Origin of the sequence: Pseudoalteromonas gelatinilytica, from assembly GCF_001641615.1 — a bacterium.
In the GTDB taxonomy this organism is placed as follows: Bacteria; Pseudomonadota; Gammaproteobacteria; order Enterobacterales; family Alteromonadaceae; genus Pseudoalteromonas; species Pseudoalteromonas gelatinilytica.
The window spans coordinates 605,895-663,565 of sequence record NZ_LRRU01000020.1 but is presented as its reverse complement, the minus strand read 5'-3'; the positions used below and the strand labels follow the sequence as shown (position 1 = coordinate 663,565).

57 protein-coding genes and 2 tRNA genes (2 of these 59 cut by a window edge) are annotated in these 57,671 nt (G+C 41.2%); 36 read left to right on the top strand and 23 right to left on the bottom strand.

What is annotated here, in order from left to right:
* The 6 genes from NH153_RS16040 to NH153_RS16015 form a co-directional block, all read left to right on the top strand.
* Positions 1 to 1,754, top strand: the 3' portion of a protein-coding gene (locus NH153_RS16040) for an alpha-amylase family glycosyl hydrolase (RefSeq protein WP_420820059.1). 121 nt of this gene lie to the left of the window's left edge; the window shows 1,754 of its 1,875 coding nt (coding positions 122–1,875); the start codon falls outside the window, past its left edge; its stop codon occupies positions 1,752 to 1,754.
* Positions 1,747 to 3,231 carry an MFS transporter gene (locus NH153_RS16035; RefSeq protein WP_063705692.1) on the top strand — a complete coding sequence of 495 codons (1,485 nt, stop codon included), beginning with the start codon at positions 1,747 to 1,749 and terminating at the stop codon, positions 3,229 to 3,231. The genes NH153_RS16040 and NH153_RS16035 overlap by 8 nt, the downstream gene beginning before the upstream one ends.
* A gap of 12 nt (positions 3,232 to 3,243) precedes the next feature.
* Complete coding sequence (locus tag NH153_RS16030; RefSeq protein ID WP_063705690.1) at positions 3,244 to 5,643, top strand: glucan 1,4-alpha-glucosidase; 2,400 nt, start codon at positions 3,244 to 3,246, stop codon at positions 5,641 to 5,643.
* 56 nt (positions 5,644 to 5,699) lie between these two features.
* The gene (locus NH153_RS16025; protein ID WP_158685567.1) at positions 5,700 to 6,596 is read left to right on the top strand and encodes a sialate O-acetylesterase; all 897 of its coding nucleotides are present in this window, start codon (positions 5,700 to 5,702) and stop codon (positions 6,594 to 6,596) included.
* Positions 6,597 to 6,795: 199 nt separating this feature from the next.
* Positions 6,796 to 7,200: a hypothetical protein gene (locus NH153_RS16020; RefSeq protein ID WP_063705687.1), complete on the top strand. Its 405-nt coding sequence runs from the start codon at positions 6,796 to 6,798 to the stop codon at positions 7,198 to 7,200.
* A gap of 22 nt (positions 7,201 to 7,222) precedes the next feature.
* Positions 7,223 to 7,651, top strand: a complete 429-nt coding sequence (locus tag NH153_RS16015) for a hypothetical protein (protein WP_338052262.1) — start codon at positions 7,223 to 7,225, stop codon at positions 7,649 to 7,651.
* Positions 7,652 to 7,659: 8 nt separating this feature from the next.
* On the opposite strand, the gene NH153_RS16010 is transcribed toward NH153_RS16015, so the two are convergent.
* The 3 genes from NH153_RS16010 to NH153_RS16000 all read right to left on the bottom strand — a co-directional run bounded on the left by NH153_RS16010 (position 7,660) and on the right by NH153_RS16000 (position 11,962).
* Positions 7,660 to 8,379 carry a hypothetical protein gene (locus tag NH153_RS16010; protein ID WP_063705686.1) on the bottom strand — a complete coding sequence of 240 codons (720 nt, stop codon included), beginning with the start codon at positions 8,377 to 8,379 and terminating at the stop codon, positions 7,660 to 7,662.
* A gap of 184 nt (positions 8,380 to 8,563) precedes the next feature.
* Positions 8,564 to 10,750, bottom strand: coding sequence for an OsmC domain/YcaO domain-containing protein (locus NH153_RS16005; protein ID WP_063705685.1), 2,187 nt, complete (start codon positions 10,748 to 10,750; stop codon positions 8,564 to 8,566).
* 192 nt (positions 10,751 to 10,942) lie between these two features.
* Entirely contained in the window at positions 10,943 to 11,962 is a 1,020-nt protein-coding gene (locus NH153_RS16000) for a LacI family DNA-binding transcriptional regulator (protein WP_063705684.1), read from the bottom strand.
* Positions 11,963 to 12,377: 415 nt separating this feature from the next.
* On the opposite strand from NH153_RS16000, the gene glk reads away from it, so the two are divergent.
* The 7 genes from glk (at position 12,378) to NH153_RS15965 (ending at position 20,243) form a co-directional block, all read left to right on the top strand.
* Positions 12,378 to 13,376 carry a glucokinase gene (gene glk, locus NH153_RS15995; protein WP_063705682.1) on the top strand — a complete coding sequence of 333 codons (999 nt, stop codon included), beginning with the start codon at positions 12,378 to 12,380 and terminating at the stop codon, positions 13,374 to 13,376.
* A 22-nt stretch (positions 13,377 to 13,398) separates the two neighbouring features.
* Positions 13,399 to 14,412, top strand: a complete 1,014-nt coding sequence (locus NH153_RS15990) for a LacI family DNA-binding transcriptional regulator (protein ID WP_063705679.1) — start codon at positions 13,399 to 13,401, stop codon at positions 14,410 to 14,412.
* A gap of 430 nt (positions 14,413 to 14,842) precedes the next feature.
* Positions 14,843 to 16,693 (top strand): phosphogluconate dehydratase, encoded by a 1,851-nt coding sequence (gene edd / locus NH153_RS15985; RefSeq protein WP_063705677.1) that lies wholly within the window; start codon positions 14,843 to 14,845, stop codon positions 16,691 to 16,693.
* 34 nt (positions 16,694 to 16,727) lie between these two features.
* Positions 16,728 to 17,348: a bifunctional 4-hydroxy-2-oxoglutarate aldolase/2-dehydro-3-deoxy-phosphogluconate aldolase gene (locus tag NH153_RS15980; protein WP_063705675.1), complete on the top strand. Its 621-nt coding sequence runs from the start codon at positions 16,728 to 16,730 to the stop codon at positions 17,346 to 17,348.
* 18 nt (positions 17,349 to 17,366) lie between these two features.
* Positions 17,367 to 18,371 (top strand): type I glyceraldehyde-3-phosphate dehydrogenase, encoded by a 1,005-nt coding sequence (gene gap, locus NH153_RS15975; RefSeq protein WP_063705673.1) that lies wholly within the window; start codon positions 17,367 to 17,369, stop codon positions 18,369 to 18,371.
* Positions 18,372 to 18,496: 125 nt separating this feature from the next.
* Positions 18,497 to 18,940, top strand: a complete 444-nt coding sequence (locus tag NH153_RS15970; RefSeq protein WP_063705671.1) for a hypothetical protein — start codon at positions 18,497 to 18,499, stop codon at positions 18,938 to 18,940.
* Between the two features lie 181 nt (positions 18,941 to 19,121).
* Positions 19,122 to 20,243, top strand: coding sequence for a sterol desaturase family protein (locus NH153_RS15965; RefSeq protein ID WP_063705669.1), 1,122 nt, complete (start codon positions 19,122 to 19,124; stop codon positions 20,241 to 20,243).
* Positions 20,244 to 20,278: 35 nt separating this feature from the next.
* On the opposite strand, the gene NH153_RS15960 is transcribed toward NH153_RS15965, so the two are convergent.
* The 3 genes from NH153_RS15960 to NH153_RS15950 form a co-directional block, all read right to left on the bottom strand.
* Positions 20,279 to 21,553, bottom strand: a complete 1,275-nt coding sequence (locus NH153_RS15960) for a leucine-rich repeat-containing protein kinase family protein (RefSeq protein ID WP_063705667.1) — start codon at positions 21,551 to 21,553, stop codon at positions 20,279 to 20,281.
* Between the two features lie 53 nt (positions 21,554 to 21,606).
* The gene (locus NH153_RS15955; protein ID WP_054561631.1) at positions 21,607 to 22,320 is read right to left on the bottom strand and encodes a YebC/PmpR family DNA-binding transcriptional regulator; all 714 of its coding nucleotides are present in this window, start codon (positions 22,318 to 22,320) and stop codon (positions 21,607 to 21,609) included.
* A gap of 74 nt (positions 22,321 to 22,394) precedes the next feature.
* Complete coding sequence (locus NH153_RS15950; RefSeq protein ID WP_063706181.1) at positions 22,395 to 24,137, bottom strand: ABCB family ABC transporter ATP-binding protein/permease; 1,743 nt, start codon at positions 24,135 to 24,137, stop codon at positions 22,395 to 22,397.
* 210 nt (positions 24,138 to 24,347) lie between these two features.
* Between NH153_RS15950 and NH153_RS15945 the strand changes: the two genes are divergently transcribed.
* From NH153_RS15945 to NH153_RS15905, 9 genes are all read left to right on the top strand, one after another.
* Positions 24,348 to 25,403, top strand: a complete 1,056-nt coding sequence (locus tag NH153_RS15945) for an NAD(P)-dependent alcohol dehydrogenase (protein WP_063705665.1) — start codon at positions 24,348 to 24,350, stop codon at positions 25,401 to 25,403.
* 197 nt (positions 25,404 to 25,600) lie between these two features.
* Positions 25,601 to 25,972, top strand: a complete 372-nt coding sequence (locus NH153_RS15940) for a hypothetical protein (RefSeq protein WP_156503650.1) — start codon at positions 25,601 to 25,603, stop codon at positions 25,970 to 25,972.
* A gap of 74 nt (positions 25,973 to 26,046) precedes the next feature.
* Positions 26,047 to 27,858 (top strand): protein translocase subunit SecD, encoded by a 1,812-nt coding sequence (gene secD, locus NH153_RS15935; RefSeq protein WP_063705660.1) that lies wholly within the window; start codon positions 26,047 to 26,049, stop codon positions 27,856 to 27,858.
* Complete coding sequence (gene secF, locus NH153_RS15930) at positions 27,855 to 28,775, top strand: protein translocase subunit SecF (RefSeq protein ID WP_063705657.1); 921 nt, start codon at positions 27,855 to 27,857, stop codon at positions 28,773 to 28,775. The genes secD and secF overlap by 4 nt, the downstream gene beginning before the upstream one ends.
* A gap of 76 nt (positions 28,776 to 28,851) precedes the next feature.
* A complete protein-coding gene (locus NH153_RS15925) occupies positions 28,852 to 29,328 on the top strand; it encodes a GreA/GreB family elongation factor (protein ID WP_063705654.1) in 477 nt (158 codons plus the stop codon).
* A 241-nt stretch (positions 29,329 to 29,569) separates the two neighbouring features.
* The gene (locus NH153_RS15920) at positions 29,570 to 30,964 is read left to right on the top strand and encodes a RimK family ATP-grasp domain-containing protein (protein WP_063705652.1); all 1,395 of its coding nucleotides are present in this window, start codon (positions 29,570 to 29,572) and stop codon (positions 30,962 to 30,964) included.
* The gene (locus tag NH153_RS15915; RefSeq protein WP_063705650.1) at positions 30,964 to 32,067 is read left to right on the top strand and encodes a GNAT family N-acetyltransferase/peptidase C39 family protein; all 1,104 of its coding nucleotides are present in this window, start codon (positions 30,964 to 30,966) and stop codon (positions 32,065 to 32,067) included. The genes NH153_RS15920 and NH153_RS15915 overlap by 1 nt, the downstream gene beginning before the upstream one ends.
* Positions 32,068 to 32,097: 30 nt before the next feature.
* Complete coding sequence (locus NH153_RS15910) at positions 32,098 to 32,592, top strand: MgtC/SapB family protein (protein ID WP_063705648.1); 495 nt, start codon at positions 32,098 to 32,100, stop codon at positions 32,590 to 32,592.
* 26 nt (positions 32,593 to 32,618) lie between these two features.
* On the top strand, positions 32,619 to 33,059 hold the full coding sequence (locus NH153_RS15905) for a GNAT family N-acetyltransferase (protein ID WP_063705645.1): 441 nt from the start codon (positions 32,619 to 32,621) through the stop codon (positions 33,057 to 33,059).
* Between the two features lie 10 nt (positions 33,060 to 33,069).
* Here NH153_RS15905 and NH153_RS15900 read toward each other — a convergent pair whose 3' ends face one another.
* Positions 33,070 to 34,269, bottom strand: coding sequence for a GAF domain-containing sensor histidine kinase (locus tag NH153_RS15900; protein WP_063705643.1), 1,200 nt, complete (start codon positions 34,267 to 34,269; stop codon positions 33,070 to 33,072).
* A 119-nt stretch (positions 34,270 to 34,388) separates the two neighbouring features.
* Positions 34,389 to 35,399 carry a GlxA family transcriptional regulator gene (locus NH153_RS15895; protein ID WP_063705641.1) on the bottom strand — a complete coding sequence of 337 codons (1,011 nt, stop codon included), beginning with the start codon at positions 35,397 to 35,399 and terminating at the stop codon, positions 34,389 to 34,391.
* 127 nt (positions 35,400 to 35,526) lie between these two features.
* Between NH153_RS15895 and NH153_RS15890 the strand changes: the two genes are divergently transcribed.
* Positions 35,527 to 37,425, top strand: a complete 1,899-nt coding sequence (locus NH153_RS15890) for a beta-ketoacyl synthase (protein WP_063705639.1) — start codon at positions 35,527 to 35,529, stop codon at positions 37,423 to 37,425.
* Positions 37,426 to 37,527: 102 nt separating this feature from the next.
* Positions 37,528 to 38,604, top strand: a complete 1,077-nt coding sequence (locus tag NH153_RS15885; protein WP_063705637.1) for an energy transducer TonB — start codon at positions 37,528 to 37,530, stop codon at positions 38,602 to 38,604.
* Positions 38,605 to 38,608: 4 nt separating this feature from the next.
* On the opposite strand, the gene NH153_RS15880 is transcribed toward NH153_RS15885, so the two are convergent.
* On the bottom strand, positions 38,609 to 39,025 hold the full coding sequence (locus NH153_RS15880) for an MgtC/SapB family protein (protein ID WP_063705635.1): 417 nt from the start codon (positions 39,023 to 39,025) through the stop codon (positions 38,609 to 38,611).
* A 227-nt stretch (positions 39,026 to 39,252) separates the two neighbouring features.
* Between NH153_RS15880 and NH153_RS15875 the strand changes: the two genes are divergently transcribed.
* The 3 genes from NH153_RS15875 (at position 39,253) to NH153_RS15865 (ending at position 41,461) form a co-directional block, all read left to right on the top strand.
* Positions 39,253 to 40,746 (top strand): BCCT family transporter, encoded by a 1,494-nt coding sequence (locus NH153_RS15875; RefSeq protein ID WP_240494381.1) that lies wholly within the window; start codon positions 39,253 to 39,255, stop codon positions 40,744 to 40,746.
* Positions 40,747 to 40,821: 75 nt separating this feature from the next.
* The gene (locus tag NH153_RS15870; RefSeq protein ID WP_063705631.1) at positions 40,822 to 41,163 is read left to right on the top strand and encodes a hypothetical protein; all 342 of its coding nucleotides are present in this window, start codon (positions 40,822 to 40,824) and stop codon (positions 41,161 to 41,163) included.
* The gene (locus NH153_RS15865) at positions 41,153 to 41,461 is read left to right on the top strand and encodes a hypothetical protein (protein ID WP_082874087.1); all 309 of its coding nucleotides are present in this window, start codon (positions 41,153 to 41,155) and stop codon (positions 41,459 to 41,461) included. The genes NH153_RS15870 and NH153_RS15865 overlap by 11 nt, the downstream gene beginning before the upstream one ends.
* A 14-nt stretch (positions 41,462 to 41,475) precedes the next feature.
* Here the strand turns inward: NH153_RS15865 and fghA are convergent, their stop codons facing one another.
* Positions 41,476 to 42,312, bottom strand: a complete 837-nt coding sequence (gene fghA / locus NH153_RS15860) for an S-formylglutathione hydrolase (RefSeq protein WP_063705628.1) — start codon at positions 42,310 to 42,312, stop codon at positions 41,476 to 41,478.
* A 55-nt stretch (positions 42,313 to 42,367) separates the two neighbouring features.
* Complete coding sequence (locus tag NH153_RS15855) at positions 42,368 to 43,489, bottom strand: S-(hydroxymethyl)glutathione dehydrogenase/class III alcohol dehydrogenase (protein WP_063705626.1); 1,122 nt, start codon at positions 43,487 to 43,489, stop codon at positions 42,368 to 42,370.
* Positions 43,490 to 43,599: 110 nt separating this feature from the next.
* On the opposite strand from NH153_RS15855, the gene NH153_RS15850 reads away from it, so the two are divergent.
* From NH153_RS15850 to NH153_RS15825, 6 genes are all read left to right on the top strand, one after another.
* The gene (locus NH153_RS15850; RefSeq protein ID WP_082874086.1) at positions 43,600 to 44,481 is read left to right on the top strand and encodes a LysR family transcriptional regulator; all 882 of its coding nucleotides are present in this window, start codon (positions 43,600 to 43,602) and stop codon (positions 44,479 to 44,481) included.
* 89 nt (positions 44,482 to 44,570) lie between these two features.
* Entirely contained in the window at positions 44,571 to 45,788 is a 1,218-nt protein-coding gene (locus NH153_RS15845; RefSeq protein ID WP_063705621.1) for a lipoprotein-releasing ABC transporter permease subunit, read from the top strand.
* Positions 45,781 to 46,479: a lipoprotein-releasing ABC transporter ATP-binding protein LolD gene (gene lolD / locus NH153_RS15840; RefSeq protein WP_063705619.1), complete on the top strand. Its 699-nt coding sequence runs from the start codon at positions 45,781 to 45,783 to the stop codon at positions 46,477 to 46,479. Before NH153_RS15845 ends, lolD begins: the two co-directional genes overlap by 8 nt.
* On the top strand, positions 46,469 to 47,713 hold the full coding sequence (locus tag NH153_RS15835; RefSeq protein ID WP_063705616.1) for a lipoprotein-releasing ABC transporter permease subunit: 1,245 nt from the start codon (positions 46,469 to 46,471) through the stop codon (positions 47,711 to 47,713). The genes lolD and NH153_RS15835 overlap by 11 nt, the downstream gene beginning before the upstream one ends.
* Positions 47,714 to 47,722: 9 nt before the next feature.
* The gene (locus NH153_RS15830) at positions 47,723 to 48,253 is read left to right on the top strand and encodes a DUF924 family protein (protein ID WP_063705614.1); all 531 of its coding nucleotides are present in this window, start codon (positions 47,723 to 47,725) and stop codon (positions 48,251 to 48,253) included.
* A 113-nt stretch (positions 48,254 to 48,366) separates the two neighbouring features.
* Positions 48,367 to 48,813, top strand: coding sequence for a DUF4826 family protein (locus NH153_RS15825; RefSeq protein ID WP_063705612.1), 447 nt, complete (start codon positions 48,367 to 48,369; stop codon positions 48,811 to 48,813).
* Between the two features lie 70 nt (positions 48,814 to 48,883).
* On the opposite strand, the gene NH153_RS15820 is transcribed toward NH153_RS15825, so the two are convergent.
* From NH153_RS15820 to NH153_RS15765, 12 genes are all read right to left on the bottom strand, one after another.
* Positions 48,884 to 49,342, bottom strand: a complete 459-nt coding sequence (locus NH153_RS15820; RefSeq protein WP_063705610.1) for a GNAT family N-acetyltransferase — start codon at positions 49,340 to 49,342, stop codon at positions 48,884 to 48,886.
* Between the two features lie 12 nt (positions 49,343 to 49,354).
* The gene (locus NH153_RS15815) at positions 49,355 to 50,500 is read right to left on the bottom strand and encodes a cupin domain-containing protein (protein ID WP_063705607.1); all 1,146 of its coding nucleotides are present in this window, start codon (positions 50,498 to 50,500) and stop codon (positions 49,355 to 49,357) included.
* Positions 50,501 to 50,573: 73 nt separating this feature from the next.
* Positions 50,574 to 51,944: an adenylosuccinate lyase gene (gene purB, locus NH153_RS15810; RefSeq protein WP_063705605.1), complete on the bottom strand. Its 1,371-nt coding sequence runs from the start codon at positions 51,942 to 51,944 to the stop codon at positions 50,574 to 50,576.
* 33 nt (positions 51,945 to 51,977) lie between these two features.
* Positions 51,978 to 52,580 (bottom strand): high frequency lysogenization protein HflD, encoded by a 603-nt coding sequence (gene hflD / locus NH153_RS15805; protein ID WP_063705602.1) that lies wholly within the window; start codon positions 52,578 to 52,580, stop codon positions 51,978 to 51,980.
* The gene (gene mnmA / locus NH153_RS15800) at positions 52,580 to 53,680 is read right to left on the bottom strand and encodes a tRNA 2-thiouridine(34) synthase MnmA (protein ID WP_063706178.1); all 1,101 of its coding nucleotides are present in this window, start codon (positions 53,678 to 53,680) and stop codon (positions 52,580 to 52,582) included. The genes hflD and mnmA overlap by 1 nt, the downstream gene beginning before the upstream one ends.
* An 87-nt stretch (positions 53,681 to 53,767) precedes the next feature.
* Entirely contained in the window at positions 53,768 to 54,202 is a 435-nt protein-coding gene (locus NH153_RS15795) for an NUDIX hydrolase (protein ID WP_063705600.1), read from the bottom strand.
* Positions 54,195 to 54,842 (bottom strand): rRNA large subunit pseudouridine synthase E, encoded by a 648-nt coding sequence (locus NH153_RS15790; protein ID WP_063705597.1) that lies wholly within the window; start codon positions 54,840 to 54,842, stop codon positions 54,195 to 54,197. Before NH153_RS15790 ends, NH153_RS15795 begins: the two co-directional genes overlap by 8 nt.
* Complete coding sequence (gene tusE / locus NH153_RS15785; RefSeq protein ID WP_063705594.1) at positions 54,842 to 55,171, bottom strand: sulfurtransferase TusE; 330 nt, start codon at positions 55,169 to 55,171, stop codon at positions 54,842 to 54,844. The genes NH153_RS15790 and tusE overlap by 1 nt, the downstream gene beginning before the upstream one ends.
* A gap of 3 nt (positions 55,172 to 55,174) precedes the next feature.
* Complete coding sequence (gene tusB, locus NH153_RS15780) at positions 55,175 to 55,432, bottom strand: sulfurtransferase complex subunit TusB (RefSeq protein WP_276203799.1); 258 nt, start codon at positions 55,430 to 55,432, stop codon at positions 55,175 to 55,177.
* A 5-nt stretch (positions 55,433 to 55,437) separates the two neighbouring features.
* Positions 55,438 to 55,794, bottom strand: coding sequence for a sulfurtransferase complex subunit TusC (tusC, locus tag NH153_RS15775; RefSeq protein ID WP_063705589.1), 357 nt, complete (start codon positions 55,792 to 55,794; stop codon positions 55,438 to 55,440).
* Positions 55,791 to 56,144, bottom strand: a complete 354-nt coding sequence (gene tusD / locus NH153_RS15770) for a sulfurtransferase complex subunit TusD (RefSeq protein ID WP_063705587.1) — start codon at positions 56,142 to 56,144, stop codon at positions 55,791 to 55,793. Before tusD ends, tusC begins: the two co-directional genes overlap by 4 nt.
* Positions 56,145 to 56,199: 55 nt before the next feature.
* Entirely contained in the window at positions 56,200 to 56,865 is a 666-nt protein-coding gene (locus tag NH153_RS15765) for a Bax inhibitor-1/YccA family protein (protein ID WP_063705584.1), read from the bottom strand.
* A 258-nt stretch (positions 56,866 to 57,123) separates the two neighbouring features.
* Between NH153_RS15765 and NH153_RS15760 the strand changes: the two genes are divergently transcribed.
* The 3 genes from NH153_RS15760 to NH153_RS15750 form a co-directional block, all read left to right on the top strand.
* A tRNA-Ser gene (locus tag NH153_RS15760) sits at positions 57,124 to 57,214 on the top strand.
* Between the two features lie 41 nt (positions 57,215 to 57,255).
* A tRNA-Ser gene (locus NH153_RS15755) sits at positions 57,256 to 57,346 on the top strand.
* A gap of 152 nt (positions 57,347 to 57,498) precedes the next feature.
* On the top strand, positions 57,499 to 57,671 hold the 5' portion of the coding sequence (locus NH153_RS15750; protein ID WP_063705582.1) for a hypothetical protein. 223 nt of this gene lie beyond the right edge of the window; only the first 173 of its 396 coding nucleotides appear in the window; it begins with the start codon at positions 57,499 to 57,501; its stop codon lies off the right edge, out of view.

The following is a 57,671-nucleotide window of genomic DNA, read 5'->3' as shown; positions in this document are numbered from 1 at the left end:
CTATCTCTAAGCCTGTGGTATACCAAGTATTCACTCGATTATTTGGTAACACTAACACCACTAATAAACCGTGGGGCACATTAGAAGAAAATGGGGTAGGTAAATTCGCTGATTTTAATGATGCTGCACTACAAGGCATTAAAGAGCTAGGTACAACACATGTTTGGTACACTGGTGTACCGCGTCATGCTTTAGTAACTGACTATACCGAATACGGTTTGTCACAAGATGATCCTGATGTTGTCAAAGGCCGTGCAGGCTCGCCTTATGCTGTGAAGGATTATTATGATGTTAATCCTGATTTAGCAATTAACCCTGAGCGCCGCTTAGAGGAGTTTGTAGAGCTAATCAATCGTACTCATGAGCACGGTATGAAAGTTGTTATTGATATTGTGCCAAACCACGTAGCGCGTAACTATGAGTCGGTCGCCAAGCCTGAAGGCGTAAAGGATTTTGGTGCTGATGATGACACGACGAAAACCTATGCTCGCGATAATAACTTTTACTATGTAACAGGGCAGTCATTTCAAGTTCCTACCAGCGATAGCTACCAAGTGTTAGGTGGTAACCCGCATCCTCTTGCTGATAATCAGTTTGCCGAAACCCCAGCAAAATGGACGGGTAATGGGGCACGCGCTGCTAAACCTGACATCAATGATTGGTACGAAACAGTTAAAATCAATTACGGTGTGAAACCAGATGGCAGCTACGACTTCCCAACACTACCGGATGATTACGCTGATAAAGATTACCGCGCCCACTACGCATTTTGGCAAGATAAAGATCTACCAAATAGCTGGTATAAATTCCGCGATATCGCGCTTTATTGGTTAGATAAAGGTGTTGATGGTTTCCGTTATGATATGGCCGAGATGGTGCCTGTTGAGTTTTGGAGCTTTTTGAACTCATCAATCAAGATGCAAAAAAGCGATGCCTTTATTTTGGCAGAGGTTTATAACCCAACGCTTTATCGCCCTTATATCCAGCAAGGTAAGATGGATTACCTTTACGACAAAGTCGGTTTTTACGACACGGTTAAAGCTGTGATGCAAGGCAAGCAATCAGCGGATACTATTTTCGATATCCAAAGCCAAGTGGCGGATATTGAAGAGCATATGCTGCACTTTTTAGAAAACCATGATGAGCAACGCATTGCTAGCCCAGATTTCGCTGGTAGTAGTGAAAAAGGTAAGCCAGCGATGGTGGTATCTACATTGATGTCGCGCTCGCCAACCTTACTTTATTTTGGTCAAGCTGTCGGTGAAGATGGCTCTGAGGACGGTGGTTTTGGCGACCCAACGCGTACCAGCATTTTCGATTATATGGGTGTACCTGCGCATCAAGCATGGATGAATAATGGTAAATTCGATGGCGGTGCGCTTTCAAAGCAGCAAGCTGATCTTCGCGCTTACTACACCAAGTTAATGTCGTTAAACACACTTCCCGCCATTGTTGGTGGTGACATGCAAGCGGTTGAATTGACAGGCTCAGAGCAAGTGATTGCTTTTACGCGTAAGCTAGGTCAACAACTGGTGCTTGTAGTAAGTAACTTTTCAGAAAACCCACAAAATGTTGAGCTTACTCTTAAGCAAACGTTATTACCTAAACTTAACCACAGTGGTTTAACGTTAACTGATAACCTCGAAAATCATGCAGACATTGTGATTCCTGAGGCATCATCAAAGGCGCCAATTCAATTACAACTGAACGGCTTAAGAAGTGCAGTATTTACCTTAAAGGCTGACTATGAATAATAACAAACCAACGCTAAGCTTTTGGCAAATATGGAATATGTGTTTTGGATTCCTAGGTATCCAATTTGGCTTTGCATTACAAAACGGTAATGTAAGCCGTATTTTTCAAACCCTAGGTGCCAATGTTGATGATATTCCAATCCTTTGGGTTGCAGCGCCATTAACTGGCCTTATTGTTCAGCCGATCATCGGTTATTGGAGTGATAAAACATGGAATAAGTTAGGTCGTCGTCGTCCGTTCTTTTTCTATGGGGCTATTTTAACGACGTTATCGTTGTTCATTATGCCTAACTCACCAAGCCTGTGGATTGCGGCGGGTATGTTATGGATCATGGATGCGTCAATTAACGTGACTATGGAGCCATTCCGTGCTCTTGTCAGTGATAACCTACCGAAAAAACAACGCGCAACGGGTTATGCAATGCAAAGCTTCTTCATTGGTGTTGGTGCGGTTGTCGCGTCTGCGTTACCTTGGATGATGACTAACTGGTTCGATATTGCTAATACAGCACCTGCTGGGCAAATCCCAGATTCTGTAAAATTCTCGTTTTATTTTGGTGCAGTTGTACTTGTTATTGCTGTTCTTTGGACTGTATTTACAACTAAAGAGTATTCGCCAGAAGAGCTTGAAAGCTTTCATGAGCAAGAGCAAAGTGATGACGCAAGTGATATTCAAAGTGATGTAAACTTTAATAAAGGCGCGGTAATCTTTACGGTTCTTGGTCTTGTCGTGCTTGGTATTGTTACGGGTTTATCGCTTGAAAAAGAGCTTTATTTACTTGCTGGCGGCTTGATTAGTTTTGGTGTTATTCAATTTATTGCCGGGGCTTTAAAGGCTAAAAACGCAACCAATGGTGGTTTTTACCAAGTTGTGAATGATGTATTCACAATGCCTGAGGCAATGAAGCAATTGGCTTGGGTACAATTTTTTAGCTGGTTCTCATTATTTGCAATGTGGATTTATACCACGTCGGCAGTAACCAGTTTCCACTATGGCAGCAGTGACACAAGCTCACTTGCTTATAACAACGGCGCTGATTGGGTTGGTGTGTTATTTGCCGCTTACAATGGTTTTGCTGCCATTGCTGCAATGTGTATTCCGGTTATCGTTAAAAAGGTGGGGCTAAAAATGGCCCACGCTATCAATCTAGTGCTAGGTGCATTGGGTCTGGTCAGCTTCATTATTATCAAAGATCCAAGTTTACTTATCTGGCCGATGATTGGGGTAGGTTTTGCTTGGGCGTCAATTCTATCTTTGCCATACGCAATGTTAAGTACCTCAGTACCAAGTAAGAAAATGGGTGTGTACATGGGTATCTTTAACTTCTTTATTGTTATTCCGCAGCTTTTAGCGGCAAGCGTATTAGGCCTAATTTTACGCCACTTTTTTGATAATCAACCGATTTATGCGTTAGTGCTTGGTGCAGTGTCATTCGTACTAGCAGCAGTCGCTGTACTGCGCGTTAAGCAACAATAATAAGGACACACAATGAAAAAATTTAATCTTATTACGGCAAGCTTGTTAGCGTTAGGTTTAACAGCTTGTAGTTCAGAGCAATCAGTTAATACAGCAGTTGAGCAAGTGTCTGCGCCAGGAGCTCCGGGTGTTGAGCCTTTTTGGGCTTACTCAGGTAAAACGGGTATTGGTACCTCTTACGAGCAATACCAAGACGGCCACTATAGCGATGCAGCTGCTACTGGCAAAGTATCAAAAGTATGGTTCTCAATCGCGAAAGGCATGATCACAGAAACTATGTTTGGTTTAATTCACCAGGCGCAAATCAAAGATATGCAGTTTGTTGTAGTCGGTAAAGACTTTACCGTTACAGAGAGCGATGATCTTGATGTAAGCATTGATTATTTATACAAAGACGACGTTGGTCGCCCATTATCGCTTGCTTACAAAGTCGTAAGTAAAGATAAACAAGGTCGTTTCACTTTAGAAAAGCATATTTTTACAGATCCAAACGGCCAAACATTGTTTGTTCGTAGCGTATTTAATACCGACCTTGAAGGTGTGAAAGCCTACGTTAATGTAAACCCTTACATTGATAACAACGGCTTAGATGATTTTGCAAAAGTGACGGACAAGGGTCTAGTTGCTTGGCAAGATGATAACTTTTTATCTTTACAAGCAGCTCAACCATTTAAGCAAGCAAGCGTTGGCTTTACGGGGGTAAGTGATGGCTTAAAAGAGTTAAAAGCATCGCAATCACTATCAACGACTTACCAAAATACTGGTGATAAGTCGGGTAATGTAAGCTTACTTGCAGAGCTTGGTGAAATATCAAAAAACACCACCTTTGATTTAGCTTTAAGCTTTGGTAACTCTGAAGCTGCAAGCTTAAAAGAAGGCCAAGCAAGTTTAAATCAAGGCTACCAAAAAGTACTTGCTGCATATAACGGTGAAGGTGCTGCAATTGGTTGGCAAGACTACTTAGCAAGCCTTGAACCTTTGAGCACATTAACTAACAGCACCGCAGATAATGGTAAGCTGCTCTATACAAGCGCCATGGTGTTGAAAGCGCAAGAAGATAAAACTCATGCCGGTGCTTTAATTGCGTCACTGTCTAACCCTTGGGGTGAAACAGTATCAGCTAAAACAGGTTCTACCGGTTATAAAGCGGTTTGGGTACGTGATTTCTATCAAGTAGCAATGGCATTTATGGCCATGGGTGATACACGTACCGCTAAAACGGCGTTTGAATATCTAGAAAAAGTACAAGTAACAGATAACACACCTGGCAATGGTGGTGATACGGGTTGGTTCTTACAAAAGACGCATGTTGATGGTGAGCTTGAGTGGGTAGGAGTTCAGCTTGACCAAACAGCAATGCCAATTATGTTAGCGTGGAAACTACATCAAGCTGGCGTACTTAGCGATCAAGAGCTGACAGATTGGTATGGCAAAATGTTAAAACCAGCTGCTGATTTTTTAGTTGATGGTGGTCTTGCGAAAATTCTTTGGAATGACACTCAAATTACACCGCCTGCTACGCAACAAGAGCGCTGGGAAGAACAAAATGGTTTCTCTCCTTCAACAACGGCTGCGGTTGTTGCAGGCCTTGTGACAGCTTCTGATATTGCTAAAAAAGCAGGTGACACTAAAAATGCAGAGCGTTACCTAGCAACGGCTAAAACCTACAACAGTGAAATAGAAAGCACGATGTTTACGACTCAAGGTAACCTTAAGTCTGAAAATAGCGATGGTGAATATTTCATTCGTATTGGTCAAGACAAAGATCCAAACTCATCAACCACACTTAATGCCAATAATGGCCGTGAAGGTTTTGACAAAAAGCAGATCCTTGATGGTGGTTTCTTAGAGCTTGTTCGCTATGGTGTGCGTGATGCACTTGCGCCAAGCATTGTAAAAACATTACCAGAGTATGATGATGAAACCTTAGTTGATAACCTACAAGTACGTTACACCTTTAATTTTGCTGATGGCTCGGGCTCATTCCCAGGCTATCGCCGTTATGGTAACGATGGTTACGGTGAAGACCAAATGACAGGTAACAACTACGCTGAAGGTGGTAACAACACCCCGGGTCAACGTGGTCGTGTATGGCCGTTTTTCACAGGTGAGCGTGGTCACTATGAAATCGCTGCTGCAAACGCAACCAACAGCCTAGATGCGATGAAGCAACAAGCGATTAAAGACACCTATGTAAAAGGTATGGAAGCATTTGCCAATGAAGGCATGATGTTACCTGAACAAGTTTGGGATGGCGTAGGTAACAATAAAGCAGGCTATCAATTAGGTGAGGGGACAAATTCAGCCACACCACTTGCTTGGACTCATGCTGAATACATCAAGTTACTCCGTTCAGTGAGCGATAAACATGTGTGGGATCATTACCCAGTTGTTGAAGATGTATTGAAGTAAAACGTAATTGACATGCCCAATATTTATTGGGCATGTTGCTTTTGGAGCAAGGGAAAATGATGTTAAAAAAACTAGCCTTATATGCTTTACTCGCAATGAGTACGCAAAGTAAAGCGGATGACTATTTACTTTACTTTATGGGCGGCCAATCAAATATGGAAGGATTTGGCTTTAATAAAGACCTACCAGCGCAGTATAAAAAACCAGTTGAAAATACCTTACTCTTTTTTGGTAACCCGGTTGCTGATGATGCATTAAATGGCGGTAAAGGTGTTTGGACTAATTTAATGCCGGGCTTTGGTACAGGCGCAAGATCGACAGAGCATTCGATTATTTTATCTGACAGGTTTGGTCCTGAATTGAGTTTTGGTAAACGCTTATCTGAGATCACTGATAAGAAAATAGCCATTATCAAATATGCACGTGGTGGCTCATCTATTGCGCTTGGGGCATCTGGCTTTGGTACATGGGGGCAGAACTATGCTGACAACACCAAGATCAATCAATGGGATAACTTTCAAACTACAGTAAGAACTGCATTAGCTAACAATGATATAGATGGTGATGGTGAAGCAGATACTTTAGTACCAGCAGGGATCATTTGGATGCAGGGTGAGGCCGATGCCTATCATGAACAAGCATCTAAGGTTTATTTCGCTAATTTAACAAGCCTAATGAATGATATGAAAATGACATTTGGCAATAAAGAGTTACCAATCATTCTTGGCAGAATCGAAGACTCTGGTAAAACACCAGAAACACGCATGATGCCATATATAGAGAGTGTATGGGATGCTCAGAAAAAGTTTGTTAAATCAAATGCTAATGCTCATTTAGTCGCCTTTGATGAACCTGTCGAATTCATTGAAGATAAGTGGCACTATAAAAGTAATTACTATATAAAACTAGGTAACCTTTTTGCAGAAAAAGCAGCCGACACATTAGCTAAGTAGATTTCTTTTAAATAACTACTTAAATAATTAAGCCGCCGAACTAATCTAGGCGGTTTTTTTGTTTTGCACTTTTTTACAATTTAATTGTGATTTCCCTATATAGGTACGTTAAGATTGCTTATCTTTAGTTCAGTTAACAAAAGCCATTATTATTTGGCGGAGTTAGAAGCCGATCAATCAATGCAGGGAAGGTACAAATATGTATAGGGTTTTATCTACTTTATTGAGTGTTAGCTTATTGTGTTCTTGTGCAATAAATACAAACGTGGGTGAATATGTGCTTGGTGATGTTGAAACTTCAGTACGAGGTCACAATGTTGAAGTATTTACAGATCGCCAATTAGTGAGCTATAGAGCAACATTTCTTGGCCAGGTTTCGAGCTATTATTGCCAATTAGAAAGTGATATGCATTTACCACAAGCGGGTCCGTTTGATGATATTGATGGATCTAGAAGTCAACTCCAAGATACTCTTAAAAGTAAAGTACAGCAAAGGGGTGGCAATGCGATTGTATATGGACAGTGTTATATCAGTGCACATGCAGATACTGATTGCCAAAAAGCGCTGAGTTGTGAAGGGTTTGCGTACCAAGTTGAGTATTAAGTCGTTACTTAAGGTCTTGAGCGTGGCTAATTATCCTAACGTTATCCTAGGTTTGATGTTACTTTTTCATGTTTCTATTACCAGTAGTGCTGAACTTAAACCCTTCACTACAGATGGTTGCAGCTCTTTTCCTGATGGTACCTTAGAACATAAAAACTTATGGTTGGCTTGCTGTACAGCCCATGACCTTGCATATTGGCAAGGCGGTACTTTCAAGCAACGAGAGCAAGCTGACATTGATTTAAAAAAGTGTGTTGCAAAAGTAGGTGAGCAAGAAATTGCAGTATTGATGCTTGCTGGGGTCAGAGTGGGTGGCACACCTTTTTTACCTACCAGCTTTCGTTGGGGTTATGGCTGGCCATACCCCAAGTTTTATGGCGAACTAACAGAGCAAGAGCGTTTACAAGTCGAAAGCCGTTTAGCTGAGCTTAAGACTGAGCAAATTAAATAACCTATCGTTTATCTAATTTCTTTACAGTTTTTTGATGCATCGTTGATAGCAGTAGCTTCAGCACTTTTGGCAAAACGTGATGACATATATAGCCCTAATTGGTGGTCTGGCATTTTAATACGCGTAACGCCATTAAAGTGGTGAGGCTCGATATCTTTTGCAATTACAGTCGGTAGGGCTGTGATACCAGCTCTATTCTTAGCTACGAAATCAACGGCTTGTTGCCATGTACTGACTTGATGCTCATGGCTTAGCGATTCATTTTTATCAATGCCTAAATATTTAAGCATTAAGGTACGTGCCCCAGTACCGCGTTTATACACGATACCGTTCAAGTTAGCCTGCCTGCGTAAATTCTCGATACTCAAATCTGGGTCTGCGCTTTGGCTTATCAGTTCATATCCAACTTGATAAATTGTTGCTGAGCGAACCGCAAATAGATCTCTCTGTGGTAATAATAAAAGTGGCATGGCTATATCTACTTCATTGTTTTGCAACATTTTGATAAGCCGTGCTTGCGGTACAGTGATAACATCGTAATCGGTATCTAGGTGATTGATCACACAGCTATAAGCCGATTTTAATTCACCGTGAAAGTCTTTACGTGAGTACTTTAATGATTCGCCATTTTCGCTCGATACACCAATTGTTATTTTTGCAAAACAAGGGTGAGAGCAAAACAGGACAAGTAGAATAAGATGGGCAGTAATAAAGCCTTTTAAGTCCATTTAAAAAAATCGATAGGGTGAAACTTGAGCGAAATTTATCAGTTTAAACAGAACTGGACAAGGTAGGGTTGCTTACAGTGCAATTACATTAAAATGTAAGTGTTTTATTGAGATATTAATTAATTCCCTTATTAAACAAAGGGTTGGAGCTGTAAGTTGGTTGCTTACAGCTCGATTTACCTGATTATAGCCCAGCTTTTTTAGCGCGAGCAGTGTGTAGCTTTTTGTAGCTTTCGATTAAACGAAGGTGTCTATCTAAGCCCTCAAGCTTCATGCTGGTTTCTGTTAAACCATAGAACATTACATCGCCGTTGATTGAGCCAACAACTGCATCCATCGTTTCTTGACCAAACATACGGGTGAAGCTATGAATGTAATCTTCAATCTCAAGGTCATCGCTCAGTGCGACTTCTAACGTTGCATGCATTGCTTGGTAGAATAGGCCGCGCTCAACAATGGTATTGTCGTTATACTGTAAGAATGCTTCAACAAGCTCCATTGCTGCTTCTAAATCACCAAGTGCTAGGTAAATAAGTAGCTTCAGCTCAAGAATCGTTAACTGACCCCATACAGTGTTTTCATCAAACTCAATACCGATTAAGGTGATGATATCAATATAGTTATCAAGTTCACTTTGTTCTAAGCGCTCAACGAGATCAGCAAGTTGATCTTCTGATAAACGATGCAGGTTTAGGATATCTTCACGGAAGTTTAGTGCTTTATTGGTATTGTCCCAAATTAAGTCTTCTACTGGATACACTTCTGAGAAATCAGGCACTAAAATGCGACATGCAGTACCAAGGTCTGAGAATTCAGCAATGTAAGCTTCTTTACCTAAGCTTTCTAATATACCGAATAAGCTCGCTGTTTCTTCTTCATTGCTGCCAGAAAAATCCCACTCAACAAACTCATAGTCGTGTTTAGCACTGAAGAAACGCCATGAAATCACGCCCGTTGAATCAATAAAGTGCTCTACAAAGTTTTCTGGCTCAGACACAGCCATGCTATTGAACGTCGGTTTAGGCACATCGTTTAAGCCTTCAAAGCTTCTACCTTGTAATAGCTCAGTTAAGCTGCGCTCTAACGCCACTTCAAAGCTTGGATGCGCACCAAAAGAGGCAAATACACCGCCTGTTTTAGGGTTCATGAGTGTTACGCACATCACTGGGAACTGACCGCCTAGTGAGGCATCTTTTACTACAACAGGGAAACCTTGTTCTTCAAGGCCATTAATACCTGCAACAATCCCTGGGTATTTGTTTAAAACGTCCTCTGGTACGTCTGGTAAAACAATTTCTTGCTCAATGATCTGGCGCTTAACAGCACGTTCAAAAATTTCAGATAAACATTGTACTTTTGCTTCGGCAAAGTTGTTACCTGCGCTCATACCATTACTTAAGAATAAGTTTTCGATTAGGTTTGATGGGAAGTAAACAGTTTCACCGTCAGAGTGGCGTACATAAGGAATCGAACAAATACCACGTTCTTTATTGCCAGAGTTGGTATCGATTAGGTGAGAGCCACATAGCTCACCATCTGGATTATAAATTTCACGGGTATAGTCATCTAAAATGCCCTCTGGTAGAGAGTCATCATCAGTCAGTGCAAACCACTTTTCATTTGGGTAATGAACAAACTCGCTATTGGCAATGTCTTCGCCTAAGAACTGGTCGTTATAGAAGAAGTTACAGTTTAAGCGCTCAATAAACTCACCCAAAGCAGAACATAGCGCGCTTTCTTTGGTTGCACCTTTACCATTAGTAAAGCACATAGGCGAAGCTGCATCACGAATATGAAGTGACCATACATTTGGCACAATATTACGCCAAGAAGAAATCTCGATTTTCATCCCTAACTCTTCAAGGATGGCCGTCATATTTGCGATGGTTTCTTCAAGTGGTAAATCTTTACCTAAAATAAACGTGTTGCTGTCATCACCTGGTTTTGCCATCAGCATTGCTTGCGCATCAGCTTCGATGCTTTCAACAGTATCGATCTTAAATTCAGGGCCAGTTTGAATAACACGTTTAACTGTACAGCGCTCGACAGAGCGTAAAATACCTGTGCGATCTTTCTCTGAAAGGCTTTCTGGTAACTCAACCTGAATTTGGAAAATTTGGTTATAGCGGTCTTCTGGGTCAACGATATTGTTTTGCGCAACACGAATACCGTCAGTCGGGATATCACGTGAATTACAATACACTTTAATAAAGTAAGCCGCACACAATGCAGAAGATGCTAAGAAGTAATCGAATGGACTTGGTGCAGTGCCATCACCTTTATAGCGAATAGGTTGGTCTGCAATGACAGAGAAATCATCAAACTTGGCTTCAAGTCTGAGGTTGTCGAGAAAATTAACTTTAATTTCCATTAAAAAATTCCACCTTTGTGCGCGTTGCCATCTAAAGCGTTATGCCAGATAAGCATTTTCATCATAATAGGTGTAATTATCTGCTTTTTCGAAGTAATAGTCTTGGGTAAATCGAAAAAAAACTAATTTTAATGCAATCAGTGTCTGGTTGAGTAGGAAGTAGGCGATAACAAGGCTGTTATCGCCACAAAATTAAACACTCGAACCGCGAATAATTAAACGTGGCGGTAAAAGGGTATTCTCAACGTGTTCACCACGAATAAGCTTGAGCAGGTTATCGACCAACATTTGCCCGGCAAGGGTGGTATCTTGTTGAACAGTGGTGAGTGGTGGGTTTACAAAGCTGGCAACCGCAATGTTATCAAAGCCAACAACATGCACATCATCAGGAACCTTTATTTTTGCTTCTTTCAACGCGCGAATAGCACCAATAGCAATAAGGTCACTGGCCGCAAATAATGAGTTAAAGCGGATGTTATTTGCTATGAGTGAGCGAGTCGCGTGATAGCCTGATTCTTCTGTCGAAATGGCATTCGCCATTTTACGTTCGTTTAGTTTGATGCCTTTTGCTAAAAATGCATCTTTAAAACCTTGGTAGCGAGCAAAAAACTCCGGGCTATGATCAGAAGCATCGCCGATAAATGCACAATCGGTTCTACCGGTTGCGAGTAAATGTTCTGCTGCTAATTTACCACCGCCGTAGTTATCGCAGCTCACCGTTAAATCAGGGCGGTTATCAACACTTGCACCCCAGCAGACAAATTTAGTGTGTTGGTCAATTAGGGTTTTAAATTTAGGTTGATAATCGAGGTAATCACCATAACCGAGCAGAATTAGACCATCTGCACGGTGGCTGTCTTCGTAATCGGCTTGCCAATCTGAACTACTTGACTGAAACGACACCAGTAAGTCGTAGCCTTCTTTCGCACAGGCTCTAGTAATACTGCCAAGCATTGCTAAAAAGAAAGGGTTTATTTGTGATTCATCTGAAGTTGGATCTTCAAATAATAACAGGGCGAGGGTGCTACTTTGCTGTGTTCTTAAGTTACTGGCATTTTTATCAACTTTATAATTGAGCTGCTTTGCTACCTCATGAACACGTCGACGCGTTTCTTCGTTGACCAAAGGGCTATTTCGCAGCGCGCGAGAAACGGTTGACTGCGACACACCCGCATAATGTGCAATGTCAAAAGATGTCGCCTTACCTTTCATATGGTTACCAAATAACAGAAGTAGTATTTGCCATTTTCGGCTATTTATTATTTTTTTCAAGCTATTTGTGACAAGCGGCGTGTGTGTGGCTGTTCTGTAAACAGCTAGGCATTTTTTATGCGTATATAAATGCTTTTTCGATACTTAATACGCAGGTTTTTCCAATAAATACGTATGCATGCACAAATAATGAAAATTTTTATTGATCCTAATCTGACACCGGTGTCATAATGTCACTGTTTTATCATTTTGTTGTCAAAACGTATTTGGCTGCCCATTCATTTGGGCAGCATTTTTTTAATACAAAAGATAGCTTCTTTGAGGCAATGACCCAAAGTTTAGCAGACACAGTGGCTTTGCCATTGAAAACTAGAAAAATAAGCGGCAATTAGCTTAGACAAATAGAGAAAACATCATGAACACACAGACAACCACAGAATTTGCTCCTATTCTTGTTGCCGATATCGGCGGCACTAACGCTCGTTTCGCTTTAATCACTGACTTTAATGCACAAACTAACCAGTTTGTTATCGAGCACAATTTAACATTCCCAAGTGCTGATTTTGGCTCATTAGAAAGTGCAATTAACCAGTACTTCAGCCAAATTTCATTTCCTAAGCCAAGCCGTGCATGTTTAGCAGTCGCAGGCCCAATTAAAGCAGGCCAAGTTCACTTAACAAACTTAGGTTGGCACTTTAATGTTGCGGATTTAAAAGCAGAATTCTCATTCGAGCAACTTGAAGTCATCAACGACTTTGCTGCATTTGCTTATGCGGCACCGTATTTAGATGATTCGCAAAATATGGCTGTTAAAGCAGGTCAGGCTGATGAAAATGCGAACATTGCGGTTATGGGACCAGGCACTGGTTTTGGTGCTGCGTGTTTAGTTCGCACATCACAAGGCAGCGCTGTTCTTAGCTGCGAAGCAGGGCATATTTCTCTTGCGGCAGTGACAGAATTAGACCGCTTGTTAATCACTGAGCTTAAAAAGCAGTTAAATCATGTATCTGTTGAGACTGTGTTCTCGGGCCCAGGGATCGCACATTTATATCGTGCTATGGCAGCGGTTAAAGGTGTTGAAGCAAAAAATTTAGATGCAGCACAAATTAGCGAGCTTGCAACCACTGGTCAATGCGAAGTGTGTGATGCAACACTTAATCAATTTTGTGATTGGATCGGCAGCGTAGCAGGGGACTTAGCCCTGACATTCGGTGCTTTAGGTGGCGTATTTATTGGTGGTGGTATTTTACCTCGCATGCAACAACGTCTATTATCTAGTCGATTTGTAGAGCGTTTTGCAGACAAAGGCATTATGTCGCAATATACTTCACAGATCCCCGTTACGCTTGTAACACAAGACAACATTCCATTCATTGGTGCTGCTGCGTGTTTACATGTAAATAGTAACGCGTAACTAGCAGTTGGATGTAGAGCGGATGAAGAAAGTAACCATCAACAGTGTCGCCAGCTATGCCGGTGTATCGAAAAAAACAGTATCTCGCGTACTCAACAATGAGCCTAACGTGAGTGATGCAACGCGCGAAAAAGTACTTAAGGTATTTAAAGAGCTTGATTACACGCCAAACCCAATCGCTCGAGGTTTGGCTCAAAACCGTAGTTTCATTATTGGTTGCTTATACGATAATCCGAGTAAAAGCTATATTACCCGTGTGCAAACCGGTGCTTTAGCTGCGTGTCACGAGCTTAATTACAACTTATTGATCCACCCTTGCGAGTTACGAGGCGAAGAATTAATTAGCAACATTGAACATTTAATTCAAACTTCTCGTTTAGACGGTATTGTACTTACCCCGCCATTTTCAGATTTTCCTGAACTTGTCAGCTTTTTAAAATCTAAAAAGATCCCGTATGCTCGTGTCGCATCAGCGGTACTTGAAGATGACTCTATTTCGGTAAGAAGTAATGACGAGCAGGGGGCTTTTGAAATAACAGAGCATCTTATTAAGCTTGGTCATAAAGAAATCGCTTTCATTAAAGGTCACCCTGATCACAGTGCGACAGAGCAGCGTTTTAAAGGTTACCGCAGAGCACTTGCCTCAAATGGTATTGAGTTTGATGAACGCTTAGTTGAAGAAGGTAACTTTAGTTATCACTCTGGTGTTGATAGTGCGCGTACTATTCTAGATTTAAACCCTCGCCCAACAGCAGTATTTGCTTCTAATGACTACATGGCAGCGGCGGTGCTAAAACTTGCTACGCAAATGCAATTAAGAGTGCCGGATGATATCTCTATTGTTGGATTTGATAACGCACCTATTGCTCGCCATATCTGGCCAGGGTTAACGACCATTGCACAACCAGTAGAAGAAATGACCCAGCAAGCGGTTAAGCAACTGATCACCCATATTAGCGACCCACAAGAGTCTCCTTACCAAGTAACCCTTGAGGCAAAATTGATTACTCGCGAGTCGACAGCAGCGATTAAATAAATTTCATCTTGTTTTTTCACAGTAGCCCGAGAATGAGTGACGCGTTCTCGGGCTTTTTTATTTTCAATCTAAAAATTGCATTTTTATGATCTAAGTTGCTGTTTTTAAATAAAGCTCACAATATAACCTTTCTTATGGTTACACCTTTAATCATGGTGCTTTAGATGAATTCTACTCATATTTTATTAAAATAAAACTGTTCATTATTTGGTCATTTTAAAAAATTAAACTAAATTTAACAGATAGGGTTGACACCGGTGTCACAGTCGTGAGTTAATACAGTGACACCGGTGTCAGGTTGGTTGTGAGAGACAGCCTGTCAGCGTACCTTTGAACGGGTAAATCAAAGATGCTCAGTACAATTATTTTCGTGGAGTCTGTAATTGTTACTGAGCCTTTATCCTCTAACTATAGAGATGAGTCGAATTTTATGTTGCATCCTCGTATCCAAGAAGTCACCGAACGCGTTATTGAACGTAGTAAAGAGACCCGCCAAGCTTATTTAGAGCGAATCGCGCACGCAAAAAAACAAACAAGAGTTCGTGCTGGTTTAGGTTGTGGTAATATTGCACACGTTATGGCTGCTTGTAGCAGCGATGACAAAGCTCGTTTAAAAGCAGACGAGCAACCAAATCTAGCGATTATCAATTCATATAACGACATGCTTTCTGCGCATGTGCCTTACAAAGACTATCCAGAAATCATCAAAAACCTTGCAACTAAGTATGATGCAACAGCACAAGTTGCTGGCGGCGTACCTGCAATGTGTGACGGTGTGACACAAGGCCGTGATGGTATGGAACTGTCATTGTTTTCGCGTGATGTGATCGCAATGTCTACAGCGGTTTCTTTATCGCACGACGTGTTCGATGGTGTTTTCTGTTTAGGCGTATGCGACAAGATTGTCCCTGGACTTTTAATTGGTGCCTTATCATTTGGTCACTTACCAACGTATTTCTTACCAGCAGGTCCAATGCAATCGGGTATCCCGAATAAAGAAAAAGCCCGTGTACGTCAAAAATTTGCACAAGGCTTAGTAAGTCGCGAAGAGCTTTTAGAAGCAGAAAGCGCATCGTATCACAGTGCGGGTACGTGTACTTTCTACGGTACAGCAAACTCGAATCAAATGTTAATGGAAATCATGGGTCTACATTTACCAGGTAGCTCTTTCATTAACCCTTACACAGAACTACGTGATGGTTTAACAGGTCATGCTGTAGAAACCATGTTAAAGCAGCTAATCGAAACAAAAGATGCTAACTGCCTTGCTGATGTAGTGAGTGAAAAAACAATTATTAATGGTTTAGTTGGCTTGTTATCAACAGGCGGCTCAACAAACCACGCAATCCACTTAGTGGCTATTGCGAAAGCAGCAGGTGTGATCCTAACGTGGAAAGACATGGCTGACTTATCTGAAGTTGTGCCACTTCTTACGCGTATCTATCCAAATGGCTCAGCTGATGTGAACCACTTCCAAGCAGCTGGCGGAATGGGCTTCTTAATGAAGCAACTGCTTAGCAAAGGTTACTTACACAACGACGTGAAAACGATTGTTGGTGATGGCCTAGAGGCATACACCACAGAGCCAATGCTAGATAAAGACACATCAGTGATCATGACTAACAGCACAGGTCCAAGCAAAGTTAAATGGGTTGCATGTCCTGAAAAGTCACACGATGAAGAAGTTTTACGCCCAATTGATAACCCGTTTAGCAAGCAAGGTGGTTTACAGCTTCTTACAGGTAACCTTGGTAAGGCAGTAATTAAAGTATCAGCAGTGGCTGAATCACATCAGGTTGTTTCTGCACCAGCGAAAGTATTTAGCTCACAAGGTCAGTTACAAGAAGCATATAGCCGCGGTGAATTAAACACAGACTTTATCGCTGTAATTAAAGAACAAGGTCCGAAAGCGAAAGGCATGCCTGAGCTTCACAAGTTGACGCCAGTAATGGCAACACTACAAGACCAAGGCTACAAAGTGGCGATTGTGACAGACGGTCGTATGTCGGGTGCATCAGGTAAAGTGCCTGCTGCAATCCACTTAGCACCAGAAGCGGTTGAAGGTGGTGTAATCGCTAAAATTCACGAAGGTGATTTAGTGACACTTGACGCACCAGCGGGTGTATTAAAAGTACACGTAAGCGATGACGAATTAGCAAAACGTGAATTACAACTTAGCCAACCAAGTCATACATACGGTACAGGCCGAGAGTTATTCGCAGGTTTCAGAAATATAGTAAGTAGTGCAGACCTTGGCGCTAGCGCCTTCGGTTTAGAATAATAATACGCCGTTACTGGGCTATGAGGAACATACAATGAGCATTGAGAAAATTTTATCATCGGCACCTGTGGTACCGGTTGTTGTTATCGAAAAACTTGAAGATGCAGCACCCCTTGCACGTGCGCTTTATAACGGTGGCTTAAAAGCATTAGAAATTACTCTGCGAACACCGATTGCGGCAGAAGCAGTAAAGCTAATGAAAGAAGCTGTACCAGAAGCATACGTTGGCACAGGTACTGTTATTGATAAAGCGACATTTAATGCATCTGTTGAAGCTGGTGCTGACTTTATGGTGAGCCCAGGTGTAAACGACGAATTATTAGCACTGGCTAAAGAGTCTGATATTCCATTTTTACCCGGTGCAGCAACACCAAGTGAAGTAATGAAATTAGCAAGCCAAGGCTTTAAGTTTTTAAAGTTCTTTCCTGCAGAAGCAGCGGGTGGCACTGCAATGCTTAAATCAATTGGTGGCCCTTTACCGCAAGTGACTTTCTGCCCAACAGGCGGCATTAGCCTTGAAACAGCACCTAACTACCTGGCACTTAAAAATGTAATTTGTGTAGGTGGTACTTGGATGTTAGATAAACAACTTATTGAAAACAAAGACTGGCAAGCCATTGAAGCGCTTGCTCGCCAAGCAAGTGAAGTAAAATAATTAACGGGAGATATTAGAATGATTAATGTTGCAATTAATGGCTATGGACGTATCGGTCGTAACGTATTACGTGCTCTTTATGAGTCAGCTCAAAACAACGAAATCAAAATTGTTGCTATCAACGATTTAGCACCAGCAAATGTTAACGCGCATTTAACTCAATTTGACTCTGTACACGGTCAATTTTCTCAAAAAGTAACACTTGCTGAAAACACCATGCTAATTGGTAATGATGAAATTACCCTTACGCAAGAGCGTGATCCTGCAAACCTTCCTTGGAAAGCATTAAACGTCGATATCGTATTAGAATGTACGGGTTTATTCACTTCACGTGAAGCCGCTGCAAAACACATTGAAGCCGGTGCTAAAAAAGTAATCGTTTCTGCGCCTGGTACTGACATGGATGCAACAGTTGTTCATGGTGTTAACAGCGAAGTATTAAACGCTGACAGCAACATCATTTCAAACGCATCATGTACAACAAACTGTTTAGCACCGATTGCAAAAGCAATCAACGACACAGTAGGTATCGAGCAAGGTAGCATGACGACAATTCATGCTTACACAAACGATCAAAACTTATCTGACGTTTATCACCCAGACTTATACCGTGCACGTAGCGCAACTCAGTCAATGATCCCAACTAAAACAGGTGCAGCTAAAGCGGTTGGCTTAGTGCTTCCTGAACTTGCGGGTAAACTTGACGGCATGGCAGTGCGAGTTCCAACAATCAACGTTTCTTTAGTAGACTTAACGTTCGTTGCTAAGCGTGAAACAACTGCAGCAGAAATCAACGAAGTCGTTAAAGCAGCATCAGAAGGTGCAATGCAAGGTATTCTTGAATACAACGAACTACCACTTGTTTCTATCGACTTTAACCACAACCCAGCGTCTTCAATCTTCGATTCTACTCAAACTAAAGTAGATGGTAAGCTTGTTAAAGTGATGGCTTGGTACGATAACGAGTGGGGTTTCTCAAACCGCATGTTAGACCAAGTTAAAGCGTTAGGTCAGTTCTTATAATAGAACAGTAAAAGTTTAAGCTTTATCCAACAAAGCCACGTTTATCGTGGCTTTTTTGGTTTTTACTGGAAATTGATTTGGATTCACATTACTTTATTGTGCGTAATTATTTTCAAGGAAAGATAATGAAAAAAATCTTATTAACTACTTCATTCTTTGTAACCTCGTTACTGCCTAGTTATGCTTCAGCATCAGAAGAAGCACAACAACTTGCAGTGTGTTTAACAGATTCACTAAATGGTAAAGAACGAAAGAACCTCGCTAAGTGGATTTATCTAGGTATGTCGACGCACAGTATTATTAAACCTTTCGCGAATGTAACAGAGCAAGATATAGATGACACTAATCGCTATGTTGGTGCGTTAGTTACCCGTTTATTAACCGAAGACTGTCCAAAGCAAGCTAGGGCGGCGATTGATGTCGGCGGTCAGGGAGCAATGGAAAACGCATTCGGTATTGTCGGTGAAGTTGCAATGCAAGAGTTAATGGCTGAGCCAAGTGTGGGTAATGCTTTAGGTGCATTTGATAAATACCTTGATCAAGATAAGTTTGATAAAGCATTTCAGTAATAGTTAAAGGCTTATTCTTTTATAAGCCATTTCGTTTCATAAGGATATGGATGTTTAATAATATTAGACAGTTCTTCGCTATTAATTTGTAATTTACACATTTTTGTGATGACTCAGCGTATATTTGTTCCTAAATTCTTCTGTGTTATGCTGCAAAAAATTGATAAATGGATTTTATATCATGACACGTCTTTATCATCGGCTATTTAGAGCTGAGCAGTTTCAAGTGGGTGAAGGCAATATTAGCGGTTATATTGCTTGTTTCTTAGCGGTGTTATCCTGCTTAGGGGTATTAGCTTTTCATTTTCCAGAGTACTTAACGACCCCAGAGCTTAGGCAAAACTACAGTGTCGAGTTTTTACGTCAGCTGATGTTTGTGGCATTAATTATTTCAGGCAGTTTAGGGTTGTTGAACTTTGTTCGTAATACTAATAAACGGCTCGGTGCAACGGCTTGGGTGTTGATCTTGCTTGCTATTGCATTTGGCGGTCCGAATGTTGAAGTGGGCGACTTTAAAGATAATACGCCGTACTTGGGGCTGGATTGGGTCATTCTTGACTTACTTGGCTCCACACTGATTTTTATTCTAATTGAGAAGCTACTGCCGCACCGTAAAGAGCAAAAAATTCTCCGCTCTGAGTGGCAGGGTGATTTAAATCATTTCTTTGTTAATCACTTAATTATTGGTTTTGTGTTGCTGGCAACCAATCAGTTCGTGCATCATGCATTTGGCTGGGCTGTGTCTGATACAGTGCAAGGCTTTATTATTCAACTGCCCTTTTTACTGCAGCTATTTCTAATCATTTTAGTAGCTGATTTAATGCAATATTTTGTGCATAGGGCTTATCACGAAGTGCCTCTGCTTTGGCGTTTTCATGCCGTGCATCATAGTGCAAAAGAGATGGATTGGCTTGCAGGCTCTCGTCAGCATATTTTAGAAATACTCGTGACGCGCAGCTTAGTGCTCACGCCAATTTTTGTACTCGGCTTTCCATCGGATGTTATTAGCCTCTATGTCATTATTGTTGGCTTTCAGGCAGTATTTAACCACGCTAATGTTCGGGTGAAGTTTGGTTGGCTAAAGTATTTGCTGGTTACACCTCAGTTTCATCATTGGCATCATTCATCTGATAAAGCGGCCATTGACCGTAACTATGCTGCGCATTTTTCTTTTTTAGATTATCTTTTTGGCACTGCTGTGAAAGGTCAAGCAGAGTGGCCCGATAAATATGGTGTGGTTGGCGATTACATGCCCGAAGGTATGTTAAAACAGCAGGTGTTCCCGTTTAAAAAGCAAAAATAAAGCCTCATAGAGGCTTTATTTATTATTACCTATACTCATAATCGCGAAACTAGCTCAGAAAGGCGAGGGCGTTTGTCTGAGTTTAGTACCAAGCACTCTTGAGCTATGTCAGAAAGCATCTTAGTAATGTCGTTTTGTTCACTCACTACGGTCAGTAGATCATCAATGAAATAACCAAGGGCGCGCACTTCAATGCCTTCTAATAGCTGCTGTTGATCAGGCGTCAGCATTGATAAGTCTGTTGCTGCACCAAAGTCACCGAATAATAAATCGCCCTGTGAATTGATCATGCTGTTATGGGCATAAATGTCACCATGGCTTACTTGCTTTTGATGCAAATGAGCGAGGGTACTGGCCATTTGCTTAACAATTTTTAGCACCATTTCTGGCGCGTACTGGCAGTTGTCTTCGAATGTGTCACGGGTACAAGTTGCAAGGGAAGGTGGCAAACCAAGATTACTAAACTCTTTACTGATAAGCTCCATCACTAAACCAAGTTGTGACTCTTCATCAACATAGCCTAATGCTTTTATGAGATTTCGATGCTCACTGGCTTTTAAACAGCAATTTAGCTCATCAAGTGGATAGCCATCACTGGTGATCTCGCCTTTAAATAACTTAAGGGCAACAGGCTGTTGATGCCAATTGGCTAAGTGAATAACCCCAGATGCGCCTTGGCCAATCTGCTTTTTAACATCGATTTCATCCAGTGCGATTTGGCTAAACTGCTCACAGTGCAAGCTAGTTGAGCGATTTAAATCGTTACCAGAGAAGGCAAGCCAAGCAAGTTTCGGTAAAGCTAAAAGCCAATCTTCAATTTTTGTAAGTTTATTGGCACTTAAACGTATTAGCTCAAGCTCTTTACAATTAGCCATTGAGACTGGCAAATGTGTTAACTGATTACCTGCCAGTGCGAGCTTTTTAAGCTTGCTGTACTCACCAAATGTATCTGGTAAAGCGGGGATTTGATTATCAGTTAAGATTAACCATTCAATCTGCGTTGGCAAACAGTGCGCTTTAAATTCAGTAATTTGATTACCTTTAAATGCCACCATGATTAAGTTTGGGCATTCTCTTAGCACGTCTGGAATATGTTTAAACTGATTAAATGATAAAAACAGCCGTTTGAGATTTTTTAATTTGTAAAAATCGTCAGGTAAATCACTTAGCTGATTATTAGATAAATCGAGGATTTCTAACGTATCGGCTAGGGTATAAATTTCTTTTGGCAATTCAGTTAGTTCTGCAACAAGCTGAAGCCGTGTACAACCTAGTAGAGAACCGGCTTTTAACTCTTCGAGGGTATTCAATGTTGATTCCTTTGGGCTAAAAGGTAAAAGGCCAACTTGGTTGGCCTTTTTAATTAAAACTGTGCGTTGTGGTAAACGTTTTGTACGTCGTCACAGTCTTCTAGCATGGCTAAAAAGCGTTCCATGACTTCAACGTCTTCACCTTCAATGGGTGCTTCTACTTGCGGCACAAAAGCAATTAGATCTTCGTGGAAATCAGTAATTCCCATTTCTTCAAGTGCTGTACGGGTGTTGTTGTATTCAGTGTGTGGAGCGAATACAGTCACTTTACCGTCTTCAACTTCTACATCTGTTACATCTACATCAGCCATCATTAGTGCTTCTAAAACAGCCTCGTCATCATCACCATCAAATACAAAAATAGCGAGGTGATCAAATAAGTGTGATACTGAGTTTTGCGCACCAATTTTTGCATTCGCTTTTGTAAAACAAACACGTACGTCAGCAAAGGTACGTTTGTTGTTGTCGGTTAAACAGTCAACAATGATCATACAGTTACCCGGGCCGTAACCTTCATAGCGAGTTGCTACGTAATCTTCGCCGCCACCGCCTTTGGCTTTATCGATTGCACGCTCAATTACATGCGTAGGTACTTGGTCTTTTTTAGCACGCTCAATTAAGCGACGAAGCGCTAAGTTGCCATCGGGATCAACACCACCATTCTTAGCGCAGATATAAATTTCTTTTCCGTACTTTGAATAAACTTTGGTTTTTGCACCCGCAGTTTTTGCCATTGAGTCTTTTTTGTTTTGATAAGCTCTGCCCATCTGCGTGTTGCCTTTTTGTTATAGATAAAAATAAAGCGGTTATTCTAATCATTTAAACTACTAGTTAACAGTGTTTATTCTTCGCTTTGCTGTAACTGCCACATTCGTGCGTATTCACCATTCGCTGCAAGCAGTTGATGGTGCTGACCTTGCTCAACAACCCGTCCTTGTTTCATAACAATAATTTTGTCTGCGTCAGTAATTGTTGATAAACGATGCGCAATGACTAAGCTGGTATGTCTTTGTGCAACTTCACGCATCGCGCTGAGAATGGCTTGTTCTGAATGCGAATCTAGCGCCGATGTTGCCTCATCAAATAATAAAATCGGTGAACCTTTTAAAATGGCTCTGGCAATTGCAATGCGTTGTTTTTCACCGCCTGATACTTTTAAACCGCGTTCACCAACAAGGGTTTTATCGCCTTTGTCTAGGCTGGCAATAAATCCATCTAAATGGGCAAGGCTTATGGCTTTATCAATTTCATCTTCGCTTGCCGTTGGATTTCCATAGGCGATGTTTTCGCGAATGCTGGTGTTAAATAGCACGGTATCCTGCGGTACGATGGCAATAGCTTGGCGCAAACTTTCAAGTGTTACTGTGTTGATTGCTTGCTCATCGATATAAATTTTACCCGCATCAACATCATAAAAGCGGTAGAGCAGGCGGCTTAGAGTGCTTTTACCTGCGCCACTGGCACCCACAATCGCCACTTTGCTGCCAGACGTAACCTCAAAGCTTAAGTTATTTAAAATTGGCCTTTGTTTGTCGTAACTAAACGACACATTTTCAAATCGAATAGCTGCTTTGGTTGCTTTTAATGGTTTTGCATCTTTGTCATCGCTAATGGCGGCTTTTCGATTTAACAGCCCCAGCATATTTTCAAGGTCAGTCAGCGCTCGGCGTATCTCACGATAAACAAAACCTAAAAAGTTAAGTGGTAAAAATAACTGGATCATATAAGCATTGATCATCACAAGCTCACCTATTGTCAGCTCTTTATTGACCACTGAGCTGGCACCTAGCCACATTAGCGCTGTAATAGCCGCGGCGATTATAAGTGCTTGCCCTGAATTAAGTGCCAGTAAAGATAAACGATTTTTAAGCCTCGCTTGCTCCCATTTAGCTAAAAAGCTGTCGTAGGTGTTTGCTTCATAGTGTTCATTGTTGAAGTACTTAACGGTTTCGTAATTTAGCAAGCTGTCGATAGCACGGGTATTAGAGTTATTATCAGCAGTATTTGCTTCACGAATGAATCGGTTTCGCCACTGCGTTACAATCACAGTAAAAGCAATGTAAATAGCGACCACGATTACGGTAACCAATGCAAACCACGGTGAAAATAAGGTCGCAAAAATAATGGCTACTGTGATTATTTCAAATAGGGTTGGCACGATGTTAAACATCAAAAAGCGCATTAAAAAACTGAGGCCATTTGTACCACGCTCTATATCGCGACTGATACCACCTGTTTGCCTATCAAGGTGAAAGGCAAGCTCTAAACTGTGCAAGTGCTTAAATACTTTTAAGCCGATATGGCGCATTGCGTGCTCTGTAACACGGCCAAATAATGCATCGCGTACTTCACCAAAAAACACACTGGCAAAGCGCAGTAATCCATAGGCGATCAGCAAGGCAATAGGAACGCTTAATAGCGGGTTGATACTCGCATCAACCGCGTCAATTATTTCTTTTAGTGCCCAAGGCATCAGCAATGTGGCGCCTTTTGCAGCAATAAGCGCTAAGACGGCTAAAATAACGCGGCCTTTAAAGGTCATTAAATAGGGCCAGAGTGTTTTGATGCTTTGTGATAGGTTCATTGCATCAGGCGATCTTGTCACCTGTTCTTTGCGGCTCATTCCACGCATGGGGGTCTCTTAAAATCAATTTGATAAAAATAGGCAAAAGCTTTCGTGTTTTAGGCAAGTGAACTTTGCAAATTTACCTCTATACTGAGTGAAGTATACACCAGTGCATTAGCAAATTAGTTAATTGCATGAGTTAAACACGAAGAAAATTAAGGAGTAAGCATGAAAACCGTCGGTTATGCAGCACATGATTCTGAAAAACCATTAGAGCCGTATCATTTTGAACGCCGTGCACTTCGTGATGAAGATGTATCAATTGAAATTCTGTATTGTGGCGTGTGCCATTCAGACTTACACACAGCAGAAAACGATTGGGGCTGGACTCAGTATCCTGTCGTACCAGGCCATGAAATTGTTGGCCGTGTCCTTGAAGTAGGCAGTGGCGTTACAAAATATAAAGTAGGCGATAATGTCGCTGTAGGTTGTATGGTTGATAGCTGTTTAAGCTGTGACCAGTGTCATCACGGTGAAGAGCAGTTTTGTCGCGAAGGGATGGTAGGAACCTACTCAGGACAAGACCGTATCAGTGGTGAACTCACTCAAGGTGGTTATTCAAAGCACATTGTGGTGCGTGAAGAGTTTGTATTGAGCGTGCCAAAAGGCTTAGACCTTGCTAAATGTGCACCAATTCTATGTGCGGGTATCACAACGTATTCGCCACTACGCACGTGGAATGTCGGCCCAGGTAGCCGTGTTGGTGTGATTGGGCTAGGTGGTTTAGGCCACATGGCGATTAAAATCGCAGCTGCAATGGGCGCACATGTTACGGCAATTAGCCGTAGTGATAAGAAAAAACAGCAGGTTTTATCTTATGGCGCAAAAGATTTATTGGTATCGAGTGATGAAGCAGCCATGCAAGCGCATGCTAATCAATTTGATGTGATCATTAATACCATTCCGGTAAAACACGACTTTACGCCGTATATTCCGCTTTTGGATATTGATGGTACGCAAGTATTGGTTGGTCAAGTAGGTGAGCTTGCTGAGTCTAACTCAGTGCCGTTATTAATGGGGCGTCGCCGTGTTGCTGGCTCATTAATTGGCGGTATAGCGCAAACCCAAGAGATCCTCGATTTCTGTGCGTTACATAATATTCTGCCAGAAGTCGAAATGATCAATATGGACCAAATTAATGACGCATTCGATAAATTAAAGCAAGGTGATATGGCCTCACGCTTTGTTATCGACATGTCATCATTAGAAGTTTCACTTGTTTAAAAAGTTAAACTAACTAAGCGGGTCTAGTTAGGCTCGCTTTATTTTAGTTACTTTTATTTAAGTAATACCTTGTGTTTTATTTTTTTACCCTCATTATAGCCCTGTTATCCGCTTAATTTATTGGTCAGTTCTTGTTACGGTTTTTCTCAGTCATTATCTTGCTATTTACTGTGTTCTTTAGTGCACAGAGCATGGCTATGCCTGACAATCACTCACACTATGCTGCGACTAAATTGTTCCAAGTCGAGCTGACTAAAACCCCAGTTATTTCTCAAACTCATACAGTTGAACACCCTAAACCGGTAGAACCATCGGGGTTTGATACCCTTGTGCCGCGTTTAACTGCCAGTAATTCATCATTGTTTCTTTATCATAGTCAGGTTGATCCTGATTACGAGCTATTGATTGAATTCTTTGCTGAAGATTGGGGAAAAGAGCACTTTTTAGCGCCGCCAGGTGCTGTGCGTGTGATCCCATGGTTTGCGTTAGCCACTCAACGTAAATCCCGCATTAGTGGCTGGAAAGACGCTAATCTCTTGTACAAAGCCAATACGATCTATCATAGCTAAACGACTTCCTTCGTTACTTTTTATTTTTTGGAATTAAATTTTTACCGGCTGACAATGCCGGAAGGAAGTCATGTATGTCACATAAATCTAAGCCGGCGCTATGGCGTCGTCTAAAAATGAGTTATGTCGCTATGATAGCGGCGTGTATTTTATTAGCGGTTAGCGCACTACCTAACCTTTACCCTAACAAATCTTGGTTGCACATTAGCTTGCCAGATCAAACTGTGACGCTGCAAAGTGTGACAACGTCACTAAATCAACATGGTTTTGAAGTGACTGAAGCCAATGATAGCCAAGCACAACTGGCTATTTTATTAGCTGAGCCGACTCAAAGTGCTAATGCGTTGAGCTTTATAAAAACGCAATACCCACAGCTAGAGGCTAAAATTGTTGAGCATGCGACAAGCCCACAATGGCTCCAGCAGCTGGGTCTTTCACCGATTAAATTAGGACTCGACTTAAATGGTGGCGTTTTATTTGTGCTTGATGTTGACCTAGATAAAGCAATGCAAGAGCACTTAAACAGTGTGTATCAACAAACTAAATTGACGCTTCGTAAAGACAAAATTCGTGGGATCCGGGCAAGTGAAGTAAAAGATGGGGTTGAGTTACAAATTTTACCAAGTGGTGAGGAGCAACTTGCAGGACTTGTCTCAACGTTACAAGGTCAATTCAAAGGCCTGATGCAAACTAAATCAACAACGAATAACCTAACCACGGTATTACTGCATTTTAATGAGCAAAGCCAAAACGAATTCAATAAACAAGTTATGGCGCAAAGCTTAACAACCCTGCGTGGTCGCATTGAAGAGCTTGGTATTACTGAAGCGGTAACGCAAAGACAAGGTAAGCAGCGCATTCGTATTGAGTTACCCGGTGTGCAGGACCCATCAGAAGCGAAACGTATTATTGGTGCAACTGCGACCCTTGATTTTTACCAGGTCGTCGAAGTCGGTGGTAAAGCGTTTAATGTACAAGGCGGTGGCGTTGTTAATTTAAATCCGATGGCGATTTTTTCAGGTGATCACATTAATAATGCCAGTGTTGGCAAAGATGAATGGGGCAAGCCTTTAGTTCAGCTTAGTTTAGATTCGCAAGGTGGCGATGCGATGTCTGCTTTTTCAAAGCACAACATAGGTAAACCAATGGCCACGGTGTATTCTGAATACTCGCGGGATGCGAATGGCGACGTTGTGAAAAAAAGCGAAGTGATCAATGTAGCAAACATTGCCCAGCATTTAAGTTCTCGTTTTAGCATTACTAATATGAAAAGCCCGCAAGCAGCTTACGATTTAGCGCTTTTACTACGCGCAGGGTCGCTCACAGCGCCAGTGACAATCGTTCAAGAACAAACCATAGGCCCAAGCTTAGGTAGTGAAAACATTGAACACGGTTTAGCAGCGTTAATGCTGGGTATCGGTATTACCCTTGCCTTTATGGCGCTTTGGTATCGTCGCTTAGGGCTGATTGCCAATATTGCTTTATTGCTTAATCTAACGGCTTTAGTTGGTTTAATGTCGTTATTACCGGGGGTTGTACTGACTTTACCGGGTATTGCAGGGCTTGTTCTGACGATAGGGATGGCAGTGGATACCAATGTGATTATCTTTGAGCGAATAAAAGAAGAGAAGCGCAAAGGTCGACCTACATATCAAGCGATTGAGCAAGGTTATAACCAAGCATTTACGACCATTTTTGATGCCAATGTGACTACGATGATCACGGCAATTATTTTATACGCCATTGGTTATGGGCCGGTGAAAGGCTTTGCAATCACGTTAGCGCTTGGGCTATTAACCAGTGTCTTTACTGGCGTTTATATTTCGAAAGCGCTTAGCCAAACACTCTACATTAAACTAACTAATTTAACGGGGGCTAAAGCATGAGTTGGTCAACATTAACTGCACCGAGTAAAGCGCGCGTTTTAGGATTACTGCTAAGTTGTGTTTTAGTCATCGCGAGCTTAAGTGTTTTATCTGTAAAAGGGCTAAACTTTGGCCTTGATTTTACAGGTGGCTACATCACGGAAATTAACACAACGTCAGTCACGACAATTGCTGATTTAAAGGCAAAGTTAAGCCCCGAGGTTGCGAGTAAATTAGCCATAAGTAAAGCGGGTGAATATCACTTTGTTTTAAGAGAAGCACCAGAGGCTAGCAAAGCGAGTACTTGGCAAGCAGAGCTGAATGAACAAGGCGTCGACTATAGCGTATTATCTAGCTCATTTTTAGGCTCACAAGTGGGTGATGAGCTTTTTGAACAGGGCTGTTTAGCTTTATTTGCAGCGCTGATTGCAATTATGGTTTATCTTGCCGTGCGCTTTGAATGGCGACTCGCAGTAGGTTCAGTGGTTGCACTGTTACATGATTTAATCTTAGTGCTTGGTTTGTTTTCCTTGCTAGGGCTTGAGTTTAATTTAACCGTGCTTGCGAGTTTACTGGCTATTATTGGTTATTCATTAAATGACTCAATTATTGTTGGCGACAGAGTCAGAGAGCTTTTACGTATTCAGCCAGACAATCAACGCATAAATACCCATGTTGTGATTAATGATGCAATTGGCTCTACGTTAACGCGTACATTGATCACCTCAGGCACAACACTTGCGACCATTGCCTGTATTTGGCTGCTTGCAGGGGCTGCATTAACGGGTTTTGCTATCGCGTTATTTGTGGGCATTGTGGTGGGGACATTCTCATCGATTTGTATCGCCGCGACCTTGCCGCAGTTATTGGGGTTAAGTTCAGAAAATTACACCCAAACACTGGATGATAAAACCAAAGCCTATATGGAGATGCCGTAAGTCAGTTTTATAACTTACTTTCATCAGCCGCTATTTTTCCATAGAATAGCGGCTTTTCTGTTTTAACTGCTTTGATATGAATAAAACACACGTAATTGAACATTTACGCTTTGCGCTTGAGGCACAACTGCAAAACGCTAAAGAAGCGGCAAAAGCGGCCCATGATGCAGCAACTCACGAAGAAAGTGTTGCTGAAACTCAATACGATACCTTGGGTTTAGAAGCCGCTTATTTAGCGCAAGGGCAAGCTGAGCGAGTTAATGAGTGCTACCGTGATATTCAGGCATTCAATACGGTGTTTAAAGAAAGCGAATTTAATAAGGTTCGTGAAGGTGCATTAGTGTGTCTTATCGATGAGCAAGATAACGCAAAGTGGTTCTTTATGGGTCCAAGTGCTGGTGGCTTAGTGGTCACCGTAAAAGAGCAACCGATTTATGTTGTAACCCGAGAAGCGCCGTTAGGTAAACAACTGATTGGCAAGCAAATTGATGATGAAGTAACACTGACTATTGCAGGAAATAAGCAGTTTTACAACATTACTGAAATACTCTGATCTAGAAAGTTTATTAATCAATAAATTTCATCTTAAGGTAAAAAATAACTCGTTGGTCACAAAGCTAAAAACCCTCTATAAATCACATCAAGCTTAATGCTTATACCAATACGCGCAATTACCAATTCTCGGGTATTGGTATTTCAAGCACCCATCTAGTTAAGTGAAGTTTAGCCTCATGCGTTCACTTAATTGGTTGGGTGTTTTCATTTTTTTCATAAGACTTAATTTAGGAAAAGTCGTGTTTAAAACCTTGATTGTGGTTGATAACAATGAGCAACGTATTGCTCAAAATTTCGAAAATGTCATTACCTTTGACACCTACTTACGTGATTACCCAAAACATAATGAGCCAAAAACGCGCATTTTAAACTTGTGTGATACAGGGCAGTATTTAAGTAAAGGTTATTATTGTTCTTTGCTTGCTGAAGCGAGAAAGCATCAGGTATTACCGAGTGTAAAAACAATTAATGCGCTCCGTAGCGATGAGCACAGCACGCGTCATAAAGAGCTCGCTGGTGGTACTGTCTTTTTTGGTCACACAGATCAAGAGCAGCAAAGTAAAGCAACCAAAGCATTATTCTCACAATATCCTGCGCCTATTTTGGTGTGTGATGAGCAAGGAGTTGTGAAGCAAGGCACGATTGCATCATTAGATGACACTGGCTTTACAGAGTTTGTAAAACAACTTAGTAGCTTTACCGAGTCTGTGTGGCGTATTCACGATAAAAAACGTCGTTACCGTTGGGATATGGCTATATTGGTTGATCACCAAGAAAAAGTGCCGCCAAGTGATAAAGATGCCATTGCTAAATTTATTAAAGCAGCCGCTAAACATGGTATTTATGCTCAAGCACTGACATTTGATGAAATTACCAATATTGCACAATTTGATGCGCTATTTATTCGTCAAACAACGGCCATCGACCATCCAACCTATCGTTTAGCGAGTAAAGCACAAAGCTTAGGGTTAGTGGTGATTGATGATGCAGAGTCAATACTGCGCTGTTGTAATAAAGTGTATTTGCACGATGCCTTTAATTATCAAAAAGTGCCGAGTTTAAAAACTCACGTTGTGGCTGATACACGTGAAGAGACAATTGAAAGTTTAGAAGCAAACTTTAGCTACCCACTGGTATTAAAAATGCCAGAAGGCTCTTTCTCAAAAGGCGTATTTAAAGTTGCTACTCGTGATGAGTTAGTTGCTAAGTTAACAGAACTGTTTGAGTTTAGTGCACTTGTGCTTGCACAAGAGTACATGTACACCGAATACGACTGGCGTGTCGGGGTGTTAAATGGCCGTGCAATTTATGCGTGTCGTTATTTAATGGCGCGTAATCACTGGCAAATTTACAACCATGATGCAAAACGCTTTTTCTCAGGTGGTTTTGAAACCTTGCCAACGTTTGAGCTACCTAAAGTGGTACTTGATGCAGCATTAAAAGCCTGTAAAACGGTGGGTAAAGGTTTGTATGGTGTTGATGTTAAAGAGCATCAAGGTAAAGCATACGTGTTAGAAGTGAATGACAACCCGAGTATCGACCATAAAGTCGAAGATGCCTATTTAGGTGATGAGCTTTATATGATCATTATGGATGAGTTTAAACAACGCCTAGAAGCACGAGGCCGCGGTTAATGAACGCATCTGTTTGTCAAATCCGCTTTGCCAATGCAACGGATTTGACGGCTCTTGTTGCCATTGAAGAGCAAAGCTTTAGCCAAGATAGATTAAGTAGCCGTAGTTTAAAACGCTGGATCAGCGCAAGCCACGGCTTATTGATGGTGGCTGAGGTAGATAATCAACTGGTTGGTTATGGTTTAGTGTGGTGCCACAAAGGGACGCGCCTTGCTCGGTTATATTCACTGGCGGTTTTGCAATCTCAGCAAGGTAAAGGTATTGCTTCAAAGTTACTACTTGCGCTTGAAAATGAAACGGCTAAACGGGGCCGTTTATACATGCGTTTAGAAGTTGCGGTAAACAACCAATCAGCAATTCGTTTATATGAAAAACTGGGTTACCAGGTGTTTGGTCATTATAGTGATTATTATGATGACCATAGTGATGCCCATCGAATGCAAAAAAACATTCGTCGTAATATCGAATTTAATGCCGATAAGCACACGCCTTGGTATCAGCAAACAACCGAGTTTACCTGTGGTCCTGCGGCGCTATTAATGGCAATGTCATCCTTGAATGATACCGCAATGAGCCAACTCAAAGAGCTGGATATATGGCGTGAAGCCACGACTATCTTCATGACTTCAGGGCATGGCGGTTGTCATCCTCTAGGGTTAGCACTTGCTGCAATGAAACGTGGTTTTAAAGCTGATGTAGTTTTAAATACCCGTGATACTTTGTTTATTGACGGGGTAAGAAGCGAAAAGAAAAAAGCCATTTTGCATACCGTACACAATCAGTTTGTGGCTGAAGCAATAGCTGCAAAACTGCCTGTGAGGTATCAAGAGTTAACCTTGGCCTCGATTGAAGATTGGCTTGCTGAGGGTAAAGCGGTGGTGTTATTGATCAGCACCTATCGGTTTGATGGTAAAAAGTCACCGCACTGGGTGTGTGTAACGCATATTGATGAGCATTGCTTGTACGTGCATGACCCGTTTTGTGAAAACGAAAAACAATTGGCGATTGATTGTCAGCATGTCCCAATAGCCAAAGCTGATTTTAACAAAATGGCGAGTTTTGGTTCATCAAGACTCAGCACTGCGATGGCCTTTTATTTATAATTTTAATTGTTAGTTTGATTTGGAAGTACAGTGACTCTGAGTAGTTTATTTGATATTGCCCCTTATTCTTGGTCAGCAATTGGTAGCGCCGCATTTTGCGGCGCAATTATTGGTATGGAGCGTCAGTTACGCGGTAAGCCTGTTGGTATTCGTACCTCCGCACTCATTGTGTTAGGTACCTACTTATTTCTTGCTACTGCATTTATGTTGCATGGCGATGTGATAGACCATTCACGTGTAGTGGGCCAAATTATCACCGGTATTGGCTTTTTAGGTGCCGGAGTAATGCTTGCAAAAGATGGCGCGGTAGTTGGTGTAACATCCGCTGCAACGATCTGGGTATTAGCATCAATTGGTGTTGTCATTGCCACCGACAACTTACTAGCTGCAATAAAACTATCTGTGCTAGTAGTAGGTATTTTATATGGTGTAGATGTACTTGAAGCTAAATTTAAGAGTTTAGGTCGCGGCGTGCATGCCCGTGTAAAACGCTATTCAAAGTTGTATTATCGAAAAGAAAAGTGAAGTTAGATAATAGATTAGAGTGAGTCATGGAGCCTTGTTACACGATAAAGCCTGCTAGTTTAGACGATTTGTTACTTGTTGATAGTCAAATTCCTGAGTTTGATGGCCGAAATACCCTTAGCAAATTACAAGCACAGTGTGCAGAGGTCGAGCACCTAGCTTTAGTTACCTATATCGATAATAAGCCTGTGGCCTACAAACTGGGTTATGCGTTAGATTCAAACATCTTTTATAGTTGGCTTGGCGCGGTTGCGCCAGAATGTAGAGGGCAGGGCATTGCGCAAGCTTTATTAAACGCGCAAGAAGCATGGGCTAAAGCCCACAGCTATCGAGCTATAAAAGTTAAGTCGATGAACAGTTTTCCTGCAATGCTGAGTCTGCTTATCAAAAATGACTATGCAATAGTGGGTTATGAAGACAGAGGCTGCCCACAGACTAGCAAAATTTTATTTACAAAAGACATTTAAACTAATTTACTTACTTCGGTAAACTAATCAAAAAGTGTGCGCCGTTGTTACTTTCTTGAACACAGATTTCACCTTGTAGTTGTTGAGTAACTATTTTCTTCGCAATGCTGAGGCCAAGCCCAATACCTGATTGGTTGTTTTTACCTTTATAAAATGGGGTGAAAATGGAGTTTTGTTCACTTATGCTGATACCGGTGCCATTATCGGTGTAGTGAACTTTTAATACCTCATCAAAATCATATATATCAATTTCTATAGCAGGGTTTTCGATGTTGTTGAACGCATGCTCAATTGAGTTTTGCTGCAAAATAAAAAGTACTTGTTTTAGCAAGTCTATTTCAACTTCGAATTGGCTGTGAGGGTTTTGATAATTAATATCTAATTTGATACCACGATGTTTTATTTGTTCTTCTAAGTGTTTGTACAGTGACTCCGAAAGCTGAGCTAACGTCATGATTGTTTTACTTGATTGTGACTTGGTATAAAGCAAATCTTGTAAAATACGTATCTTGTAAGCACATGAAGTTAAGTTTCTGTCTAAGAGTTCATTGGTATTTATTAATGTTTCTAATGTGCTTTGTAAGGCTTGTTGGCTAAGGCGTTTTTTCACAAGCCGTGTTTGTGTTTCTTTGACAGCAAGTTGAGTGACATCAACTGCGGTAATGCAGTTACCAAGTGGCGTGTTGAGCTCGTGGGCAATCCCTCTAATTAGAGTAGCCAGTTCTGCAAATTGTTGTTGTTCAAACGCTTGCTTTTGTTGGTATAACAATTTGAGTTGCGTTTCAAAGCTTTGCTTTATGGTTTCGAGTAGTTTTATGACAGGCTCTGTGTATTCATGGGGTTTGCTATCAAGGATACAAATAGTGCCAAATGGTGTGGTGTCTCCAGCACATATTGGTAAACCTAAATAAGAAATCATATTAAGTTTGATATCTGGGTTTTCTTTCCAGTCCTCATCAATAAGAGCGTTGGGGATATTCAGTAAGTTCTGGGTTTTTAATACATGCTCACAGTAAAGACCTGAATCTTCTAACTCTTCATTATCACCAATTTCATAGGGGTTTGCTTGATTATCGTTTTTAGAAAAAACACTAATAATATTATTTTCTACCTTCATTACTAAGGCGACGGGTACATCGGCAAACAAGGCTAAAACTTCGAGCGTTTTATTCCAACTTTGCACTAATTCATCATAATCAAGCTGATACATTTTTTCTTACTCAAACAAATACCAATACAACTAACTAAAAGCTTAGTAATAATTTTTAATTCAGCAACTTAAATATGATTTATCTGACTTAGACTTAGAACATTTCTCGCTATTTAGAGTTAGCCAAATAGTTTTCGTCTAACGACGGTACGGTATTCACTGGGTGTTTGTGAGAGTACTTTCTTAAATACCCGAGTTAAATGGCCTTGGTCGTTATAACCTACTTCTAGGGCAACTTCTTGAATTGATAAATTTGAAGACGCTAATAACTCTTTTGCGGTTTGTACTCTAAGCTGTTGCCAATACTCAACAGGGGTTTGGCTGGTGGCTTGACGAAAGCGGCGCGTAAAGGTGCGGTAGCTTAAACTAAATTGTGCTGCAATTTCTTGCAGAGTCAGTTCGGAGGTTAAATTGTTTTTTAGCCAAAATTGAATTTGTGCGATGAGTTCATCAGGGTGTTTATCGACGGCACCCTCAAGGTAGCGCTGATCTTCATAGGGCTTACGAATTTCATGGGAGAAATTACGCTCAACATGTTGCGCCGCTTCTCGTCCGTAATATTGACTAATAATATGCACAATAACATCGGCAAGGGCATTTAAACTCGCAACTGTATACATGCGCTCAGACTGTGTGATGAAAAAGTCAGGCTTAAGCTGCACTTTAGGGTAGTCACGTTTAAATTGCTCTGCGTAATGCCAGTGAGTGGTAGCAGGGTGGCCATCCAATAACCCTGCTTCGGCAACTAAACAATTACCTGTTCCAACACCAATGATATGGCTGCCTTGCTGCCAAGAATCACCAAGCCAATTCACCAAACTTTGCTGCTTGCTCACCACAGGACGCGGGTTTCGCCAAATCCCAGGCACAATAATTAAGTCACTAGCAGGCGCTGTGACGGTTTCGCAATCGGGCATAATTGCCAGCCCAGTACGATTAGGGATCGCTTTTAGACTGCTTGCCACTAAATTGATGTTGAGAGGTTTAAATTCGTTCTGCTGACGATGGCTTTTAGCAAAGGCCTCACCAGCTCTGAGCATTTCGATAGGCAAGGTTAAACTGGTTATTAGTAAATGGGGATAAACCAAAATACTAATTTCAATGGCTTTTACGTGTTGAAGTTTCGTCACTCAAATTGCTCCGACCAGTTGTTTTTGGCCTGTTGTGCAGGTTATTTGGCTATTTAAGCATAAAGTGTGTTAATTAATCCATTTAAACTTGGCTTAATTCTCATAACACGTTTTCTCAAGGTTTTTTATGACAGCATTACCCGTTATTGTCGGTATGGGTGGTATTAATGCCGCAGGCCGCACTTCTTTTCATCAAGGTTATCGTCGTATCGTGTTAGACAGCTTAGACGCTAAAGCCCGTCAGGAGACATTTTTAGGCTTAGCGACATTAATGAACTTAGTCACTCTTACTGAAGGTGTACTCAAAGATGCTGACGGCAATAGCATTGCTGAATCAGACATCGAAGCTAAGTTCGGTGAACAAATATTAGCTGGCACACTTATTCGTAAAATTGAAAAAAATCACTTCGATGTGGATGCAACGCCATGGCAGCAAAAAATGACGTTAACAGCGTCAGATGAACAGCAGATTGTTTTTGAAACGCGCCGCCGTGATTTACCAACCCCGGTACCAAGTGCTTGGCAGGTTGAAGAGTTAAGCGATAAAAAAGTGAAAGTCACAATTACTGCTGATCTTGCTATTAAACATGACAGTACCCGTGATAATCCAATTAAAGCGGCAGGTCAATTACCAACAGGTTTTGAACCTTCGGCTATGTATAACAGCCGTTATCAACCAAGAGGCCTGCAAGCGACTATTTTTGCCGCAACTGATGCAATTCGTTCGACAGGTCTGCCATGGCAGCAGGTAATGAACAGCGTTGAGCCTGATCAAATTGGCACTTATTCAGCTTCAGTTGCGGGTCAAGTTGATGATGAAGGCTTTGGTGGACTTATTCGTGCGCGTCAGCAGGGCGACCGTGTGAGCACAAAGCAACTTGCACTTGGCTTAAACACCATGTCGACTGACTTTATCAATGCCTATGTAACAGGTAATGTGGGTACAACCTTTACCACATCAGGGGCATGTGCCACGTTTTTATATAACCTGCGTGCAGCAGTAAACGATATTCAAGCGGGTCGTACTCGAGTGGCTATTGTGGCGTCTGTTGAGTGTGCAATTACACCTGAAATCGTTGAAGGCTTTGGCAATATGAGCGCACTTGCGAATGAAGAGGGTTTAAAGCGTCTTGATAATTCAGATGTAGTTGATCATCGCCGTACCAGCCGTCCATTTGGAGAAAACTGTGGTTTTACAATTGGTGAAGGTGCCCAGGTTGCTATTTTAATGGATGATGCATTGGCATTAGAGTTAGGTGCAGATGTGTTAGGCAGCGTTGCAGATGTGTTCGTTAATGCCGATGGTATTAAAAAATCAATTACAGCACCGGGCCCTGGTAACTACATTACGATGGCAAAATCTGTTGCACTAGCCAGCAGTATTGTTGGTCAAGAGGCGGTACAAAAGCGTAGCTTTATTTTGGCACACGGCTCAAGTACACCGCAAAACCGCGTAACAGAATCACTGATCTATCATAAAGTGGCAGAGACATTTGCAATTGATAATTGGAAGGTTGCTGCGCCTAAAGCGTATGTTGGCCATACCATTGCGCCTGCCAGTGGTGATCAATTGGCTATGGCATTAGGTGTATTTAGCCACAACATTATGCCGGGTATTACGACAATCGATAAAGTAGCAGATGATGTGTACAGCCAACATTTAGATATTCGTACAGAACATTATCAATGTGATGCAATGGACATTGCATTCATTAACTCCAAAGGGTTTGGCGGTAACAATGCTACAGCGACTGTGTTATCACCGGCAATTACATTGAAGATGCTCGCAAAGCGGCATGGTGATGAGGTTATGGCGCAATATCAAGACCGTCACACTCAGGTAGCCCAAGCGCAAGCTGACTACCAACATCAGGCTGATTTAGGTCATTATGAACTTATTTATCGCTTTGGTGATGGCTTAATTGACGAAAATGACATTGAAATTAGTGAAGATTCAATGACAATTCCAGGTTTTGATAAAAAAGTTTTATTATCAAAATCAAACCCTTATCAGGATATGTTTTAAGATCAAGGCATGTTTAAGCACATTCTTGATTGCAAGGCGCTTTTAAAGCGCCTTTTTTAGTGCTATAAATGTTCCTATCAAAGGGAATTGGAGCAATTACTCATGATTAAATTAACTAAACTCGCTGTACTTTGTTCACTTATCGCATTACCTACTCAGTCTTTAGCTCGAGATGTCAATGACTTAGGCGTTGATGTTCAAGCTGCTACCTCTGCCTATATCGTTAAAAATACAAACCCCCGTTATCCCGGTAGTTACAATGGCTCTCGCTTAGAAGGCTGGGCATTAATGTCTTATGTGGTTGATACGCAAGGTAAGGCAAAAGACATTGAAGTGATCATGGCATCTGATACTCGCGGTAGCGAAGAAAACGCAGAGAAATATTTAACAAACTTAGAGTTTGCCCCCGCGACAAAAGAAGGCAAAACAGTTGAAGGTGGTTACCTGTTTTCATTTGAAGTAGGTAAGTATTTTAACGGGTACTCTAATGATAAAGCGAGCCGTGGTTTTATTAATGAATACGATGAAATCAATAAAATGCTACAAGCGAAAGAGTTTAAAAAAGCTGAATTAGCATTGGCTGAGTTATATAAAGATCATACTAAAAACACCTCTGAGCAGGCATTATTTGCTTGGTTGAAAAGCCAATATTATTACCATCAACAACAATGGTTTGGCTTTGACGAACAGTTATCTGTTGCCTATTTACTGCGAGCAAAACTGCCAACTGATATACAGTATTTAGTCGCTAAAAGTGCTCTACAATGGTACAGCTTTAAGGGCGATTTTAACCTTGCTTACAATGCAATTTATGCATTGGATAATATTGAAGGAAAAGCGTTTTCAGAAGAAAACAAACTTGCCACCATCAAGCAAATTGATGACTTATTAGCCCGTACACCGCAGATTAACTCACAAATCAATGTTTCAAAAGATAAGCTGTCTTATTTATCTTTATCTCGCGGTTCAATCAAAATTGAAGGCGCGAGCGATGTCTCTAAATTGCAGATCCGCTGTGCTGATCAAGTCGTTGATCTTGAAGCAAGTGAGTCAGTTAACTACGTTATTGATGAGCAAAGCAGACGCTGCGGTTTATTAGTTAAATCTGCAAACCCAGCTGAGATTAAAGTTAAACAAACTGGTTATGCTATAGTTAACTCAAAATTTGACGCTAGTTAATTGCTTACTTTAAGCGTTTTACATACTTAAGCGTTACGAAATTAATCAGTGCCATTAGAAAGGCGATTTCGTAACGACTAAATGCCACAGCAATGCCGATGAGTCCCATGTTCCAAATACTGGCTGCTGTGGCTGTTCCATACGTTGAATTCTTATTCTTCAAAATGGCGCCACCGCCAATAAAACCAATACCCGTGATAATCCCTTCGAGCACTTTTGATTCGGCTTCAGAGCTTGTCAAAACAGACATGCCCACTAATGCATAACCACATGATGCAACGGCAACTAAAGGAAATGTTCGAAGACCTGCACCATTACTGGTTTTTTCTCGATCAAATGCCATAGGGAGGGCTAGTAAGTAGGCAATTCCTAAATGAATTAAGTTATCGAGTATTTCATGCCAATCGAGATTAAAGTCCATGTTTTGATCCTTGCTATCTAGATTGTGATTGCGTTGCAATTTCAATACCCGATCAACAAATTGAATAAAATGAGGAAACTAGGGACATGTAGCCGGGTTTAAAAAAGGAGGGCTTGGTATAATTTGCGATTTTTACGCAGTGCTATGTCATTTTTTCAGCCTTTTGGCTGTTTGAATTTCAGCCATGCTAACAGTATGCTAAACACGCTGACTAAATAGGCTTCACATTGAAACATTCCATCTCCTCTCTTGAAAAGACCGCGCTTGCACTGTGTATGTTTGGTGCACTGATAGCTGTTATTTTACCTAGTGTTATCACTGAGCAAGTACAGCCGTTTGTACAAATGATTTTAAAATGGACAGGGAGCAGTTTTTTCTTATTGGTGAATTTTTTATTGTTTGCCATCATTATTTTAGCCATTAGCCCACTCGGAAGTCGTAAAGTGGGGGGCGAGCAGGCTGTGGTCGAGTATTCTAATTTTGGCTGGTTTGCTATGTTGTTTGCAGCGGGAATGGGATCTGGCTTGGTTTTTTGGGGCGTAGCAGAGCCAGCATTACATTCTCTCGACCCTCCACTTAAACAAAGTTTATACCCAGACCGACTAGCCAGTAGTCTCGCTTTAACCTTGGTTAATTGGGGCGCCCATGCATGGGCACTTTATGCGGTGTTTGCGTTAGTGCTTGGTGGATTAACGCAATACAGTGGTAAGTCAGGTGATATTTGTGCACCTGTTTTAACTGCACTTGGTAATCAGATAGATAAGTCTGCAAAATTTACAGTGTCATTTGTTGTGAAATTAATTGCGGTAATCGCTATTTTTTTTGGTGTCGTCGGCACCATAGCAAACTCGACTTTACTGATCAGTAAAGCTGTAGAAATCGAGTTGGGGGTTACTTCAACATTATTAGTGGGTTCATTAATCGTTTGTTTGTTAGCCGTTATTTATTCGCTGTCGGTTAAATTTGGATTACGACGCGGGGTACAGTCACTGAGTATATTCAATGTGGTCTTGGCCTTTGCTTTACTAACCTGGTTATTAACTGTTGTGCCGATTGCGCCCATTATTAAAATTGCATTAGATGGAACTGGGTACTATTTACAGTTACTTGCGACCGGCACTTGGCAATTTGATAGCCAATTAAAAACGCCTGACTGGGCCACTCATTGGACATATAACTATTATTTTTGGTGGTTAGCGTGGGGGCCATTTGTTGGTGTGTTCCTGGCTAAAATTAGTCAGGGGCGCAAGGTTTGGCAATTTATTTTGGCGGTTGTGTGTATTCCAACTTTAGTCACTATTGTTTGGTTTTCGGCCTTTTCTGGCGCAGCAATTGAATGGGATAGACTCAATCAAGCGGGCATTTTAGTCGCAATAAAACAGGATTATAGCCAAGGCTTGTTTGTATTTTTTAATCAATTAGACTGGCAAGGAACCGTGTTTATTTGGGCAAGTTTGTTATTACTATTGATATTTGTTGCTACATCCGCTGACTCTGCAATTTTGGTCATAAGAGAGCTGGTTGGCTCTGAGCAAAATAACCGTGTGACACTCTACGCATGGTGTTTAGCATTATTCATATGCAGCTTTGCATTATTACTGTTACAAGATGAGCCGTTAAATCGTAGCGTCGCAATTTTAGGCGCTTTGCCTTTTTTATTAATATTCCTTTTACAATTAGTCGGATTTCTAAAAGAGTTTATTCGCGATATTTGTGATTAATCTACAGTTTTTTACAGTTAAATTACGCGTTTGTTATTATGCTTACAAAATAAGATTAAGTGTATTGGAGGACCGATGCTTAAATCTCTGTATCTTATACTTTCTGTCAGTTTGCTCAGTGGCTGTACTGCAATCGGCCTAGTTGCTGATGGTATTGGTGGGCGCGCTAGCCAAGCACAGCCTGCAAGTGCCTATGCAGATAAAAAAGATAACGACCGAGTCAACTATGGTATGACCATGACAATGTTAGGTTATGAAATCGACAAAGCGATTATTGAAGGCTTAGAGAATAGCAGCAAAGATAAGGATGTTGAGCTTAAATGTCGTCAAATTAGTCGCGCAGTAAAAGAATGTGTTGAGGTTAAAGCTGAGCCGAAAAAAAGGCCCACATTAATGGATAGTTTTAATGATGAGTAACAGTCTAAAACTTGTCACTTTCTTATTTAGTTACCAATTAGTTGGATGTACAGTGGCAGGGTCATTAGTCGATGGCTATGCAAAAAACTCACAACCAACAAATCTTGCAACCACAAATGCAAATCAAACTAACAGAACTGTAACCGATGCCGACGGCTTTTCATTTGCAAAGTTAGGCTTTGAAATTGATAGCGCTGTTATTGGTTTACTCAAACCAGAAGAACAACAACCACAGTTAGTTTGTAGGCAAATCACACGCAGTATTAAAGAGTGTGAGGAAGCTAAGCCCTCACACTAAAAATGAGATATTAATCACAGATATTTTTGATGAAACATTAGGTGTTCATCAATAAAGCTGCTGATAAAGAAGTAACTATGATCATAACCCGCGTGCATGTTAATTTCGGCTGGGTAATCTTTCTCGTTTACGACAGCAAATAAGTGCTCGGTTTTGAGTTGCTCAGCTAAGAAATTATCGGCCTCACCTTGATCAATACGCATGGGTAAATAATCTTCAGCGACGGCTTTTTTCATTAATTCACAGCTGTCGTATTCAAGCCAACTTGCTTTATCACTACCAAGGTAATTACTAAATGCTTTTTCACCCCAAGGGCAATTAATCGGGTTCACAATCGGGCTAAAAGCACTGGCGCTGACGTATTGTTTAGGATTTTTAAGTGCAATCATCAATGCGCCGTGACCACCCATAGAGTGACCCGCAATGGCTTTTTTAGACGTCACAGGGAAGTGTGCTTCGATAAGTGCAGGTAATTCAGAAACCACATAGTCGTACATGTTGTAATGCACATTGTAAGGCGCTTGAGTCGCATTGACATAAAAGCCAGCACCTTGACCAAAATCGTAGTTTTCATCGTCAGGCACATTTTCACCGCGCGGGCTAGTGTCTGGAGCGACAATCGCAATACCCAGTTCAGCCGCTTTTTTAAATGCCCCGGCTTTTTGCATAAAGTTTTCATCAGTACAGGTTAAACCTGACAACCAATACATGACGGGTACTTTATTGGTTTCGCTGGCACCAGGTGGTAAAAATATTGCAAAGCGCATAGCACAATGTGTGCAGCTAGCTTGGTGGGTATATTGTTTATGCCAGCCACCACTGACTTTTGTTGAGCTTATGTTTTCTAGCATAACCACATCCTTGAAACAAAGGCGCTAGGTTGATAGCTAGCGCCAAATTAAAAGATTAATAATGAATTACTGAGCGGATGCTCTTACCTTCGTGCATTAAGTCGAAAGCTTCATTGATATCTTCAAGTTTCATGGTGTGCGTAATGAAATCATTTAACGCAAACTCACCATTCATATAGCGCTCAACAATCTCTGGTAATTCAGAGCGACCTTTAACACCACCAAATGCACTACCGCGCCATACACGACCCGTAACTAGTTGGAATGGACGTGTTGAGATCTCTTGGCCTGCACCTGCAACACCAATGATTACCGATTCACCCCAACCTTTGTGACAACACTCAAGAGCAGAGCGCATTACATTAACGTTACCGATACATTCAAATGAGAAATCAACACCGCCATCAGTCATCTCAACGATAACTTCTTGAATTGGTTTGTCGAAGTCATTTGGATTGATTAAATCAGTTGCGCCTAATTTAGTAGCAAGATCAAATTTACTGGTGTTGATATCAACACCAATGATACGGCTTGCACCCGCCATTTTCGCACCGATAATCGCTGATAAACCGATACCGCCTAAGCCAAAAATAGCGACTGTATCGCCTTTTTGAACTTTTGCTGTTTTAGTAACAGCACCCATACCGGTTGTTACACCACAACCAAGTAAACAAATTTCTTCAAGCGGCGCTTCTTTACTTACTTTAGCAAGTGAAATCTCTGGTAATACAGTGTACTCAGAGAACGTAGAGCAACCCATGTAGTGATAAATTGGCTGGCCATCTTTATAGAAACGCGTTGTGCCATCTGGCATTAAACCTTTACCTTGCGTTTCACGTACCGCAGAGCATAAGTTTGTTTTACCCGATTTACACATCTTACACTCGCCACATTCAGCAGTGTAAAGAGGAATAACATGATCGCCTACTTCAACGTGCGTTACGCCTTCACCGATGGCTTCAACGATACCGCCACCTTCATGGCCAAGGATTGCTGGGAAAATACCTTCAGGGTCTTCACCAGATAAAGTAAATGCATCTGTGTGACAAACACCGGTAGCAACAATCTTTACAAGCACTTCGCCTTTTTTAGGCATCATTACATCCACTTCTTCAATTGATAGTGGTTGATTTGGACCCCAAGCGATAGCCGCTTTTGATTTAATAAAATCAGTCATAACGTTCCCTTATAGTTGTTGGAAGTAAGTATTAAACCTAGTCTATTTTATTTATTTCTCAATGAATGATAATCTCCGTTTTATTAAAACACTTTTACAGTATTGTAATAATGAATCGTTGGCACGGAATTGATGAGTTTTTAGCGGTAGCAGAGACGGGCAGTTTTACTAAAGCAAGTAAACTACTGGGTATGTCAGTGGCGCATGTAAGCCGGTATGTGAGTCAATTGGAAGAGCGATTAAACACGCAGCTGCTAACCCGAACGACGCGTAAAGTGGTGCTAACACAAGAGGGTCAAGTGTTTGCGCATCAAACAAAACAATTACAGCATGCTATGGATGATGCCACGGCACTACTTGCAGAGCAGCAACTGACACCTAAAGGCAGTATAAAATTAACGGCTCCTGTGATGTACGGTGAAAGCTATATCATGCCGGCAGTGCACTCGTTTATGCAAAAGCACCCAGATATTGAAGTGATCAGTCATTTAAGTAATGAGCAAGTTAATTTACTCGAAGAAGGGTATGACTTAGCAATTCGACTTGGCCACTTAAAAGATTCAACATTAAAAGCACGCCGTATTAGCCAGCGCAGACTCGTTATATGCTGTAGCCCTGAATATATTAATAATTTTGGTCAACCACACAGCGTCAGTGAATTACATCAACATCATTGCCTTATCGGTAATAACAGTTATTGGCGGGTAAAAGAGCAGGGCCAAGATAAGCACATTAAAGTGGCTGGTCGCTTAGCCTGTAATAGTGGTTGGGCATTGGTTGATGCTGCAATAAAAGGGTTAGGCATCGTGCAATTACCGGATTACTATGTAAATGAACACCTAGCCAATGGCCGTTTGACAGCCGTACTTTCGAATGTTGCACCTGAACCTGAAGGAGTATGGGGCGTGTACCCGCCAAGGCAATTTATAGCAACCAATGTAAAAGCATTGCTTGACCATTTGGTAGCTAGTGTTCAAGTATCAGATTTATAATTATTTTTTACAATTTCACGCATCCCATGCTGGCTAAATGTATGCTAACATGGGCGCATATTTAGCCCTTGGACTACCCACAACTTATTATGTTTCAACCTGTTAGCCTTTTTATAGGGCTGAGATATAGTCGCTCCTCAAAGGGTAATGCCTTTATCTCATTCATCTCATTTTTTTCTATTGCGGGCATTGCTATTGGCTTAATGGCCTTGTTTACAGTTAGTTCGGTAATGAATGGCTTTGAGAATAACCTTAAAACCAACATGCTCGGTTTAATGCCTCATATTGAAGTATCAGCTGAGGGTAATTCGAAAGAAACCATGTTGCAGTTAAAGCAGCAACTAGAAAATTCTCAAGATATCAAACAAGTTAACCTGTATCGTCATGGTGAAGCCATTTTACAAACTAACCAAGATTTGCATGGTGTGTTGTTACAAGGGCTCTATGATGAAGGAAGCTCCCTTTATAACGTAAAAGATAAAATTGTTGCCGGTAATTGGTCCTTGGTAATGGATAGCAATTACCACATTGCAATTAGCCGCTATTTGAGCCGCAAATTGGGTATTTCGCTTGGGGATAAAGTACGGGTGATCATGCCTAATGCCAGTTCGTACACCCCACTTGGTCGAGTACCGAGTCAGCGCTTGTTTACCGTTGCTGCACTGTATGAAACACAATCAGAAATTGATATGTCATTGGCATTTACCAGTGGCTATTCGTTAGGCCGGGTTTTAAAGCTACCAAAATCAGCTGCGCCAAATTTGAGTGTGTCGCTATATGAACCTTTTGCCGTTGAACAAGTATTGCACTCTCAGTTAGCTATATTAAATGATTACGCTGTTACTGATTGGCGAGCTAGCCAAGGGACACTATTTGCTGCTGTGGCAATGGAAAAGCGCATTATGTCGATGTTACTTGGCTTAATCGTGCTCGTTGCGGTGTTTAATATCGTGTCAGCATTAACCATGATGGTCAGTGAAAAACAAAGTGAAGTCGCTATTTTACAAACACTGGGTTTAACTCCGTTACAAGTACAGCATGTGTTTATGATCCAAGGCTTATACAACGGTCTAATTGGTACCAGCATTGGTGCGTTACTTGGCGTGCTATTAAGTAGCAACATTAATGAATTATTGAATATGTTAGGCATCAATTTATTAGCCGGTGTGAGTTTACCCGTTAAGTTTGATGTGATGAGTTTGAGTTTAATTGCCGCAGGGAGTATTGCAATGAGCTTTTTAGCTACCTTGTATCCTGCCAGAAAAGCTGCAAAAGTGAATCCAGCAGAGGTATTACGTTATGAGTGATTTAGTTATCAATTGTCAGCAGCTTAACAAAGTATATCAAGATGGTGATAACGAAGTTGCTGTTTTAAAAGGGGTTGATTTAGCGCTTCAACAAGGTGAGATGTTAGCCGTTGTTGGTAGCTCAGGCTCCGGTAAAAGTACCTTATTGCACATATTAGGCACCTTGGATAATGCAAGCTCAGGTAAAGTTGAAATTAAAGGTCAGCAAGTTGCTAAATTAAACCGTAAACAACAAGCCAGTTTCCGAAATGAAAATTTGGGCTTCATTTATCAATTTCATCATTTATTAATGGAATTTACTGCTATCGAAAATGTTGCAATGCCATTATTAATTAAAGGCTTAAACGCAAAAGCAGCAACCGAAAAAGCCCGTAACATGCTAGATAAAGTAGGGCTATCTCATCGTAGCGAACATAAACCATCGGCGTTGTCAGGTGGTGAGAGGCAGCGGGTTGCAATAGCACGTGCATTAGTAACCGAACCTGCTTTAGTGCTAGCCGATGAACCTACAGGTAACCTAGATAAACAAAACGCTATTAAGATTTACGATTTAATCAAAGAGCTAAATACCAGCTTAAAAACCAGCTTTGTTGTGGTAACCCATGATTTAGAGCTTGCAGATAAACTAGGCAAAATTGCCTATTTAGATGATGGTAAGCTTGCTATTAAAGAGTCTCAGCATGTTGCTTAGTGCCTTTATTTCAAAACGATTTCGTGCCCATAGTGGCCAAAAAGACGGACAAAACGGGTTTGTTAGCTTCATCGCTAAAGCATCGACAATCGGCATACTTTTGGGAGTCGCCGTGTTAATTGTTGCCCTTTCAGTGATCAATGGCTTTGAGCAGCAATTAGTACATCGACTTTTATCGGTAGTTCCGCAGGTTGAATATGTTGCCCCTAACAAACCAATCAATAACTGGCAGTCAAAAGTTGCTTTATTGCGCTCTCAAGCAGGTGTTACAGGTGCTGCGCCATTTATTAGTGTTAACGGCATGGCACAATATAAAAGCGAGCTAAAAGCGGTTGAAGTGCGTGGTGTTAGCCCCGAATTTGAAAACCAAGTGTCGGCATTAAACCAATTCACAGAAGGGCGTTTAGTTAGTCAGTTACAACAAGAAGATGTACTGTTAGGGCAGCAAATAGTCAACCGATTAGGTCTTAAGATTGGCGACCCAGTTACCTTATTAATTCCCCAGATAAACCAGCAAAGTAACACTTTACTGGCACCAAAGCGGGTGAGCTTGAATCTTGCGGGTATTATAAAAATGGGCGGCCCAATTGATGAAACGGCGGCTTTCATTCGCCTTGATAAAGCGCAAAGTGTGCTGAGTTTCGATGAAAACCAAGTAACCGGATTACGATTACAAGTAGAAGATGTATTTGCAGCCCATCAAACAGCGATGCGCGTGGGGCAAGTTATACCAGATTATGTCTATGTCTCGAGTTGGTTTAGAACGCAGGGTAGCTTATATCAAGATATTCAAATGGTTCGCACCATTGTGTATATCGTGGTGTTTTTAATAATTGCCGTAGCGAGTTTTAATATCGTTTCTTCATTAGTGATGGAAGTACGTGAAAAACAAGCAAATATTGCGATTTTAAAAACCATGGGCGCACAAGATAGCACCATTTTAGCAACCTTCGTAATGCAAGGTTTTACACAAGCTTTAATTGGTGTGATCTTAGGCACTATTATCGGCGTAATGCTTGCGTTAAACATCAGTGAACTATTCACTTGGGCAAGTAACTTATTTGGCGATAACCCGTTACAAGGTGTTTATTTTATAGAGTTTTTACCCAGTAAATTAGTTTGGCAAGATATCGTTATCACGGTGATTGTTACATTTGTTCTCGCTATTTTGGCAACCTTATATCCTGCGTGGCAAGCCACTAGGGTAGATCCGGCAAAAGTACTGGGTAATTAAGGAGAGTTTATGAATAAGCAAAGGGTTATCGATTTTTGGTTTAATGAATTAGGCCCAGAAGCTTGGTATCAACAATCTAATGACATTGATGCATTAATTACACGTGAGTTTTCAGAGTGTCTTTTGCAGGTTATCGCTGGCGAGCATGCTGACTGGCGACTTGATGCCCAAGGCTCTTTAGCTGAAATTATAGTGTTAGATCAATTCTCACGGAATATTTATCGAAACACTGCACAGGCTTTTAGCCAAGATCCACAAGCCCTAAGCTTAGCGCAAAGAGCAATTGAACTTGGCTTTGATAAAAAATTACCTAGCTCTCAAGCGGCGTTTATTTATATGCCGTTTATGCACAGTGAATCGAAAGTCATTCATCAACATGCTGAACAATTGTTTAAAGGCATGAGTAATTATGAATTCGAACTAAAGCATAAAGTGATTATTGATAGGTTTGGTCGTTACCCACACCGAAACGCGATTTTAGGCCGTGAATCAACCCCCGAAGAGCTACAATTTTTAACTGAGCCTAACTCTTCTTTCTGATTTGATTGAATAGTAGGCAAGTAATTTAAAATGCTCTTTGATAGCCCGTAAACACTTGCACGGCGCCATTTTAAACCTTAAAGTGTCATAAATGTTGTAAAAGAGTAACCACCATGGAACAAAAACAAGCAAGACCATTAACACCAGAAGAACAAGCCGAAGCGCAAAAACAAAGTGTTATTTGGCAAAGAGAATGTTTCCAAAATGCACAAAAGCATTTAGCAGAAAAAGGCGTTATTCCGCAAACTGTTGTAGAAAAAGAAAGCCGTTTTATTGCGCCTTTAGTAGCTATTTGGAAGTTTAGAGCACAAAACGGTAAAAGCTATTGGGTGATCACCGGTCGTTTACCAACCGATCATGCTGAAGCTGGTGCAGCTAGCAACGCGCGTGAAGTATTACGTTATTTCTCGATGCAATGGCAATTGAAAGCTGATCAGCTGATGCAGTCAGGTGCGGTAGATAAAACCAAAGTTGATTTCGCAAATCTACTCATCAATCGTGCTCATGGCTTATATGAACTTTTTGAAAAAGACGAAATGTGGCAAAACGAGCCAGCATAACTCAATTTGCGTAATTTCTATTAAAAAAGCTGAATAATGTTATTCAGCTTTTTTATTGATGCCAATTCGCTTAATGCACTAAAGTGAACGGCCTTGTATCAAATTGCTTGATAGGGCACAGCATTCGTTGTCTTGGAATACCGGCTTCCATAAATACTAAGCCATCTGCTGAAAAGCCATTACGTTTAAATCGATCAACTTCATTCAAAATACAATTAATACTGACACAGTCGCAGCCTTGTTTTTCTGCCATATTGACTAAGTATGTCAGTAATGATTTGTAAACTGAGCGATTGCGATGCTCAGGTAAAACGGCAATACGGCCAATGAGGCCATCACTACATAAACGCCCGGTTGCAACCGGGCATTTACACTCATCTGTAACGAGTACGTGGTGTGCTGTTTTATCTAGGTGATCAAACTCTATGTGTTTAGGGATATGTAATTCGCATACAAATACCCGTTCTCGGATTTGCTGTAAGAGTTCCTTGTCGATACTCCATTCAACTTCATCTATATGATAGCCCATAAACACACGCTCCTAACAAAACCAAATACCCTCATTTAAAAGTGTAGTAAAGGTTTTCAAGAAAATGTGATTATTTTTTGAACTATTTATGTCAGCTGCGGTCAGCCAAGTTTGATCAGTGAGCTTGGTTATCAATTCAAGCTCATCTAAATCATGCATGTAGTTAACGCCATTAATACTTAAAAGTATCTTATCGTCAATAACTTGGTAGATAGCTCGGGTACCACCTAAACGCTCAAAAACAACCTCGTCATCATTGATTAACTCGATGACATCATCTAATGAATATGGGTCTTCTAGCGGGGCTAAATCCATCTCATGCTTTGGCTGGCTCATACTGTTACCAAGCCAAGTCTTGAATACTTCGTCATCATTAATCGCAGCAATCATAAGCTGCTTTACTTTTTCAGCTTCAGCTTGGCTAAGTTCACCTTTTGAAGTACGCAATTTAAGCTCTGCATCACCATATCGTTGATTGCCAAGCTCAGTATCAATGAGGTGATCGGCAAATTGAGAGAGTAAATCGCGTTGATTTGGCGCTCTAAAACCCACAGAGTAATTAAGCGCGTTTTCAACGGCATAGCCTTCATGCGGACAACCAGGTGGGATATACAAAATATCACCCGGCTCTAACACACAATCGATCACGGCAGGAAATTGCTCAACTTGTAATAGGCTTTTATTTTGTGCGAATTGTTTTAAGTTCGCATCAGGTAAACCAACGCGCCAATGGCGTTTACCTTCACCTTGAATAATAAATACATCGTATTGATCTAAATGCGGTCCCACGCCACCACCCGGCGTAGAATAGCTGATCATCAAGTCATCGATACGCCAGTTTGGAATAAAACGAAATGGCTCCAGTAATTGCGCAGCATCGTTATGCCAATGGTCAACCGCTTGCACGAGCAGTGTTGCGTGCTTTTCAGTTAGCAAACTAAAGTCTTCAAATGGGCCATGGTATGCTTGCCAATCATCTGAGTGATTGGTGACAATGCGTGATTCAATACTTTCTTCCATGGCAAGGCCGGCAAGTTCTTCAGGCTCAATAGGATCAGAAAAATCCTTAAAGCCTTGCTTAATAAGTAATGGTTTCTTTTGCCAGTACTCGGCTAAAAACTGCTCTTGGGTTAATGAGTTTATAGTTAATTGATACATAACATGACCTAAACGAAGTGGTATAAAAAAAGCGAAAGGAAGGCCTTTCGCTTTTTAAAATCTTAGTTTGAATTTAAGCTAAGTTGTCGATGAACTCAACAGCACGACCGATGTAATTAGCCGGTGTTAATTTTTTCATTTCTACTTTTGCTTCTTCAGGTAACTCAAGACCATCGATGAAATCAGCCATGATTTCTTGGTTTACACGTTTACCACGCGTAAGGTCTTTAAGTTTTTCATATGGCTTTTCGATACCATATTTACGCATTACCGTTTGGATAGGCTCTGCTAATAATTCCCAGTTTTGATCTAGTTCTTCGAGTAAACGCGCTTCATTTACTTCAAGCTTGCTAACACCTTTTAATGTCGCTTGGTAAGCGATAAGTGTGTAGCCCATACCAACACCCAGGTTACGTAACACTGTTGAATCAGTTAAGTCACGTTGCCAGCGAGATACAGGTAGCTTTTGCGCAAGGTGTGCAAAAATTGCGTTCGCAATACCTAAGTTACCTTCAGAGTTTTCAAAATCAATCGGGTTTACTTTGTGAGGCATGGTTGAAGAACCAATTTCACCTGCAATTGTTTTTTGCTTGAAGTGGTTAAGCGCAATGTAGCCCCAAACGTCACGGTCAAAATCAAGCAATACAGTGTTGAAACGTGCAATCGCATCGAATAACTCAGCAATGTAATCGTGTGGCTCGATTTGTGTTGTGAACGGGTTAAATGTTAAACCAAGGCTTGTTACGAATTGTTCAGCGTGGCTGTGCCAATCGTAATCAGGGTATGCACTTAGGTGAGCATTGTAGTTACCTACAGCACCGTTGATTTTACCTAACATTTCTACGTTAGCAATTTGGTCACGTTGACGCTTTAAGCGCATGTATACGTTAGCAAATTCTTTACCCATTGTAGAAGGAGTAGCAGGTTGACCGTGGGTACGTGTCATCATCGCAACTGACTTGTACTCAACCGCTTTTTCTTTTAATGCATTTAGAAGTTGGTCACAGTATGGAAGTAATACTTTGTCACGCGCTTCTGTTAGCATTAAACCGTGAGATAGGTTATTAATGTCTTCTGAAGTACATGCAAAGTGAATAAATTCGTTTACTGCGTTAAGCTCTGCGTTGTCTGCTACTTTTTCTTTAAGTAGGTATTCAACGGCTTTTACGTCATGGTTAGTTGTGCGCTCGATTTCTTTAACGCGTGCTGCATCCGCTTCGCTAAAGTTATCAACAATGGCATTAAGTAAAGCATTAGCCTCGTCGCTAAATGCCGGTACTTCTGCGATTGCGCTTGCTGCAGACAAAGCTTGTAACCAACGAACTTCAACAGTTACACGGTATTTGATTAAACCAAATTCGCTGAAAATGCTGCGTAGTTCCGTGGTCTTGCTGCCATAGCGACCATCTACCGGAGAGATAGCGGTTAACGCTGAAAGCTCCATAATGACTCCTAAATTGTCTAGTTTGAACGATAATTAAATTGATTGTTTAGCAATGGCGAGGATTTTTCTTTTTGCAAAGAAAAAGTGACGGCGTTTACCGCCCATTTGTCGCCATAACACGGCACTACGAATTCCGGCCAATAATAGGGCGCGGATTTTGTTTTGCGTGAGCTGCTGTTTTAATAACTCTGGCTTGCCGTACACTTGAATACGATGCCCAAGGGGGCTTAGCACCGATGAGTAAATATCAGCAAGCGCTGCTACAACAGTATCATCTGTTATAGCAAAATGGTCGAGGCGACGTTTAACATCATCAATGCGACGACCTAATTCATTTAAACTGTTTTGTTTTGAGCTTAATGCGCGTTCTAATTGCATTAAACCACCTACATACTTCACGATTTCGACGTCTTTGTCTGCGCCGGCTGAAAGCTGTGCAATCAAAATGCGATAGCCTTCTCGTAAATTATGCTTACCTTGATACACTTCCTCAGGGCTATTTGGTGATGTTTCGACAATACAGTTTAGTAATTTCTCTAATTCGTGATCACTGCCTTGGCCATATTGCGCAACTTTTTGTACTTGTTTAGCAACTTGACACATGGCAGCTAAAGCCATGACTTGGTGCTCTGTCATTACTTGATCACCGAATCAATAATACCGCCACCTAAACAGACTTCGTCAGCGTAAAATACGGCTGATTGGCCCGGTGTAACCGCTTTTTGTGGCTCATCAAATAGTACGCGTGCCATACCATCTTCACCAACGAGTAAAGTACAGCTGATATCTTCTTGGCGATAACGAGTTTTAACAGTACAGCGTGTGGTCCCCTTAGGGCCTTCACGGTCAACCCAGTGAAGCTGGTTTGCATTTAAGCCATTACTGTATAGGCGAGGGTGGTCTTTACCTTGACCAACGACTAACACGTTACGTTCAACGTCTTTATCTACAACGTACCAAGGTTCACCTGAGCCTTCTTTCATGCCGCCAATTAACAGGCCTTTACGTTGACCAAGCGTGTGGTACATCAAGCCTTCGTGCTCGCCCACTTCATTGCCATCGGTATCTTCAATTTTACCTGGCTGTGCTGGTAAGAATTTTTGTAAGAAATCTTTAAATTTACGCTCACCGATAAAACAAATACCGGTACTGTCTTTCTTATCATGCGTAATTAAGTCTTGCTCTTCAGCGATGCGGCGAACTTCAGGTTTAGCAATATCACCAACAGGGAAAAGTGTTTGCGCAATATGCTCATGGCTTAGCGTGTATAAGAAATAGCTTTGATCTTTGTTGTCATCAAGGCCACGACACATTACAAATTTATCACCGCGTTGTTCGCGGCGTACATAGTGACCTGTAGCAATATAATCAGCACCCAGTGCCTGTGCTGCAAACTCTAAGAATGCTTTGAATTTGATTTCTTTATTACACATGATGTCTGGGTTTGGTGTGCGGCCTGCTTTGTACTCTGCTAAAAAGTACTCAAACACGTTGTCCCAGTATTCGGCTGCAAAATTTACAGTGTGAAGCTCAATACCTAGCTTGTCGCACACTGCTTGTGCATCTTGTAGGTCTTCAGCTGCAGCGCAATATTCATCATTATCATCTTCTTCCCAGTTTTTCATGAACAGGCCTTCAACTTGATAGCCTTGCTGCTTTAATAAATACGCTGATACTGAAGAATCAACACCGCCGGACATGCCCACGATGACTTTAATGTGACTATTTTCGCTCATAATATTCGCTGTCATTTTTTAACTGCTATGGAAAGGCCGATATTATAGCATGCTTTTAGACGCCCAAACCAGCCAAAATCACAGGGGTTATTGGTAAATCAAACTAAGTGGGTAGGCTTTACCAGCTAAATGATCTTCAATGCATTTTAAAACCAAAGGGCTTCTCAATGGCATGCTTTTAATTTGTTCAAGACTAAACCAATCTGCACTTAAAATGTCATTATCTTGGGGTGATGTTTCAACGGGCTCAGGGCAATTAAAAGCAAAGCTAAAACGCATATAGTGGACACCATTCGCGGCATGCAAATTATAAATGCCTACAAGGTGACTGGCATGAAGGCTAATACCCGTTTCTTCAATAAGTTCGCGATGAGCTGCTTCAGCTAAGGTTTCATTGGCTTCCAAATGGCCGGCAGGCTGGTTATAGCAAATCTCACCTGTGTGTTTATCGCGCTCTTTAACAAGTAAAAATTTGTCTTGGCTCGTGACAATAGCAGCCACTGTGACATTGGGTTTATGCATCAGGGTTGTTCACTACTTTAAATTGACCATTCTCTAAGCCATCAAGGGTATAGTTACCAATACTGTAACGAATCAATCGTAAAGTAGGGAAGCCAACATGTGCTGTCATGCGGCGAACTTGGCGATTACGCCCTTCGGTGATAGAGATTTCTAACCAGCTAGTTGGAATGTTTTTACGCTCGCGAACGGGTGGGGTACGAGGCCAAACGGATGGTTCGTCAATACGTTTAACCTTGGCAGGCTTGGTCATGCCATCTTTCAGCGCTACGCCTTTGTTAAGCGAAAAGATAGCCTCATCACTGACATTACCTTCTACTTGCACCCAATAAGTTTTAGCTGTTTTCTTATTGGGCTCAGTAAGGGTGTGTTGCAACTTTCCACAGTTAGTAAGTAACAAAAGCCCTTCGCTGTCTCTGTCTAGGCGTCCTGCTGCATACACGTCTTTAATAGTGATATAGTCTGCTAACGTCTTGCGGTTTTGATCATCAGTGAATTGGCAAAGCACATCAAATGGTTTGTTAAATAGCACCACTTTGCGCTGCTCAGGGCTAATTGCTTTTTTAACTTCACGTTTTTGTGTTGGTCTTGAATAAGTGCGACCGCTACTGCGACGTGGTTTGCTATTGGTTTTATTAACCATTAAATGCACCTAGCAGGTTTAGGTAAACCAGCAATTTTAGTCGCTTGCTTAGCGGGGCCTTTAGGAAACAGTTTGTATAAATACATACTATTACCTTTTTCTTCACCTAGCTTTTGGGCCATGGCTTTGACCAGCATGCGAATAGCAGGGCTGGTGTTGTACTCTACGTAAAAATCACGCACGAAATGGACAACTTCCCAGTGCTGTTCACTTAAGGTAATGTTCTCTTGTTCAGCAATAATAGGTGCGAGCTCTTCACTCCAATCATTTGAATCAAGTAAATAGCCTTGTTTATCTGTTTCAATCTGTTTGTTATTAAATTCAAGCATGGTTTACCAAGTAATCGTGTTCTTTGCGTTTATAGTCAATTCTACAAATTGCCTGTAGTCTAAGGCTGATTCATTATGACTAAGTGAAATATCGCGCGCTTCTGCATCTTCTTTCAGTAAAAAAAGTGCAGAAGAAAACTGTTTAAATTGCCTGCTGTTATAACATGCGTCACTGACAAGTAGCACAGAATCTTGTGCAGTAATCAAATTAGCGAGCATATTGTTGCAGTAATGCGATAAGGGTTTTGAAAAAATATGCAAGGTACTCAAAGTGTAACCACCTGATGTTGCTGTGCAATCAACGCTCGCTGTTGTTCAAAGTTAGCTACTTTGACATCAATCATTAACGCGTCTTTTGTTAAGTTAAAATCCATTAACGACTTTTCACATACATAAATGTTTTCAACATCGTATAACTCAAGGGTTTTAATGGTTTTAAAATAGTTTTTAATACCAAGTAATTCTGGTTGTTGATTTTTTTTCAAAGCCAAAACAGCTTCACCACTCAGAAGCCAGCTAATGTTCTGTTCGATAGCGGCAAAAATCAGTGTGGTATCGAGTGATTCACGAATATGCTGATCATCAAATGGGCCATGTTGACTTATTACTAAAATGTTTTTCATTTAAATTGCACCCATTTATCTGCTTCACTGACAAGCATCGCAAATTCAGCGAGTCCAGCGACGGTAAACACACCTGTATTAGCGGTATCTAAGCCACGCTTTTCAGCGGCCGTTACACATAGCAGTAGGGGAATGTTTTGCTCACTTAACGACTGCCACAAGCGATTAATTGGTAGCTCGTCACTGGCAAGTTCTAAATGGTTACTTGCGTGGTAAACACCTGCTTGATAAAGAAAAATAGCTGCAATCGAGTGACCAGAATCAAGACAAGCCTGTGCAAATTTAATCAGCCGTTGAGTAGTGTCGTGATCGGTCGGTGCGGTATGAAGAGAAAGTACAAATTGTGCCAAAACGCATCCAATAAAAAAGCCCCTAGAAAGGGGCTATTTTAGCAGAACTATTTAATTAGTCATCACTTGCACCAAGTAGGTGTAGAAGTGAAGTGAATAAGTTATAAATGTTCAGGTATAAAGCAACCGTTGCACGGATGTAATTGGTTTCGCCGCCGTTAATAATACGGCTTGTGTCGAATAAGATGAAACCAGACATAATTAGTACAACAGCGGCGTTGATAACCATAAAGGTAACTGAGCTGCCGATAAATAAGTTAACTAGGCTTGCAATAATAACCACGATTAAACCAACAGTTAAAAAGCCGCCCATAAATGAGAAGTCTTTTTTAGTGGTAAGCGCATAAGCCGACAAACCAAAGAAAATTAACGCGGTAGAACCTAACGCTTGCATAATAAGGAATGGGCCATTTGGCATTGCTGCGTAGTAGTTAAGCATTGGACCAAGCCCTGCGCCCATCAAACCTGTGAAAACAAATACCCAAGCAACACCTGACGCACTGTCGGCCTTTTTATTAACAACAAAAAGTACGCCGAATGCAATCAAGCTGAATACTAACCCCATAAAATAAGGTAGATTCATTACCATAGAGATACCGGCAGTGACTGCACTAAAAGCAAGTGTCATTGCGAGTAAAAAATAGGTGTTTTTTAAAACTTTATTGGTTTCAATAGTCGACATTACTGGTCTAGCAGTATTGTACGATTGATTAAACGCCATTGTTAGAGCTCCTTTAAATGAACTTATACGTTCGTTAGTTCCAATTGTTAAACTGAACTAAGCCTATCAAGAGTTATATATTTGGGCAAACTATTGTGGATCAATAGACAGGATAAATAATTGAAAAGTTCAAATCGATTATATTTTGACTTTAATTGTGTTAATGCTGAACGATTTAGTTGTTTTTTAATCACTTAAACAGTTTTTTGAAAAAAAAGCTTCACAAGCACGGCCGCTTTATCTATTATGCACGCCGTCGGAGAGATGGCAGAGTGGTCGAATGCACCGGTCTTGAAAACCGGCAGGGGTTTGTAGCCCCTCTAGGGTTCAAATCCCTATCTCTCCACCATTATTTTTACTACTGGCGTAAGCGAGTAGGTTTTCGCATTCGGAGAGATGGCAGAGTGGTCGAATGCACCGGTCTTGAAAACCGGCAGGGGTTTGTAGCCCCTCTAGGGTTCAAATCCCTATCTCTCCACCATCATTGAAGCCGCTGAATTTATTCAGCGGCTTTTTTGTTTCTAGCGCTTTTTCTTCAGCCTGCAAATTACGACTATTGTCGATATTTCGCATTTCAACTAGTTAGTCCATGCTTATTACTTCTCGTATTATCTTTGTGAAATTAGGGAATTTATGAAACATCGTTTAGCAAAGAGTGTAGGACTTTCTTTATTATCGCCTGTGATCATCGGTTGTATCTTAGGCCTTTATTATGCGTTTACACTTGAGGGAAATGGCTTAAGCATTTTCTTTAAGCTTCTTGTTAGCGCAATAGCCAATGCACATATCGTTGGGTTAACTATGGC

Excerpts from the sequence above, each read along its gene's own strand:
- NH153_RS16035 (WP_063705692.1), top strand. The coding sequence starts at position 1,747 with ATGAATAATAACAAACCAACGCTAAGCTTTTGGCAAATATGGAATATG.
- NH153_RS16030 (WP_063705690.1), top strand. The coding sequence starts at position 3,244 with ATGAAAAAATTTAATCTTATTACGGCAAGCTTGTTAGCGTTAGGTTTA.
- NH153_RS16025 (WP_158685567.1), top strand. The coding sequence starts at position 5,700 with ATGATGTTAAAAAAACTAGCCTTATATGCTTTACTCGCAATGAGTACG.
- NH153_RS16020 (WP_063705687.1), top strand. The coding sequence starts at position 6,796 with ATGTATAGGGTTTTATCTACTTTATTGAGTGTTAGCTTATTGTGTTCT.
- NH153_RS16010 (WP_063705686.1), bottom strand. The coding sequence starts at position 8,379 with ATGGACTTAAAAGGCTTTATTACTGCCCATCTTATTCTACTTGTCCTG.
- NH153_RS16005 (WP_063705685.1), bottom strand. The coding sequence starts at position 10,750 with ATGGAAATTAAAGTTAATTTTCTCGACAACCTCAGACTTGAAGCCAAG.
- NH153_RS16000 (WP_063705684.1), bottom strand. The coding sequence starts at position 11,962 with ATGAAAGGTAAGGCGACATCTTTTGACATTGCACATTATGCGGGTGTG.
- glk (WP_063705682.1), top strand. The coding sequence starts at position 12,378 with ATGAACACACAGACAACCACAGAATTTGCTCCTATTCTTGTTGCCGAT.
- NH153_RS15990 (WP_063705679.1), top strand. The coding sequence starts at position 13,399 with ATGAAGAAAGTAACCATCAACAGTGTCGCCAGCTATGCCGGTGTATCG.
- edd (WP_063705677.1), top strand. The coding sequence starts at position 14,843 with ATGTTGCATCCTCGTATCCAAGAAGTCACCGAACGCGTTATTGAACGT.
- NH153_RS15980 (WP_063705675.1), top strand. The coding sequence starts at position 16,728 with ATGAGCATTGAGAAAATTTTATCATCGGCACCTGTGGTACCGGTTGTT.
- gap (WP_063705673.1), top strand. The coding sequence starts at position 17,367 with ATGATTAATGTTGCAATTAATGGCTATGGACGTATCGGTCGTAACGTA.
- NH153_RS15970 (WP_063705671.1), top strand. The coding sequence starts at position 18,497 with ATGAAAAAAATCTTATTAACTACTTCATTCTTTGTAACCTCGTTACTG.
- NH153_RS15965 (WP_063705669.1), top strand. The coding sequence starts at position 19,122 with ATGACACGTCTTTATCATCGGCTATTTAGAGCTGAGCAGTTTCAAGTG.
- NH153_RS15955 (WP_054561631.1), bottom strand. The coding sequence starts at position 22,320 with ATGGGCAGAGCTTATCAAAACAAAAAAGACTCAATGGCAAAAACTGCG.
- NH153_RS15950 (WP_063706181.1), bottom strand. The coding sequence starts at position 24,137 with ATGAACCTATCACAAAGCATCAAAACACTCTGGCCCTATTTAATGACC.
- NH153_RS15945 (WP_063705665.1), top strand. The coding sequence starts at position 24,348 with ATGAAAACCGTCGGTTATGCAGCACATGATTCTGAAAAACCATTAGAG.
- NH153_RS15940 (WP_156503650.1), top strand. The coding sequence starts at position 25,601 with ATGCCTGACAATCACTCACACTATGCTGCGACTAAATTGTTCCAAGTC.
- secD (WP_063705660.1), top strand. The coding sequence starts at position 26,047 with ATGTCACATAAATCTAAGCCGGCGCTATGGCGTCGTCTAAAAATGAGT.
- secF (WP_063705657.1), top strand. The coding sequence starts at position 27,855 with ATGAGTTGGTCAACATTAACTGCACCGAGTAAAGCGCGCGTTTTAGGA.
- NH153_RS15925 (WP_063705654.1), top strand. The coding sequence starts at position 28,852 with ATGAATAAAACACACGTAATTGAACATTTACGCTTTGCGCTTGAGGCA.
- NH153_RS15915 (WP_063705650.1), top strand. The coding sequence starts at position 30,964 with ATGAACGCATCTGTTTGTCAAATCCGCTTTGCCAATGCAACGGATTTG.
- NH153_RS15905 (WP_063705645.1), top strand. The coding sequence starts at position 32,619 with ATGGAGCCTTGTTACACGATAAAGCCTGCTAGTTTAGACGATTTGTTA.
- NH153_RS15900 (WP_063705643.1), bottom strand. The coding sequence starts at position 34,269 with ATGTATCAGCTTGATTATGATGAATTAGTGCAAAGTTGGAATAAAACG.
- NH153_RS15890 (WP_063705639.1), top strand. The coding sequence starts at position 35,527 with ATGACAGCATTACCCGTTATTGTCGGTATGGGTGGTATTAATGCCGCA.
- NH153_RS15885 (WP_063705637.1), top strand. The coding sequence starts at position 37,528 with ATGATTAAATTAACTAAACTCGCTGTACTTTGTTCACTTATCGCATTA.
- NH153_RS15880 (WP_063705635.1), bottom strand. The coding sequence starts at position 39,025 with ATGGACTTTAATCTCGATTGGCATGAAATACTCGATAACTTAATTCAT.
- NH153_RS15870 (WP_063705631.1), top strand. The coding sequence starts at position 40,822 with ATGCTTAAATCTCTGTATCTTATACTTTCTGTCAGTTTGCTCAGTGGC.
- NH153_RS15865 (WP_082874087.1), top strand. The coding sequence starts at position 41,153 with ATGATGAGTAACAGTCTAAAACTTGTCACTTTCTTATTTAGTTACCAA.
- fghA (WP_063705628.1), bottom strand. The coding sequence starts at position 42,312 with ATGCTAGAAAACATAAGCTCAACAAAAGTCAGTGGTGGCTGGCATAAA.
- NH153_RS15855 (WP_063705626.1), bottom strand. The coding sequence starts at position 43,489 with ATGACTGATTTTATTAAATCAAAAGCGGCTATCGCTTGGGGTCCAAAT.
- NH153_RS15850 (WP_082874086.1), top strand. The coding sequence starts at position 43,600 with ATGAATCGTTGGCACGGAATTGATGAGTTTTTAGCGGTAGCAGAGACG.
- NH153_RS15845 (WP_063705621.1), top strand. The coding sequence starts at position 44,571 with ATGTTTCAACCTGTTAGCCTTTTTATAGGGCTGAGATATAGTCGCTCC.
- lolD (WP_063705619.1), top strand. The coding sequence starts at position 45,781 with ATGAGTGATTTAGTTATCAATTGTCAGCAGCTTAACAAAGTATATCAA.
- NH153_RS15835 (WP_063705616.1), top strand. The coding sequence starts at position 46,469 with ATGTTGCTTAGTGCCTTTATTTCAAAACGATTTCGTGCCCATAGTGGC.
- NH153_RS15830 (WP_063705614.1), top strand. The coding sequence starts at position 47,723 with ATGAATAAGCAAAGGGTTATCGATTTTTGGTTTAATGAATTAGGCCCA.
- NH153_RS15825 (WP_063705612.1), top strand. The coding sequence starts at position 48,367 with ATGGAACAAAAACAAGCAAGACCATTAACACCAGAAGAACAAGCCGAA.
- NH153_RS15820 (WP_063705610.1), bottom strand. The coding sequence starts at position 49,342 with ATGGGCTATCATATAGATGAAGTTGAATGGAGTATCGACAAGGAACTC.
- NH153_RS15815 (WP_063705607.1), bottom strand. The coding sequence starts at position 50,500 with ATGTATCAATTAACTATAAACTCATTAACCCAAGAGCAGTTTTTAGCC.
- purB (WP_063705605.1), bottom strand. The coding sequence starts at position 51,944 with ATGGAGCTTTCAGCGTTAACCGCTATCTCTCCGGTAGATGGTCGCTAT.
- hflD (WP_063705602.1), bottom strand. The coding sequence starts at position 52,580 with ATGACAGAGCACCAAGTCATGGCTTTAGCTGCCATGTGTCAAGTTGCT.
- mnmA (WP_063706178.1), bottom strand. The coding sequence starts at position 53,680 with ATGAGCGAAAATAGTCACATTAAAGTCATCGTGGGCATGTCCGGCGGT.
- NH153_RS15795 (WP_063705600.1), bottom strand. The coding sequence starts at position 54,202 with ATGCATAAACCCAATGTCACAGTGGCTGCTATTGTCACGAGCCAAGAC.
- NH153_RS15790 (WP_063705597.1), bottom strand. The coding sequence starts at position 54,842 with ATGGTTAATAAAACCAATAGCAAACCACGTCGCAGTAGCGGTCGCACT.
- tusE (WP_063705594.1), bottom strand. The coding sequence starts at position 55,171 with ATGCTTGAATTTAATAACAAACAGATTGAAACAGATAAACAAGGCTAT.
- tusC (WP_063705589.1), bottom strand. The coding sequence starts at position 55,794 with ATGAAAAACATTTTAGTAATAAGTCAACATGGCCCATTTGATGATCAG.
- NH153_RS15765 (WP_063705584.1), bottom strand. The coding sequence starts at position 56,865 with ATGGCGTTTAATCAATCGTACAATACTGCTAGACCAGTAATGTCGACT.